Genomic DNA, 56,081 nt, shown 5'->3' on the forward strand with positions numbered 1-56,081 from the left:
GGATGTCAATAGTATTAGAATTATGTAATGTTAAACACAAAAACAGATATCTAAATAACTAGATATGATATGTTAAAAAAGATGCTCCTTTCTATGTTTCTTTCTTTTATAGGTAGCGAAGTTTTAAAAAGAATGTATTGGGCAGCTATATAAAAGCAGAATGTGTGAAAGCAAATAATCAATGGTAGGTTGATTATTTGCTTTTACTTTATAATTCATTTTGAACGTATTCAGAAAACGCTTGTATTGTTTTTTCATTTCGACGATAATATGTCCATTTTCCAATTCGGTCAGAGTCTAGTAGTCCTGCCTTTTTCATAGTTAATAAATAACTAGAAATAACCGATTGGGCTAAGCCAGTTTTAAGCTGAATATCTCCTACACACACTCCAATCTGAAAATTAATCCCTTGTTCTAAATAAGGTTTTTCGTCGAAATGGTTTTCTGGATTTTTTAACCATGATAGAATTTGACATCTTGTTTCATTTGACAATGCTTTATAAATTAATGAAGGTTCCATAAGGATATTATATCTACTTTTATAGATTTGTAAATGGATTTGTGTGATTTTAAGGGAAGAAGGTATAGTTGATCCCCTCGAATAGGAATAAGGTGCTCTTGATCTGTACCCTTTGTAAAGGACATTTTAAAAAAAGTTAGGCAACCTAAAAAAGATGATTTCTGTATGCAAACAGAAGTCATCTTCTTTAAATTCCATTGATAGCAAGAGTGATTATAGTACGTCATATATTTATTAATTTCATGTTTTAACTGAACAAACGAGTCACATGATTTTATATATGCTTTATCGGTTAAAGTACTACGAGGATTACGTGCAAAAATGATAGTATTGTTAGGTTTAAGCATGTTGTTGCCTAGCTATCAATGGCGGATGCCTAAGAAGAGTAATAATAAAACCCAACTGAAGATTTAAGAAAAATTTTATATTTACCCCACTCTTTATTTTAAAAGTTTTTCCTATCCTATAAATGAGTTACATCATGAAGGAGACTAAAAAAGACAAAGTCATAGATGAAAATGTAAAGTTAGGGGATTCTACATGGATACAGGAGTTTTGATTAGTTATTTGTATACTTATTTCTTTACTATTATGTTTTGTATTGTGTTTCAAATTGGAGTTTATTTTAAAGCGAAAAGAACTATATCTATTCGGCATTTTTTGTGGGTGTATGTTTTTCTGTTCTATCTTTCGTTAGTGTATAAGGTGACGCAAATCGCGACTGTATGGGATATAAGTAGATATGAAACGTGGATTCGTGTAAGTCAAATCAATTTGACTCTATTTGATACGGCAGGTAGTACTACGTATCTTTTGAACATCGTACTGTTTATGCCGTTAGGTTTTTTATTACCGATGATTTGGCCGCATTTTAGAAAAATGAAAAACACCGTATGTGCAGGATTCTTTTTTTCATTGGCAATTGAGTTAAATCAATTACTAAATAATAGAATTACAGATATTGATGATTTATTTACGAACACTCTCGGGGCGATTATTGGATATTTATTATATAGAGCTTTTAAAATGATATTAAGAAGAGAGGGGAAAAAGCTTGATACCAACTCTTCTCTAGTTATAAAATACGAGGCTGTTTTTTGTTTAGTGTGTTCATTTGTAGGGGCGATGTTAATTTATCATCCAGCTTTATTTGGAAGACCTGTCATCATTCAGTGAGGTGATTACGAATTTCTTTTGAACGCTCGTGCGATATTTCAATTTGTAAAAAGCCTTTAACTTGTTATAGTTAAAGGCTTTTATCATCATGATTTTTACTTACCAATTACCCACTCTAACATCCGCCTTCAACCACTTCATCCAATCCAAATCCACTACCTTAAGCAAACTGAGCGAAACACCTTTCATATCTAAAGAAGTCAACAGCGTACCAACCTTTACGAATGTCACTTGCAATCCTTCAAGTTCAGACAAACGGCGAATGTCGTTTGCGAAAATGTATTGTTCCATTAATGGAGTTGCGCCGAGTCCATTAATAAGGATAGCGAAGTTGTCTCCTTTTCTCCAGCGGTAAATACTTTTTAGTTTGTTCATCAGTTCGATCGCTAATATTTCAGAAGAGGATAGTGCTTCTTTACGATAACCTTTTTCTCCGTGAATGCCGACGCCATAAAACACTTCATCTTCGTTTAATGTGAATGAAGCTTTTCCTTTTACTGGATCGTTGGCAGGGGAAAGGGCAACTCCTAATGTGTGTAAGTTTTCAGTGATAGAATGGCCGAGTGCTGTTAGTTCTTCTAAAGAGTGACCTTCAAGAGCGGCCGCACCTAATATTTTTTGAACGAAAACAGTGCCAGCTACGCCGCGTCTTCTTTTATTAAAGGAAGCATCATCTTCAATTGAAACATCGTCATTTACGATGATATGGTCAACTTTTCTTCCTTCTTCTTGAGCAATTTGCTTTGCTGCTAGAAAGTTTTCTACGTCATCTTTAAAGTTTTTGATGATGAATAGTATACTTTTATCTTTTGGTATGAGGCGGGTTGCCGCTACAATTTGTTCCACTGTAGGCGGAGTGAAAATATTGCCGTTTACTGCCGCTGTAAGCATACCTTTTCCTACATAACCAATATCAGCAGGTTCATGTCCGCTACCACCGCCGCTTATAATAGCGACGTCTTGCTTCATTTTTTCGATATCTTTTACATAAATGATGTTATTTGTTTCATCGTAATTTACTTTGTCGTTATGTTCAAAATAAAAGCCATGCAGCATATCTTGAACGATATTTTGTACATCATTCATAATCTTTTTCATTGCTTTTGCCACCCTTTAATTACTTTGCTGATTGCTCAAGTAATAGTAGTAATTGATTGTTTATCATATTTTTCATAAGAGAAGACATAACGGATGGATCTACTTCGCACTTGCTTTCAATCCAATCTTTTATCGTTCCAACGAAGCCGTGACTATAAAAGGAGGCAATCGTATTTTTGGTCTCATCAGAAAGGCTGAATCCACAGCTCACAGATAATTCATCAATAATCTTCATATATAAGTTTTTCGTATGCTCAAATAAATAGTGATTAAACGAGTTTTGCTCAATGACTTTAAAAGCATTTCGGTAAAATTTTTGATTTTCATAAAAGTAATCAAATAATAAATCGAAAATGTTTTCCCATTTTTCATAATCGAGAAAGTCTATAATATTTTCTTTCGTTTCTTCTCTATAAATCCAGCTTAATAGTTCAAATTTATCTTTAAAATGATAATAAAAAGTTTGCCTACGCATTTGACAGTGTAACATAATATCGCTCACTGATATTTTATGAAACGACTCTGTTTCCATTAAATACTTCAATGAGTTCGCGATTATCTTTTTAGAAATTATAGAAGAGGTCATCTAAATCATCCCTAGAATGTTATTAATATAAAAATCCTACCCATAAATGAGAGCGGTGTCTTTAGACAGATTGTCCATTTTGTCCGTTTACTATAAAACGCTTTCATTTTAACATGAGTAGTAAGAAGAAGATTTCAAATATATCACAATATATTAAAGGAATTGAGGGAGAACTACAATGAAAAAGATTATAAACAAACCAGAAACATTAGTAATGGAAATGTGCAACGGAATGGTTATGGCTCACCCAGAGCTTGAGCTTTTGAAAAAATATAAAGTCATTAAGAAGAAAGAAATGAACGAAAATAAAGTAACATTAATTAGCGGCGGCGGTAGTGGCCATGAGCCGGCACATGCAGGATTAGTCGGAAAAGGAATGTTAGATGCGGCAGTGTGCGGAGATGTGTTTGCTTCTCCTTCGCAAATTCAAGTTTACCAAGCGATTAAAGAGACAGCTAGTAAAAAAGGTACGTTATTAATTATTAAAAATTATAGCGGCGATATTATGAATTTCAAAAACGGTGCGCATTTAGCGACGGAAGATGGAATTGAAGTCGACTACGTAAAAGTGGACGATGATATTGCGGTAGAAGATAGCCTATATACAGTAGGACGCCGCGGCGTTGCGGGAGTTATTTTAGTTCATAAAATTGCCGGCGCAGCAGCGGAAGCAGGTATGGATTTAGGAGCGGTGAAAGCTGTAGCAGAAAAAGCAGCGGCTAACGTGCGCACAATCGGTTTAGCGTTAACGTCTTGTACAGTTCCAGCGAGCGGATCACCTACTTTCACACTTGCGGAAGATGAAATGGAATACGGCGTAGGTATTCACGGCGAACCAGGAATTAAGCGTGAAAAAATGCTGTCGGCTGATGAATTAGCTAACCGTATGACAAATGATTTAATGAAAGATTTAGGAGTAAAAGATGGCGAGGAAATCGCACTTCTAGTTAACGGTTTTGGCGGAACACCACTGCAAGAACTTTACTTATTTAACAACGCCGTTACGAGAGAACTAGCTGCAAGAAACATTAAAATTAATAGAGTATTCGTCGGTAACTATATGACAAGTATTGATATGGCTGGTATGTCTTTAACGGTAATGAAGTTAGATGACGAGCTAAAAACATTACTATCAAAAGAATGTAATACACCAGCGTTTAAAGTAGATGGACCAGTTGAAAGTGTAGAGTACGTGAATGTACTTGAAGAAACAGAAGAGAAGGAAGTTTCCTTTGAACTAGAAACAGCGGAAGAGCACGCTGTGATTAAAAATAATGTCATCACATTAAACAACATAATTTATCTCGTTGATAAAATGAGCGATATTATTATTAAAAATGAAGTACCGTTTTGTGAGTTAGATACACATGCAGGTGACGGCGACTTCGGAATGAGTGTTGCAAAAGGATTTAAGCAATTAAAACGTGAGTGGCATTCGATTGTAGAACAAGAAAATGTAACGATTGGATCATTCCTTGACGGTTGTTCGATGATTATTATGGAACATTGCGGCGGCGCTTCTGGTCCAATTTGGGGCGGAGCATTCCGCGCAGCTAGTAAAGCAGCAGGCGAGAAGCGTGAGTTAACAGTGAAAGAATTCGCTGAAATGTTGCAAGCAGCACTGCAAGGCATACAATCTATCGGTGAAAGATCATTCGGCAGAGGAGCGGTAGTTGGTGACAAAACATTAGTTGACGCACTTGCTCCATGTGTAGATTCTTGGTTAGATAGCGCCTCAAACGAAGTAGACGTAAAAACTGCCTTTGAAAAAGGTGCAGAAGCAGCCGTTAAAGGCGCAGAGTACACGAAAGAAATCGTAGCTCGCATGGGCCGCGCTGGTACAGTTGGTGAAAGAAGCTTAGGCTATCCAGATGCAGGTGCACATGCACTTGGAGTTATCTTTACGGAGATTGCGGGTAGTTTGAAATAGGAATGAGAAGATCCCCTCTGCCTTGTGGTGGAGGGGTTCTTTATTTATAACTATCATTCTTCCAGTGAAAAAATTTATTTGTTAGCCAATCTAGAAGCAGCTTCTTCAACTTCTTTATATGCATTTTGTAATACTTCATTTGGATCTAGTACTGCTGTTCCTTGTGCACGAACAATTTGATAATCTTCAATACCAAGGAAATTAAACATTGCTTTTAAATATTTATGAGAGTATTCCACTTCTGTATACCAATCATCATTTGTATAGATTCCTCCACTTGCTTGTATAACAAGCATTCTTCTTCCATCTTTAAGTAATCCCACTGATCCAGTTTCAGTATATTTAAATGTTTCACGTGCAATCATGATATTGTCCATGTAATCTTTTAACTTTGATGGAATATTAAAGTTGTGCAAAGGTAATACGATTACATACGTATTTGCACTTTTGAATTGTTGTAAAATTTCGGACATACGCTCTGTTACTTTTTGTTCTTCATCAGTTAACTGCTGTCCATTTCCTTGCTTTTCCCATGCGCTTAAAACAGTTTTATCTATCATTGGTACTACATCATCGTATAAATTAATCTGTTCAATCGTTTCATTATTAGGAATTAATTCTTTATAAGATACTAAAAAGTGGTTAAGAACTTTAATGCTGACCGATGATGTATCATCCACTTTTGGATGTGCGTTTATGATAAGTGTTTTGTTCATTTGTATTTCCCCTTTTTAAAAGTTTTTATGTTTTAATCGTCGACAACATTAATCGACGATTAATGTTGTCTTTAATATAAACTCCGAAATTATTTTTGTCAATGAAATACATACTATTCTAAAAGAGCCTTTTTTTATTTGACTAAAATTCTAAATGGTCCTAAGATACAATTTGATAACCCTTAAAATAAAAAGCAGGTGATTTGTATATGCAATATAGTGTTGGGGTTGAATATGCCTTGCATTGCCTAGTTTATTTAATCAATGCTCCTTCCAAGGAAAGTGTTGGAATAAAGGATTTGGCAGAGTTTCAAGGACTTTCTGAAACATTCCTTTCAAAAGTTTTCGGTAAATTATCTAAAGCTGACATTGTGAATTCTGTCCCAGGTGTAAAGGGAGGATATAGGTTAGCTAAGTCTCCAGAAGATATTTCTTTTTGGGATGTAATAGAAGCTGTCGAAGGCCCAAAACCTATTTTTCAATGTAAAAATATTGTACAGAATGGTGTACTATATCGAGATGAGGTTTGTAATTCTTGTGAACCTAGCAATTCTTCTTGTACAATTAACTTAGTAATGCTTGAAGCGGAAGAACACATGCGTGAGTTTCTTCGTAAAAAGACTCTTGCATGGTTAGATAAAGAACTTGATATTGTTTTACCTGAAAAGATAAGGGTAGATACTCGTGAATACTTCAAACAAAAAAACTCTAACTAAATCGCCATGACGAATTAGTTAGAGTTTTTTTGTTTTTTAACAATATCAATCAACTTTTATTTGTCTAGTCTAAAGCCTATTTCCATGGCCAATTTGATTTCTTCACATATGTACCACATATCAGTAATTTGTTCAGTATCATTAAATTTAAAAATACCAACTTCATCCCACACTAAAAAAAACCTTTTCGCCAGTAGCTGCTTAAAGGATCGCGCTGGTACAGTTGGCGAAAGAAGTTTAGGATACCCTGATGCAGGTGCACATGCGCTTGGAGTTATCTTTACGGAGATTGCGGGTAGTTTGAAATAGGAATTAGCAAGTCCCTCTGCCTTAAGGTGGAGGGACTTTTATATAGTTGATATGTAGAAGGCTTCTTTCGGTGCTCTCCCTGTAAAATATGAGTTTGTTACTATTTTTGATAAAATCTTATTTCAAAAATACAACTAATATTTCTCAACATTAATATATTGAAAATAGTTAGAATATTTAAGATAATCATTTGTGAAGAAGTAAATTATAAAAAAAGGGGGAATTTATTTTGTTACGTCGTTTATCTATTTGTACAGTACTAACAGCTTTTATATTTACTTTATTTACATTTAACGGCTCTGCTTTCGCGGCTACGAATGCTACTGAAAATGAAACAGTAGTAGCAGCTTGTGCAAAGGGAGGTACGGTAGGTGTATATGGTGCAAAGATGCGCAGTGGTTATACTGTCAATTCACCTGTCTTACATACATTTAATGATGGTACGAAAATTACTGGAACATGGGTAACTGGTGAATATGTTCAAGGTCATTACAGTAATTCTAAACAGTGGTTAAAAGTTACATATAAAGGGATGACAGGTTATGTATCCCATACAACATTATATAACGTTTGCTCATAAAACTATGTACCATAATAGCTTTGGATATATTGAGCTAATCTCTTCTAGAGATTAGTTCTTTTTTATCTCTTAGTTTTTAATGGGGCATTTTTTGAAAAAGACCAACGATTCATTAAATCGATGGTCTTACGTTTATATAGTATTCATTTGTATCTATATCAAATTTTTCATTGCTTTTTGCTTATTTTAGACTTAGTTTGTTTGTGATTGTAGCTTATCAATTTTCCAGTATGTTTGTAGAGGGTCTAAAGAGCTTTCAATATAAAACATATATTCATCTACGGTATGTGGTACTTCAAAAGCTATTTTCAATTCTACCGTTTCATTTGGTTTAACTTGTATATCAGAAGGGTTTTGATCAAGCACCTTTCCTTTATAGATCTTTCCGTCTTTTTCATCTTTTAAGTTATATTTTAATTCTGATAGTCCAATCGTTTGACCTCGTACATTTTTTACAGAGACATTAACAATGACGGAATCGTTGCTAGCATTTAAATATGCACTTTGAACAGCGGCCAAGTAATAGCCTCCCTTAACACTCTCGCCAACTAATAAAATGCCTTGTTCCAAGCGGCTCATCTCTTCTTTTTCTTCAAAATTTATTAATTCTTCATTTTCATTTTTTGCGGTTGGTTCTTCTATTGGACCATTTTCAACGGCACTATCTGTTTTATCTTGTGTGCAAGCAGCCGTAACACTGACTAATACTAGAATGAAAGTAAGTAATATAGATAATTTTCTCATAAAATTTATCTGTCTCCTTAAGTTTCTCAATTTTGTGCAGCTATACATATAAGATTAACATAATGTCTCATTATTGGCTCAAAATAGGGGGTCTTTTAGACAACTTATTCTTTTTACTTTTAATATACATTCGATTGGTTCTCGCGATATTTGTTAATCTTTTAAAACATTGGCTTAGTAATACCGAGGGTTATTATAGATATATTAATCATGTAATTTGTCCATATCAAAATGAACGTTTTTTGCATCTAATATATTGTAAATATATTTTATTTTGAAAGGATGTGATTATATGGCCCATAAATCTACTGGAGTGTTCCGAGTTCCAGTCTCTGAAAATGGGATTATTCCAACTGCTCTCAACATTATGCTAAACAATGATTCGCGTTGCCATACTAGTAATGTGACGGTAACTGTTAAGAGAAGTCGAAACACTTTTTTCCCAACTCAAAATGAATTAGTTGAAATCTCTCGTACTTTTGTTTCTTTAGAACCAAACAGAACAACTAAGATTGTGTTATTTACTCCAGAATTCCAAATAGAAGATTTTCTTGATGTCATTATTAGTGGAAATAAAGAGGATGTTAAGGATGTTCTTGTATATTCTTTCTTAGCAGATTCAGTAGGTCATAATCTGCCATCTACTGTTTTCAGAAATGCAGAATACACTTTTGCTTGCTGACACCGTGATGATGTATTCTTTACTGTCGTATATCTGAATTGAATGTTGCAAGTAGCACTTCAAGGCATATAATCTATCGTTGAAAGATCATTCGGCAGAGGAGCGGTAGTTGGTGAAAGAAGTTTAGGATATCCAGATGCAGGTGCACATACGCTTGGGGTTATCTTTACGGAAATTTTAGGTAGTTTGAAATAGAAATTAAAAGATCCCTTCTACCTTAAGGTGGAGGGGGTTTCTTAATATTGTTTTTTGATATATATTGCTAAATATGTTCCAATAATTCATTCTATTGTATTGAGAATAATGTCATCTACATCAAAAAAACGGCTTATAAAAGGAACTAGTATTTGAAGGAGTTCCACCTCAAACATACTCCTATGCATATAGGTATGTTTGAGGTGGATTTATTAACGAATTTTATATATAGCATGAATGAAAATGGGATAAATAAAACAATGTTTCCTATTATGTTTTTAAGAATTAATTGAGCAGGTCCTTGTAAAAATAAAGAAAAGACACCAAAAGGTGCCTTCTGCCGACTTAAATTATTTTAATATTATCGTTCTAAGTTTAAAAGCTATAGGGATTTTTTCTGTGGGATTTGTAAGTAGTTTTTACGAAATTATGAGTGTTTTTTATTTTGTAATTCAATAAGTTCATCTGGTAGCATTTTTGTATAATATTCTTTTTCTGTTAGTTCAAATATAAATAATGCTTTTTTCCAGTTATAAATAACATCTTCTACATTATGTTGTTTAATTTTTAATAACAACTGACCTTTTAAATAGAATAGTTCACCTAATAGGTATAACGTATTTAGATTAATTGCTAATTTGATGCCCTTATCAATGTATTTTATTGCCTCTTCATGTTGATATGTGAAGTCCAAAGATTTTGCTAAATTTAACATGATTTTCAACTTAATTTCTTTATCTCTAGGAAAATCTAACTTATTAAAATTACTTAAACATCTTTTTAATATATTAATACTTTTTTCATATTCTTTATTTTCCGCATAAAATATAGCCATTGTTTGCATAATATCTATTTCTCTTTCTGATAAAAAATCAGAATTAGTTAAAGTCAGTTTTAATGCATTATTTAAAAAATCTAAAGCAGTTTTTAATGATTTATCCACCATAAATATAGCAATTGCTTCATGCCATATTAGAAATTGTTTCTCTTCTTTTGTTTGAAAATTATTTAAGTTTTTCTCTTTTTTTACTATTTCATAAAGTTCTTTATATTGTTTTTGTTTTAAGCAATCTTTTATTACAAATTTTACATTTTCTATATATTTTAATTTTTTGTTTTGAGTTAGTGCAAATATATTATTTGGATTAATACCAAGTCTTTCTGATAATTGATATAACAATATGCTAGATGGATAAATCACACCTTTTTCGATCTTACTAATTTGACTTTGTGAACATATTCCGTGACATAAGTCGGATTGTGATATATTTTTTTTAATTCTAAGTTCTTTAATGGTAATACCCAAATCGTTAAATTCCATTTTCCCCACCTACTATTTAACACTTTATTAGTATGATATTCTCTAACCTTAATGTAATGTAAAATTAATATAGTTGCAATTATTGTTTTAAAGGGCTTATCGTTTCTATAAGATGGTGAGATTTTTTTATGTACAAAAAAAGACACCAAAAGTTCCTTTCGCCGACTTGAACCACATTCATTTAATATAAACTTATCTGTATTTTTACATGCTTTTCTAATCCCTCTATTATCCATTTGATAAAATGAAATCCTAATATTACCAATAATTAAATAAATATTTCTACATATTCAAGATATTTACATAAATTACAAAAGTGATACATTTAAGTTGTAAGCTATAAAAACTATTAAAGGGGGATTTATTATGTTCAGGAAATTAGTAGTAGGAGCAGTAGCAACAGGTATTGCATTAACAGGGGGAATTGGTGCAGCTTCAGCTGATACGCAAAAAGCTGTGAGCTCTCCGAAGCAAGCAACATGCTCAATTCCTTATGAGTATTCTAATGGTAAATTCAAAAGAACTCTTTATTACTCAAATGGAGTATATGCTAATAGCTTTAATGAAAATGTTTGTGGCGGGACGATTACGTGGTACTTAAAACATGTTCAAAATGGAGTTGCTTTTTACGAAGGTAATTTAAAATAGTAGATTTTTTGAACCTCATTTATTGAGGTTCTTTTATTTTTAGTTTTTAAACTGATTCTCTATAAAAAAGACACCCTAAGGTGCCTTTTTGCGATTTGATCCATTGTAATATGGTATTGAATGCCAGTCCGATTATTATTTTACCATGTTAAGTAGTTTCGGTTATTGAGAAAAAATACAACTCATTGTTTGAATGCAAAAAAGCCCTAGGGGGACTAGGACTTTTTGCTAGAATGAATAAGATTTAAAAAAGGACTTATATAACGTAACATATGAATGTTTCGTAAATGTATCAAAAAAGTGAACAAAAGCGTTAATTTTAATAAAAAAAGCTCCGCGATAAAAGCTGCGGAGCTTCATAAGGTCGAGTTATGTCGTACTCACAAGGGATTTTAACATGAATGTTGTGGTAAAAATACTGGTAAATTTATCCCATAAAACTCCCGCTGATTAGAGTTTCACTTCATTCGAAGGAATTTATGTTTTATAAATTAGATTATAATAGTTGATATTCTCCATATTGACCAGAAAAGAACTAAAAATTCTAGTGAAATTCCAAGTGTTCGTTTCCTAGTTTTTTGAAATTCTTTTATTAAATAGCCAACAGCACTAATTGCTATAAGAATGAAAAGAATAAGTTCGAGTGTAACTGGCATTTTATCTACCCCTAATACATTAATTTGTTATATAGAGATTATAAGATATTTTTACGGCTAGTGGTGAAAAATTTTATAAAACTATCTCTAATGGAGTTTTGTTTGAACTTCTAAAAGTATTTGTGAAAACCATTGTACGTAAAATTTCTGCGTATGTTTTTAGGAAACAAATTTTAGAAAAAGATAACAAAAACCCCACTCCTCGTCGCCGGCGGAAGCAAAAGGGTGGGTTTCGTAAAAAATAAATGAGTCCTAATGGATATAATGTACAAAAGAAAAGAGGCTTTCTTATGAAAGGATAGACTTTCATGTGTCATCACTATTAATAATGATGTGTTATTTTTATATAGAAACGAATAAGGAACAGAACAAGTTATAGTTTAAAGGGATAAAATGGTGGGATTGTATTGAGAAATTTTTTTGAAACAACAATATTCAGAAAATTAAAAGTTTTACTGGAAGATTTTTGTTATTATGTTAGTAATCTATAGACAAAGGAGAAGGGGCTATATGAGTGTACATGTAATAAAAAAGGAAGAAATCAATTTACTTTTACATGAGTGGTATAGAGAAATTCGTTCACAGAATTTCTCTAAGGCAAAGGAATTAAAACAAAGTATTGATACAAAAGTTAATAGTATGGAAGAAGATCGAAAGAATACAGAGTTTTATTCACTTGTAGATTTTAGATTTAAAATGTTAAGTGCAGAGTTTTATCCCCATCAATCTGACATATCTAAGAATGATCTAAGAAAAATGAAGTTAGATGAAGCTCCATCAGATGAATCTTTATTATATTATTACCATTTCTTTAAGGCTTCTCATGCTACAGTAAACGGTGATTTTAAAGTGGCTGAAAAGCATTATGGAATAGCAGAATCTTTGTTGGGAAATATTCAGGATCCAATCGAAAAAGCAGAATTTAACTTTAAGCTATCAAGCTATTATTATCACGTTTGCCAGCCTATTTTAGTAATTCAATATGCAACTAGAGCAAGGAATACATTTGAAGGGTTGTACGGGTATAGCAGGAAGGTGGCAGCATGTGACAATGTTCTGGGTTTAGCATGTGTAAAGCTAAATGAATTTGAACAAGCAGAAGTTTATTTCATGTCGTCTCTGGATATTTTGAAAAAGCAGAATGAAGAGGAGCTAATGTTACGAGTTCGACATAGTTTAGGGGTTATGTATGCAGAGCAAAACCTATCTGATTTAGCACTTCGTTACTTATCAGAAATATCACAAAAAATTCCGAATCACTTTAGAGCGATTTTTTTGGAAGCTAGAGAGAATTTAAAGTTAGGAAAGACAAAGCTTGCAGCGTCCTTAATTGAAAAAGGATTAATAATTTGTAATGAACTGGAACAAAAAGAATATGAACATCATTTTACAATTCTAAAAGAAATGAATGAGAATGTTTCTGCTGAAGAATTAGAGTTAGCCATTTCTAAAGGAATTTATTTCTTTAATGAAGTAGGTTTATGGCAATATGTCCAGGAATATGCTGAAAAATTAGCGGTTAAATATCATGAAGAAGGAAATTCAATAAAATCTAGTGAATACTTCTATTTAGGATATAAAGAAAAAGAAAAAGAAAAAGGTTTTCAGAAAGGGGCTTTAAAATGAAAAGGATCATCAGCAGTTCAATTGGATTAATAATTACGGTCATACTATTAAATGGAGTAAATGTTTCAACGGACCAATCAGAGGTCAATACAACAAGTGTTATACAATATACGCATGGAGAGCCGTGGGGCTGATGAAATATTGAAGTATAAAGAGTTGTTATATCAAAGGATTATTACCGAAGAAGAGTTCTAAGTGAAGAAAAAGTAATTATTAGGTATATAGATGAAACGCTCAAATGAGCGTTTTTTTATTTATATATTCGCAAGTAAAATAACATAATATTACTATGAATCCTTATAACAATATGAATTTTTGCATATTTTAAAATTCAATATATCCATCAAAAACTTTTAATTGTATAATATATTTTGTCATATTTTTAGATTTTTCGACATAAACCAACAAAAATAGAGAATGTATTGGGAGAAGACATTATGTATACAAAACTATTAAAATCAATTACATCATTATCACTTATTGGTGGTGCGTTGTTATATACAAATGGTAGCGATGTAAAAGCTGCTGAAGTGGGTGTTTTTTCTGATGTGCCGACATCACATTGGTCATATCCTGCGATTAAAGATTTAGCGAGTAAAAATATTATTTCCGGTTATGGAAATGGGATATTTGGTTTTGGAGATGTTGCGACAAGGGAGCAAGTTGCGGCTTTAATTTATCGAGTGTTAGTACCGAATAAACAAGGCGGTTCGTTTAGTAATGATGGAACTCGTTACGTATTAAAGGATGGATCTACGTTTAAAAATCCTTACGGTGATATTAATCAAAGTTCTACAATGTTCCCAGAAGAGGTATTAACTTTAACGAATTTAGGAGTTTTTAAAGGTGATGAAAATGGTCAATTTAGACCGAAAGCTTCTGTGAGTCGTGCGGAAATGGCACAAATTCTTACAAATGCTTTCCATCTTGCGGCAAAACAAAAACATACCTTTAAGGATGTTCCAAATCCATTTTGGGCAGAAAACGCAATTAGTGCGGTGCAGTCAAATGGAATCGCAGATGGCACAGGGAACGGGAATTTTGAACCGTATGGCACAGTAACACGTGAACAGTATGCGCAGTTTTTATATAAAACTTTGAAGTATAAAAATGCTGATGTGAAAGACACAGGAGATGCGGCATTATTAACAGCGTTTAAAGGGGAAGTACAAAAGCGTATTAATACATACGAGACAAATATTACACTTCCATATAAAACGAAAAACAATAATACAAACGAAGTGATGAATACACTTTTTAACGCATATAAAGAAGTTGCAAGTAAAAATGAGTATACAAATAATAATAGATCGAATGTTTCATATGGACTTTCTGGATCACCTGGAAATTATACATTTACGCTTAAGATTACATATCGTGAAACGAAAGAACAGACGGAATATGTCATGAAACAAGCGAAAGCAATCGTTTCTTCTATTACTCAAGTTGGAATGGATGATCACGAAAAAGTGAAGGCGATTCATGATTACGTAGTAAAACATGTTTCTTATGATACGTCTTATAAAGCTTACACAGCATATGAAGCACTTGTAAATCGTTCTGCGGTTTGCCAAGGTTACGCACTATTAACTTATCAATTATTAAAAGAAGCAGGAATTGAAAATCATTTCGTGACAGGAACTGGGGACGGACAACCTCATGCTTGGAATTTAGTGAAAATCGAAAACAAATGGTATCACCTGGATACAACATTCGATGATCCGGTTCCAGATGAACAGGGCCGCGTAACGTATTCGTATTTCAATTTATCAGATGAACAAATCGCAAGAAATCATGAGTGGAACCGCGGAGACTATCCGCAAGCTACAACAAATTATTATAGTACACTGACAAACAAAATTGCGGCAGGTAGTACGAAAACGCCTGCATATCAGCAAATATTAAAAGATACAAAGTTAAACTATTTAGGAAATGAATATATCGTAAACAACTATACCGAATTAAAAAATAAAATGCAGCAGCGTTATAGTGCAAAACCAGAGAAAATTGAAGTGCTGTACAAGCAATCAATGAATGGTGCACTGCAAGATGTGAAAAAGGCAATTGGCGAAATCGATTATCCGCAAGGGGCAAATCGAGTTTCTTATAAAGCGGAGCCTTACAATGCGAAAGAAGGGTATTCTTTAGTGACGATTACGTTTACGTATTAAGAATGAGAAAAAAGCATCTGTTTCAGATGCTTTTTTTTATTATATTGATTCGACAAAATATGACAGGTGAAAACGAATTGGTCTGTTATGATAATTTTTGAAATTTTACATTTTGGAGGATTAATCATGAATAAAAAGAAGATTTTCGCTGCGTTAATAGGAATTGTAGCCTTATTTATAATTATTAATGTAGTTGTTACGAAAGAGAAAACGACATCAACCAGTGAAAAAATGTACTCTGAGAAAGAATATAATAAATTAGTAGATGAACATTTTGAAGAGACGCAAAAGTTGAAAAGTGATATGAGTGTGTTAGAAACTGAAAAAAAATCTCTTGATGAGCAAGTGAAGAAGTTAAAAGATGAGTTAGCGAAAAAAGAGCAACAAGTAGCGCAGCAGCCGGTTCAACAAGAACAACCAAAGCAAGAACCACAACAACCAGCACCAGCGCAACAGCCGGAAAAGAAAGAAGAGCCAAAACCGGAACAACCTACTGGAGCATTCGAAAACCCTATGAAAAGCATAAACAAAACAGATGCAATGAATAAAGTAAAAGAAAAGGCGAAGCAAGACTTCCAAGATGACTATATGACACAAAACTTTGTTGCGGAGGAACAATCAAAAGCATTTGATTTCTTAAACAGTATTGAAATTAAATCACAAGAAGAATTAAATGTAATGAAGAATGCATTGAAAGATTTTTCTAACGACTTTATGACCGCGAAGTTTGTTTATGAAGAGCAAATGAAGGCGAAGAATAAGCAAGGATAAAACAAAAACGCTATCTTTTAAAAAGGTAGCGTTTTTGTTTTGGGTTATAAAGTTATTCCTACATTTGACATATACAGTCTGACTGTATAAAATGAAACTATTCAGTTGAACTATATAGTTTAGCTATATACTTATCGTTACATTGGAGGTCTTTATGAATAGAGATAAAAATTTACCATTAACGGAAACAACGTATTACGTTCTTTTAGCTTTGTTAGAGCCAGCTCATGGATATTTAATTATGCAAAAGGTGGAGGAACTGAGTAATCATCAAGTGAAAATCGCAGCGGGTACATTGTATGGTGCGGTTGAAAATTTATTAAAACAAGGGTTAATAGAATCGGTAAAAAGCGAAGATAAACGAAGAAAAGTGTATGTCATTACGGAACGCGGGAAAGAAGTATTGCATTTAGACTTTATGAGAATGCAGCACATTATTGCGGTTACAAAAAGTTTATTACACGTATAGTTAGGGGGAAACGATGATGTGGAGATTGAAATTCTTTTTAGACTTTGAGAAAGAGGAAAAATGGTTAGAGGAGATGGCTTGGAAAGGCTATCAACTAGAAAGCAATACATTTGGTTATACATTTAGATATACAGAACCGGAAGATGCGACGATTAAAATAGACCATAGAGTATTTAGTAGAAAAAGTGATTTTATTAATTACTGCACATTATTTGAAGATAGTGGCTGGGAGCATATAGCTGGTAATAGGTGGTCAGGTACGCAATATTTTAAAAAGGTAGATGAAGAAAGTGAAGATGACATTTTTTCAGATCCAATGTCACGAGCAGGGAAGTATAAGCGTCTATCTAAAACATTTTTAGAATTAGCGATCTGTTATTTGCCGATATTATTTTTATTTATGTATAGTAATACAATGAATTTAGGAGCCTTTGTAAATCCGAAAGAACTATACTTGACGCCAGGATTATGGGATAAGCAAGGTGTATCATTTCTATGGTCATTCTTATTTGAAACGCCATTTGCATTAATGAGAGGACTTTTTTTGACATTTATCCCCGTTGTGACATGTATGTATTTCGTTTGCTCGTATAAAGCAAATCGATTGTATGAAGAGAGAAGATGATAGGATGGGGTCTCTTAAAGCTGATGCTTTGAGGGGCTTTTTTGAATTTAAAAATGCAACATCTGGGTTATATTGTAAAATGTTTACTTTATAAACATTTGAATGTGATATAATTTTAATAATAATATTACTTAGGAGGATGATCATCATTCATACACTTTTAGGTATTATTGGAGTAATTGTTTTACTAGCTTTTGTTATCCATCCCCGGCGTCCCAGACAAGCGTGTCCCTCTAAAAAATAAACTCGCAGTAATCCTTCCATTGATTGTTATAGCCGGTTTCATTTCCTTTTATATATGATTAAAATAAGAACTTATCAAGTAGAAGTATATATATTTTTCTACCAATGTGTAGTTCCACTAGGAGGTTGCTTATAATGAGATTTCATAAATACACAGTAATGCTTATGTTTCTAGCCATCGGCTCAAGCAATGACTTTTAGGTGTCATCACTGCTATTGTCCTCTTGTTAATCGCTGCATGGACCATACAGACGACCAACATAAATAAATTATTGTATTTCTCAATAAACAAAAATAACTTAACATAGTAAAATAATAGTTGGATAGGAGTCTAATACATATTATTAAAATTAAAGTGGTTCAAGTCGGAGGAAGGCACCTTAGGGTGTCTTTTCTTTATTTTGCTAATGAATAGCTTGTCCTCTTCTATATAACTCTTTAAAATATAAAATGTGCCATCTTTGCCCTTCCCTTATGAAGGGAGGGACAGGAATGAAAAAACGTAAAAAAAAGGCGACCAAAAAGACAGAATCCCAGTCTTTCGTAAGTAATCTAGCATCGTGGACGACAGTACTGAGAAATATTCATTACTTCTTCACGCAAAGCCAGTTTGTAAAACATATAATTCAATTCATCAAAGAACAAATTGGAATGTAAAAAAGTGCTGCTATGATTAGCAACACTCAACTCAAAAACTAAAGTAGATCGAACACTGAGCTGAAAGTACTGACCATACTTTCTTCGCACAAGACCAAAGTGATTTAGAAGCGGCAAAGATGTCAGTGTTCTATCTTCTACTAAGATTATATTTTATTTTGTCCATAATAGACCTATATATACGTTAATAAAAAAGAAATACCCCAGCGACCAACCGGGGTATTTCATGACCGATAGGAATGAAAAAACTTGGCGACCAAACCTAGCTTTTGTGTTATTCCCATAAAATTTAAAAACTAAGCAACATCTTGTTGCACTTTTATTTTATCATTATCTTTCTCTTATTGGAATACATTAGATTATTTTTTAGATAAGAGTCCAATACATATTATTAAAATTAAAGAGGTTCAAGTCGGAGGAATGAACTTTAGGGTGTCTTTTTTTTTCTAAAAGAAAGTTTTGCTTTCAAGAAGATACATTTTCAATGGATTACTGCCATGAGTATATAGATAAAGTCCATCAAGACATGTATGTTCATGAATATGTATAATTACATAAAATTTCAGTGAAAAAGAGAGTATACTTTCGTATTGTGTAATAAAGATAAAGCCCGCCTACGGAAATAGGTGGGCTTTTTTTACTTATAAAGAAAAGACAACCTGTAAGATGCCTTCCTTCGATTTGAAACATTTTACTAGGTTAAGTTTTTGTGATAATAAACTCTTTTAATTGGAATGAACCGGAGTAGTACATCACTTTATTCTTAAGCATCATTCTCAACAAAAGTGAAGATTTTCATTATCTTTTTAACTACAAAGGGTAATAATTTAGAAGCTAAAAATGCAAGTACGAAAGCAATTCCCCATGTTTTCATCCATGATTTGAGAAATAAAGCTGTATATCCAACATTCATTGAAACCATGACGAAAGAGATAATACTAGATATACCTAAAATCATAAAGATATTAAAAATTATTGGTTCGAATTTTTTATTGATTTTCAAAATTAACACCTATTTTCTATATATGCTTTGCTGCCCAATTTCACCAACATCTAATCTTACAGTTTGAAATCTAGGTTGTCCAGTTTGTTTTACTTTTCTGCAATAGCAATATTATATGGAATAGAGTTTCACCATATTGCTATTAAACTAAAATTTTAAGATTGCACCTAAACGAAATTTATAGTATCGAAGTTCATTTTGGAGGGGGATGTAATACTACATCTTACACTTAAACTGCACATTGCGTATTTTTTATGAAGAAAAGACACTCATATAAAAGTGTCTTTTCCGATAGTTTTTTAGCAGAAGCAAGCAGCTCCAACGATGATTAATAAAATAAACAATACAACTAACAAAGCAAATCCTCCAGCGAAGCCACAGCCACCACAACTACCACCAAAGCCCATAACAGTTCCTCCTTTTAATAGGAAGGGAAAACCAAGGGGTCACTCATGTGTTTTAACGGATTCCATTTACTTTATGCTTTTACGAATGAATGGAGCAGGTCCTTTTCAAAATAGATTTATCCCGCTATTTGTCGGGGAGTAAGACCTCTATTGGCGAGGGCTGATTTAAAGTTTCACTTTATTCTTTAAGAGCGAATAAATAAAAAACAAAATATCCAAAAATATAGATAGAAATCCGCTTTTATACCTTTCAATAAAAGAATACTAGCATTATATATTATAAGGAATACTTGTCCTTAATTGTAAATGAAAGGGGGGAATTGGTATGAGTTATGGCTATGGTCACCCTCCAAAAAAATGCTGTGAACATCATAATGAAACTTTATCAACGGGTATATTACGTAGACATTCCGCTACGTTATTTCTTACTGTGGATGCTATGAATGTTGATCCCGACGATACTCGTAGAGTAACTGTTGAAATGTTTGATTGGTCATCTGGTTCTCCGGTATTGTTACCATTAATAGACCCTTCAACGCAAACATTGCCACCTAATCGATATGTTACTTTTCGTTCAGCAGCTCTTCCTCCAGCACTTTTTGCTTATGAAGTAAGAATCATTCGTCCGAAAGATAGAGATGTTGTTACGAATGTTTTTGGTCTTAGTGCAATCGTATTTAACCCACAAGAAGGAAATAATGTTTTACAACATGATTTAGCAAAATTAGACCTTAAATAGCTTTTATAAAAATCTATTTATTGAGCATGATTAAAAAAAGAGTAGGATGTAATCCTACTCTTTTTTTAACGTTAACTAGAATTTTAAAAGAAATCCTTCATCATTTTAGCATCTTTAATATTCACTATCACACCTTCTACCTTATCTTTCTTCTCATTTTTAGCGATTGTAATTTGTTCCTTATTATCAACCCATACAAGAAATTCTTCTTTTGAGTCATCTTTATATGTAACGGTAATAGTAGAATGTGCAGATTCTCTCTTTTTTTGATCTAAAGTGATTGTTTTAGGTGTTCCATTTTGAACTGCTGAAACGATAGATTTTATCATTTCTTCGTTATCTGTTTGAGATTTGGAAGTAGTATGATTTGTTGTTTTTAGTATTTCAATGTCTGAAATATTTGCGGAGTTTAATTGAAAGGTATGTTGTGTGTGTTCTTGCTTAACTTGTGAAGCTTTATCTGTAGCCGAGGTGCTTGTACAACCTATTAAAGTGAAAGATAGAGCGGTTAGAGCGCATATAGATATGATTTTTTTCATAGTATCCCTCCTCAAAATCAATTATAACAATTTTCTGTTAATTTAGGTAGTTATTGTAAGGAGAAGATGTTTTAAAGTGGTAAATGATGTTGTTCATTTTCTATTAAAATTAAAATTCACATAACTTTTTTCATATTTTATGTTTAACATTTCGAAAATAGGTGTACTACATATAATATAACAAATAATTCATTTTAAAGGAGGAAGTTAAAGATGGAAACGAAGTATAGTAAACCTTTTGTATATGAATTTATTACGGAGAAAGAGGTCATGAATGCGGCAAATGATCTAGTGAAGAAAGGAATAGAACAAAAAGATATTTACGTGTTAACACATGAGAAAGAGAGGACAGATAGAATCGCAGATAATGCAGACGTGAACACGATTGGAATAAAAGAGGAAGGACTTGGGACAAGCATTATTAACGTCTTTCAAAAAACGGGAGATCAGTTAAGAAATAAGATGCAGGAGTTAGGGCTTAATGAGGAAGAAGCAAACTTCTACGAAGAAAAGCTAGATGAAGGGAAAATCTTGTTATTCGTTAAGGATTTAGAAAGAGTCGGTGAATGGTTACACGAAAGAAGATGCATGTATTCTATTTAATTTTGTACCCTTTACATCTATAAATCTATTACGAAAAGGAGATGGGAAATATGAGTGAGAGCGGGCTAAAAGAACAAATTACAGGTAAAATTGAAAAGAAAAAAGGACAAGTAAAAGAAGGGATTGGTGAAGTTACAGAAGATAGAGAGTTGAAAAATGAAGGGAAGTGGGAGAAGACGAAGGGAACTATAAAAGAAAAAGTCGGAAAAGTGAAACAAAAGATAAGTGATGGATTGGATAATAAAGAATGATACATGTTTATCAAGCTTTGGTTACATACCAAAGCTTGATAAATCAAATATAAAAACAATATAGGAGGTTTAATTGTGGGACTTATTATTACGTGTATTGTAGGTGGACTTATTGGTGCGTTAGCCGGAATGATTACGGGAAAAGACTTTCCTTTAGGTATAGTTGGTAATGTGATTGCTGGTTTAATTGGATCTTGGGTAGGTAGTGCGTTATTTGGTCATTGGGGTCCTGAATGGGGAGGCATTTTTGTTCTTCCAGCGTTATTAGGTGCAATCGTCTTTATTTTAATCGTTACATTCTTCTCTAGAATGCTGCGGAAAGCGTAAGTATGATAATGAATAGTAATCTTAAGTTTATTATATATAACTATAAAGTGAATGAACTGATAAATATACATAAAAAAGCATCCAATTGAACTAATTTGGATGCTTTTTTAATGTAATCTGCATAGGAATGAGCGGGGGATGAAGGCCCCCGCTCATTGAAATTACACTTTTTATTATGTATTAAACCATCGTCACTTTTTCACAATTATTTATTCTTACGACCTGCCTCGGTTCTATATGAGATAAGTCCTCGCTATTACCTATATCAACTACAATTGTATTTGTTAGTATGTTAATAATGGAACCAACTAACGTTGTAGCATGATCGTGTCGATAAGAAAATTGAACAAAATCTCCCTTTTTAAAGTTGTGCTCTTCCATAGATAGATCCCCCTAAAAATAATGTTTATACATTATACATACACAAATTTATAAGGTTTAAACATTCGGTAGTATTTTTTTAAGTGTTAAGCCGAGAAAGGTGTAGAAAATTTATTTATAATGAAAATAAAAAAATATGTTTAAAACTAATTTTTATGGGTAATTAAATAGTAAAAGTTTGAGATAAGGGGGCGGAAATGATGAATTTGGAAATAAATATTTTGCAAAATGATGTAGGTTATACGGTACAACTTAATGGTGAGATTGATGCGTATACGGCATCAGATTTAAAAAATAAGGTAATGCCTATTACAAGCGAAAAAGAGGTTCATATTGTAGTAGATTTTCATAACGTAGATTATATGGATAGTACTGGTTTAGGTGTTTTTATAGCGCTATTAAAAGCAGTTAAGAAAAATGATGGAAAACTAGAGTTTATCGGTGTATCTAAAAGATTAAAAAGATTATTCGATATTACAGGGTTAACAGAAATATTAAATTTGAATTCCGATTTTGAAAAAGTAGAAAGAAGGTGACTAGGGATGATGGAGAGATTTGAAAAGATAGAAATGAAAATTCCTGCAAAGGCAGAATATGTGGCTATTATTCGTTTAACAATGGCTGGTGTTGCGAATCGAATGGGCTTTGCTTATGACGATATAGAAGATATGAAAATTGCTATTAGTGAAGCATGTACAAACATTGTACAACATGCATACAAAGAAGACGTTGGAGAAATTACAATTGTCTTTGGCTTATATGAAGATCGATTAGAAATTATGGTTGCGGATAATGGGGTTAGCTTTGATTTTAATAGCTTAAAAAGGAAAGTTGGTCCGTATGATATTAGTAAACCAGTAGAACATTTGCCGGAAAATGGTTTAGGTTTATATTTAATCAATACGTTAATGGATGATATACAAATTATGCATGATGAGGGAATGACAGTTTTAATGACAAAATATATACAAAGAGAGCAGGTGGAGAATGATGGAAATCCAATCTCAACCTACAACTCTTACTAAAGAAGACGTTATTAAGCTAATTGCAGAATTCCAACAAAACCAATGTAATGAAGCGCAGGAAAGGTTAGTTGATCATTATAAAAATCTCGTATATTCCATTGCATATCGTTATTCAAAAGGCGGGCCGATGCATGAGGATATTATACAAGTAGGTATGTTAGGGCTCTTAGGTGCAATAAGAAGGTATGATTATTCGATAGGGAATGCTTTTGAGCCTTTTGCAATACCTACGATAGTAGGGGAAATAAAGAAGTATTTACGTGATAAAACTTGGGGTATTCACGTTCCAAGGCGAATTAAAGATTTAGGCGGGAAGATTAAACTTGCGATAGAGGAGCTAACAGATCGTTTCCAGCGTTCACCGAAGATTATAGAGATTGCAGATCATTTAGGACTATCCGAAGAGGAAGTGCTAGAAATTATGGATGCGAAAAATAATTATCGAGTATCTTCCTTAGATGATGTAGTTGAAAATGCATCTGATGGTAGTTCGGTAGCGAGAATTGAATCTGTAGGTGAAGTAGAGCAAGGATATGAAGAGACAGAAAGGCGTCTCGTTTTAAAGGATATTTTCAACGTATTAAATGACACAGAAAAGAGTGTTATTCATTATATATTTGGAGAAAATTTAAATCAAAAAGATACAGGGGAACGGTTAGGTATTTCACAAATGCACGTTTCTCGTATTAAAAGACAAGCGATAAGTAAATTGAAGCAAGCAGCATTTTTAGATACATAAAAATTTAAAATCATTATGTTTAAAACATGAGAAAAGGGGTAGTTATTAAGTATAGGAGGAGATATAAAAATGTCACACGATGTGAAAGAACTAATCGAAGGATTGAATGAAGATTTAGCAGGAGAATACTCAGCAATTATTATGTATAACCATAATGCAGCTACAGTTTCTGGTATATATAGACAAGTGTTAAAACCTTTCTTTGAATCTGAAATTAGTGATGAACAAGGACATGCCCTATATTTAGCGGAGAAAATTAAGACGCTAGGTGGTACACCTACTACGATCCCTTTACCAGTGAAACAAGTAGAAGATGTTAGAGAAATGTTAGAATCCGCTAGACAATCAGAATATGAAACAATTAAGCGTTATGAAACGAGAAAAGAACAGGCAGCGAAATTAAATATGACAGAGTTAGTTGTAAAACTAGAAGATATGATTGCAGATGAAACTAATCATATGGAAGAATTAGATCGTCTTTTAAATGATAAAGCAATGGTGTTAAATTAAAAGTAGACATTTATAGAGTGAAAGAACAAATTCCTATTTCTAGGGGTTTGTTCTTTTGTTGTATAAATATGTTTGAGTAAGAAATTTTCATTTTGTAACTGAGTATGTAATACTAGAAAAATAGAAAATGATAATAGATTTACATTTTAAATAAGAAAAGGGGAAATAACTTGTGTCCATTTTAATTGTTGATGATAATCCGGTTAACATATTTGTAATTGAGAAGATTTTAAAACAAGCCGGATATCATGATCTTGTATCGCTCAATTCTGCACAAGAGCTCTTCGAATACATACAGTTTGGAAAAGATTCTTCCAGGCATAATGAAATTGATTTAATACTATTAGATATTATGATGCCTGAAATTGATGGACTTGAAGTTTGTAGGCGATTACAAAAAGAGGAGAAGTTTAAAGATATCCCTATTATTTTTGTTACAGCTTTAGAGGATGCAAATAAATTGGCCGAAGCTCTTGATATGGGGGCAATGGATTATATTACGAAACCTATAAATAAAGTTGAACTATTAGCACGTATGCGTGTAGCGTTACGCTTGAAATCAGAATTAAATTGGCATAAAGAACAAGAAGAAAATCTTCGGAATGAACTAGATTTAGCTACGCAAGTACAAAGAAACTTATTAAGTAGCCCATTAAGAGAAGATCATATAAAAATTGAAGCAAGTTACTTACCTTCATTTAAACTAGCTGGAGATATGTATTATTGGTATAAAATCGATGAAAATCGCTACGGTATTATATTATTAGATGTGATGGGACATGGTGTATCTGCTTCATTAGTTTGTATGTTTATTTCGTCTGTATTACGTGAAACAATTAAATGTTTAATTGATCCAGAACTCGTTATTAAAGAATTAAATAAATATATGACCCTTTTACATAATGAAAATGATAATATTCCTTATTATTTTACGGCGATATACTTAGTTGTTAATACAGAAGATAGAACAGTTGAATATGTAAATGCAGGGCATCCTTCTGGATATGTTTTAGTTGATGAAACAAATGTAGTTGAACTAGATCGCGGGAGTTGTGCCGTAGGATTTTTTGATGAAATAAAAGTTAAAAAGACAGTTATACCTTTTGAGAAGAACGCTCAAATATTATTGTTTACAGATGGTGTTCTTGAAGCAATTGCAAATGATGAATTTGAGTCTGAAGAGAAATTACGTACTTTTACAGAAAGAAAATGGGGAGATTTAGAAGGCGAGATAGAAGGGTTTTACAAGGAAGAACAAAAGAAAGCGCAATCAGATGATATGTGTCTAATTATGATACAAACGAATGCGAAATAAAAAGCGTATGAAATCAGGATTTCATACGCTTTTTATTGTATTTTTTGATAAATTTGTTCACTAGGATTAAATTGGGTATAATGCGACATTGATGATATGTGTCTAATTATGATACAAACGAATGCGAAATAAAAAGCGTATGAAATCCAAACAGAGGATTTCATACGCTTTTTATTGTATTTTTTGATAAATTTGTTCACTAGGATTAAATTGGGTATAATGCGGCATTATATTTGAAAAACGAAGAGTTTCTTTATTTCCTAAACATAGAAATCCATTGTGACTTAAGCTTTCATAAAATAGTTGCTGCACTTGATTTTGAAGTTTACTTGTAAAGTAAATTAAAACGTTACGACAAAGTATAATATGAAACTCGTTAAAAGATTGATCGGTTACTAAATTATGCTGTGCAAAAATAATGTTTTGTAACAGTGAAGGATTAAAATAAGCAAAACGATTATCTGTTGAATAATAGTTAGAAAATGCTTGTGTACCGCCAGCTTGTAAATAGTTTTTCGTATAAGTTTGCATTTTATTTAACGGGAGGATAGCTTGTTTTGCTTTTTCTAACACATTTGTATTCATATCTGTTGCGTAAATAACCGACTTTTCACTTAATCCTTCTTCGTGAAGTAAGATGGACATCGATAATACTTCTTCACCAGTTGCGCATCCAGCATGCCAAATTCTAATTTCAGGTTGCTTTTTCAATTCAGGAATAACATGCTCTCTTAGCGCTTTAAAAAAGGCAGGGTTACGGAACATCTCAGTTACATTAATCGAGAAATCATTTAATAACTGTTCTAAAACCCCTTCCTCGTGAATTACTTTTTCAATTAATTTTGAAATGGTTGGGATATTAGAGAGCTGCATTCGATTACAAATCCTTCTATAAATAGATGTGCGAGCATATTGGCGAAAATCAAATCCTGATAGTTTAAAAACCGCTTCCAATAGTAATTCAATTTCTAAGTTCGTGCGCTCATCCGTATCTACTGATGGATCAAAATTATAATACTTATTTTCCACTCCAACTAAACCTCACTTATTTTATTAACCATACACTCATTACCGAATAGAGTTGATGTAGGTTTAATGGTTTACTTATATAATCTGAAGCGCCAGCAGATAAACATTTTTCCTTATCATTTGGCATTGCTTTAGCAGTTAATGCGATAATAGGTATTTCATGTAACCCTAAGTTCATTCGGATATTTTCCATCGTTTCATAACCGTCCATATTAGGCATCATAATATCCATTAAAATAAGGTCAATATTTGTATTGCTTTTTAGTATTTCTAAACACTCTATGCCGTTTTGGGCAGTAATAATGTTGGCATTTTGTTTTTTTAATGCATTTTGTAACGCAAATATATTTCGATGATCATCATCGACAATTAAAATATTTTTCTCTTGGAAGACGTTATTTGTTTCGGTAGTAACGATAGTTTCTTCAACAACTTCAGCAGGAATAACATCTTCTATCGTTGCTGCGACTTCTAAATTGGATAACTGTATATCATGTAATCCATTTGGAAGGTTAGGAATATATACTGTGAAAGTACTACCTTCTCCTACATTACTCTCTAACGTAATCCAACCACCTAACAATCTAGCAAACTCTTTACAAATAGATAAACCTAGTCCTGTGCCACCATACTTTCGAATCGTTGCTCCATCTGCCTGTTGAAAGGCTTCGAAAATAAGTTGATGCTGTTCTTTAGCGATACCAATACCAGTATCTTTTACTGAAATTGTAATCCAATCTTTACTTATAGACTGCATATCATGACTTAAATTGGTTGTTTCTATTGAATCGAAATGTAAAGAAACGGATCCTTTTTCCGTGAATTTAAATGCATTGGATAATAAGTTTTTAATAATTTGCTCAATCCGTTTTGCATCTGTATAAAACAGATCAGGAATCGTATCACTGTCTTCAATAGTAAATTCGACATTTTTTTGTGCAGCTATATGTAAAAAGTTTTGATGCATATTGGCTGCCATGTCACTTATGTTCGTTGCTTCAAAAATGATGTCTAGTTTGCCTGCTTCTACTTTAGATAAATCTAGTATGTCATTAATTAAAGTAAGTAAGTCTTTCCCTGATGAATGAATGACAGTTGCTAGTTCAATTTCATCATCCGATAAATGATTATCATGATTTTCTCTTAACATTTCAGATAATAGTAAAATACTATTTAACGGTGTGCGTAATTCATGTGACATATTTGCTAGGAACTCAGATTTGTATTTTGAGCTGCGTAACAACTCGCTTGCTTTTTCTTCTAATTCTGATTTAGTAATTTGTAAGTCAGCTGTCTTCTGCTCAGCCTCTTCAGTTCTAGACTCTAATTGTTCATTCGTTGTTCGTAATTCTTCTGCTTGCATTTGTAGTTCTTCCGCTTGCGTTTGCAATTCTTCTGATTGAACTTGTAACTCTTCTGTCATTGCTTGTGATTCATGTAAAAGAGTTTGAATTCGCATACGTCCCATAATACTATGGATTGTTAAACCTAGATTATCAACGGTTTGTTGAATTAAATCTTGATGTAAATCTGAAATCTCAGTTACACTTACTAACTCCATTACTGCGATTACTTCATCCTCAAATAAGATAGGGATGATTAATAGATTTTTAGGACGTATTTCTAATACTCCGCTAGTGACATAACGAAACTCTTCGGGTATATCCCTGAGAATAAAACTTTTCTTTTCTAAGGCAGACTGTCCAATGAAACCTTCACCCATTTTAATGGATTGTTTTCCAATATCAGCACCTTGATCGGCGAAAGAAGCTTTTTTCACATAGTAGACAGTTTCTTCATATTCTTCACGTACATAAAATGCACCGCAAGAAGTGTGCGTTTTTTGTATAATTCCACTAAGAATTTTTTTACCTAACATCTCAATAGAAGATACACCTTGATACATTAAAATTAATTCTGCAAGCTCAGTTTGTAACCACTCTCTTTTCGATATTTCGTCTAGTAAGTGGTTCGTTGTATGAGCAAGATCTTTTATTTCATCATGTGTATTTACATGAATTCTTTCCGTAATTTTTTCTTTAGAAGAAATTGATTTAATAGCTTGAATTACATTTTTAATCGTTTTTGTAATGGAATTCGAAATATAGAGTGAAATGATAATAGAAATACAAGAAAGTAAGAACAATAAACTGTATAACCAAATCTCTAATTTATTATTTTCAGTATCTAATTGTGCTGCTCTTTTTTTCGTTAATTGCTCCTCAGTGCTACGGAAGTTAGTTACCTGTGACTGTAAGGACTGAATTTGAGTCGTGTCGATTGTTTGTACATTATTACTATTATTATTTGTAATAAGTGGGTGAATCTCTTTATTAATCCAACTAGTAATATTTTCGTTAATCTGTTTTAATTTTTCTTGCTGAGAGGGGTTATCCTCTAATAAAGAAAAAAGATCTTGATAATGTTTTTCGTAATCTTTTTCCGCAGAGTTAAGGGATTGCACGTAATTAGGGTTATTAGAAATGATAAACCCTTTCGCTTTATTTTCAATTGTTAGTAACTCTTTCTCCACTTGATTCGTCAAATTGAGAACTTTAAAATCATGATCAATAATAAAATTACGAGATTTTTGTAAGCTGGAAATCTCATTGTTTAACATAATGAAAGAAACAAGTAAGAACAAAATGATAACTAAATAACCAGCCATAATTTTGTAGCGAATACTAAATTTTGCTTTCGAGTTCATTAAAAATTCCTACCTTCAAGGTTATTAAAACTTTTCTATTTTAAAGAATGAAAAACGTAATATATATTATATCAGTTTTCATAAGGCCAAACTAGAAATCCCCCTATTGTATTAGGGGGGTCTTTTTTAATAGAGGAAATCATTTTGAAATATAAAAACATATATGAAAGGTAGTAAACGAGGGAATAGAGGATAACAAACATTCTAAGAAGGGAAGAGTGTTCTTAAAGCTCTTTTTGCATCTATTCCTTCAAAAATAAATAATATAAGATCTTTCTTTTTTATAGTAAGGAAAAAGGATACTAGAGTGCTTAAATTTTTGATTGATGTCATTGTTCCATGTTTACTTATAAACAAATTAGCTTGAAATGTTGTCATTAAAGCATAAAAATGATGAATCTGAGTTATTGTAGGTGTTTCATTATAAGAAATAGTAGTAGAGTGAATGGCGTTCATCGTAATATTCCTTTCCATATAGTAAGCATAACAATATAAACATACCCGTTTTAAAAAATGTTAAACATATAAATAAGAAAAAATATAAGTATAGTTTTTTTACGTTTAGAAAAGGTTAGGAAGGGTATACATATACTACAAAGAGATTGACTGAAGATGAATTGTAAGATGTCTATGTTTAGTAGATTAGTCTATCAAAATATACTTTTACTTTAAATAAAAAGGAGCCTGGTATACATGAATGAAATGATGATTAATATTACATTTGATTTAATTTACTTGTTAAGTAGTTCACTTGTAGTGCTTTTACTATTCGCTTTTTTCGTAAATGGTTATGTTAATAAGAAAATTAGTGTATACAGAAATGAAGAAAAATAAAAATACATTATATAAAACTTTAGGAGGTTAATAGTTATGAATGTAGATAGAAAAATAGTAGGTGTTTTTAGAACAATTGATGATGCGGCACTCGTTATTAATGAATTAAATGATAAAGGATATTCAGCAGATAACATTTCAGCTATTGCGAAAGATCAAAAGGAAATTGAACATCTAGAAGAAAAATCGGGTGAAAAAGTGAATAGCGAAACTGCACATAAAGCAGATATCTTTTCAGCGACAGGGCTTGTAGCTGGAGGGGTAGCAGGCGGGCTCGGTGGTTTATTAACAGGTCTTGGTGTACTTGCCGTTTCTGGAATGGGTCCAATTGTAGCAGCAGGACCGATCGCAGCAGCTATTGGAGGAGCCGGTATTGGCGGTGGAGCTGGAAGTTTAATAGGAGCATTTATCGGCTTAGGAATCCCTGAAGACCATGCTAAAAAGTATGAAGAATATATTTACGATGGCAATATATTAATTTTAGTAGATGCAAAATTAGACGATAAGTTAGAAATCTATAAAATATTTGATAAGCATAATGCCTATAACTCTGATTTCTTTAAATAAAATATAAACAAAGTGAATATCGTTTTTTGATCTTACAACTTTGGCGCGGCCGAGGAGTCGTATGACTATAAGAGAGGAAGGGCTTATAGTAAAAGATCAAGTTCTATCATGTTATTTAAAAGGGAAGAGGTGCCTTTTCGTGATTGTAAAAATATTAAAGGATAGCAGTAATAGTTTCCTTTGTACAGTTCAAAACAAAAATGGAGACCAGTATGTGAAAAAATGGTTTAGTAAACATGAAAATAACAAAGAATTAGGGCGACCAACTTTTAAAGAAGTAGAAAAGGATTGGAAAGAAAATAGAGAATCGTTTATGTATCCCAATATTAAAGCACTTTATTAAAATTAAACATAATGCGCGCTTTATTATTACAAAACTGTCACATTCCTGTAAGGTAATTCAATGGATTAGATACTTTTTTCATGTCATAATAAAGACATAAGAAAGCTTATCAAAACTACAACTTATTAGGAGAGTGTCAGTCATGATTGTAACAACAACGTCTGGAATTCAAGGTAAAGAAATTATTGAGTATATCGATATTGTAAATGGTGAAGCTATTATGGGTGCAAATATTGTCCGCGATTTATTCGCTTCAGTTCGTGATGTTGTCGGTGGTCGTGCTGGTTCTTATGAAAGCAAGCTAAAAGAAGCTCGTGATATCGCAATGGATGAAATGAAAGAACTCGCAAAACAAAAAGGTGCGAACGCTATCGTTGGTATTGACGTAGATTACGAAGTTGTTCGTGATGGAATGTTAATGGTTGCTGTAAGTGGTACAGCTGTACGTATATAAGTAAATAAAAAACAGGCTCACCCCTTGAAGTTTATGCTTTGAGGGGGTTTTTTGTTTTTAAGTTGTAGAAGTAAACTCCAGTTGCAAGGGTAAAATGAAAAAGAGACAGTGATGCTACATATATGTAATGTGAGTGCAAACTTTATAATAAAGTTGTTATTTGAGATAATGGAAGAATTAGTGGTATAAATAATTTTATAGATAATAATCAAAATAGAGAAGACAGAATGTTCATGGATGGAATAGTTAGGGGGGATTTTCCAATCTGTAATAAAAAACGGAGGTACCGAGAGCGGTTTACAGATGTCTACTACATAAAATTTATAATGGATTGGAGGCAATTTTTATGTTTTGGTTAGGAGGCTTTTTAGGATACATTGTAGGTTCTATTACTACATGTGCGCTACTTTACTTTGGTTATAGAGCCGAGAAGAACAAAAAAGCGGATATGCGAAAGAAAGAGGAGAGAAACATCAATAAAAAAGGTGTATAGGATGTGGAAGAAAAATTGATAACATTGATGCAAAAATAAAGGACAGTTACATATTTTATATGATTACTATGTACTGTCCCGCTTATTCCTTTTGGATTAACAAAAATTGTTTCCTGTCTTGCTATAAATTTCATAAGCAAAAAATCCAAATAAATAGCCTATTCCGGATCCTAAACTAATTGAAAGCAGTGAGAAATCTGGGGAAAACATGCCGAAAATCAAACCAATTATACAGCCAAAAAGCATTCCTATAGGTATTAAACTATCTAATAATAGTTGAGCTTTTTGAGATTTTTTCTTACCTAATTTTCCTTCTTTATATTTCCGTTCCATTCTTTTTATTACAAATACTACAATTCCACCAACTATTAAAACGGGCGCGATTGCCGAAATGAACCACATATTAGAAGCTCCTTTCGTATTTTAACCAAATTATACCATGTAATAACATTTTTTAGTTTAAGCGGAGATAAGATTTTTTGCTTCTCCTTCCTTTTTGTTCATGACTAAAGTTAATAGGAGTAAAATTAAGCTTAAAAGTGCCATTATAATAAAAACTTGCGTATAACTATCAAAATAGTCACGAGCGATTCCAGCTAGGACAGGAATGAATCCGCCCATAATATATCCTCCTGATTGCATCATAGCAGTCCATGCACTTGCATCTTCTGAAGTTTTTGTTTCATATAGTGGCAGCATAAGAGCGAGTGGAAATACGCCGCCGAGCCCGATCCCTAGTAAAATAGAAGGGGTCCATGGTGTAGTTAGTGGGTAAATCATAAGCGATAAACCTACGAGTACAAAGCATATACTTCCTAATAACCAAAGTGCTCTGTTTTTATAAATATCCGCTAATGTTGGAATTAAAAAGCTACATATCATTTGAATCACTGTAAAAACAGTTATAAGAGTACCCGCTTGCTCGCTACTCACACCCATACTTTGATTTGCTGGCGCAAGCCAAGTCGTAATGGAATAAAAGATTCCTGATTGTAGTCCGAAAAAGATTGTAAATAACCATGCTTTTTTATTTCTTAAAGGCAATTTATTATTCTTTTTATTTTGTGTGCTCGTCTTCTTTTTTCGTTTCATAATGGGATACCAAAATATAATGGCGATAATAGTTAGTGCACCCCAAAAAGCGAGTGCCATATTCCAAGATCCTTTTAATACATGTTGTAAAGGAATCGTTAATCCTGCACTTAAAGAAGCACCAGTACCCATACCTACTGAATATATTCCAATCATTAAGCCGATTTTCGTAGGGAATTTTTCTTTAATAAAACCTGATAATAACGGACCTGCAAGTGCAATTCCAATACCGATAAATAAAGAGCTCGCGAATAATGTGGAAATAGAAAAGGTAAAAGCTCTCATACATGTTGCCAAGCCAATTAAAATAAGACAAGCCATAATTGATTTTTCTGCCCCGTATTTCTTAATTACCTTCCCAGTCAGTAAGGCGAATGTCCCCATACAAAAAACAGGAATAGCTGTTAAAAAACTAACGGAAAAATTGCTTATATTTAAGTCTTGTCGGATTGTTTCTAATACAGGTGAAACAGATGTAATTCCGATACGTAAATTAATAGAAACAAAAAATAGCGCTAGTATATACAAATAAGTTCGTTCTTGATGTTTCAATTTCATTTTCTCCTCTCTTAAACATCAGATGTTATTGGGTATATCATCTGATGTTTTTGTGTAATAGATAAGGAGCTTATTTCAGCTCCAAATTTTGAACAGCGTATTTTCGTGCTTCTTCAGTATTTTGTTTTAAAATCGCTTGGAATAACTTTTCATGAATGTCAGAGTTATCTTCATAGTTCGCTGTATTTAATATGAATTGGCTTAAAATGTGACGAAGGGCAGGTACGAAAGATTGATACAAATCAAGTAGAACTTCGTTTTTGCTCGCCTTTGCAATGGCTAGATGAAACTGAATGTCTGCATCTATGTATGCTACATAATTTCCTTCTTGAAGGGCATTTTTTCTTTTATTCAAATGTCCTTTTAAGTATAAAAGATCCTCGTCGCTTCGGCGCTGTGCCGCTAACATCGCTACTTCTTTATCTAACATATTTCGTGCTTCATACACATGATTTATATTAGCTGCTTGTAGTCGTTTTTCAAATGAATCTTGCGTTATATTAAGTGAGACAATACGAGTACCTTGTCCTTGTCGAACTTCTAATATGCCAGCATGTACTAATATTTTTATGCTTTCTCGTAGCGTTGAGCGTCCTACCCCTAACTCTTCCATTAATTGCGGCTCTGTAGGGAGGCGATCACCAACTTCATACTTCCCAGAAAAGATTTTCTCTTGTAGACGTTCCAATACTTCATCGACTAATTTCCGCCGAGAAACTTTTGAAAAAGATTTCTTTTCGTTCATATTCATCTGCTCATCTCCTGTTATGTTCGCTTTTATGATAACCAATATAAGTGCTGTTGACAATGTTATTTTTAGGTAGTTGAAGCCGGGATATCAAAATTAGGTTTATAAGGCATAAAAAAATCAATCAAAATAGAGTCTTCAATTGCATTCAATAACTCGTCAAAAACACTTTCCCTTTCGTTTTCTCAGCAGATTGCACAACATCAACTGCCGCTTTCACATCTGCTAAGTCATACGTAGAATGTACCGTCATAAAACACAATTGCTTATTTTCTACTAAACGAATTAAGTGACGAAACGTTTCTTGCCATTTATATGGTGACACTTCATTATTCCAATGTCGTAAATGAAATATGTTTGCGTGTACTTTTGCTCTCGTGACAATCTCGGCCCAGTTCACTTGTATTCCTGATAGAAGACCGATCGTTAAAAAATGCCCGTTTGGACGTAAGGAGAAAGCTAATTCATTTCCATCCGGTCCTCCGATGGAATCAATTGCAGCATCCGCACCGAGCCCGTTTGTTAATGACATAACTGTTTCATAAAGCGGGGTAGTGGAAGTATCAATTACATATGCAGCACCAAGGCGCAGTAATTCTTCTGTATGCTTATTATTTCTTGTAACAGCAATTAATCGGAAATTTAAAATTTGTGATAACTGCGCAAATAGATGTCCAATAGCGGATCCACAAGCATTCACTAATAAAACATCATTATGCTGTAAGTTTAGCGTTTCTGTACATGTAACCCACGCAGTAAGAGGATTAATATACATTTGTGCCGCTGTAAAATCATCAATGGAATCAGGAATAGGAACTACAAAGTCAGCTGATGTTTTCACATATTCTTGCCAAGTACCTTCCCCGCGTAACGGTAACACGCGTTTACCGATAAGCTCTCTAGAAACAAAAGCTCCTACATCTTCTACAATACCAACACCTTCATAACCAGGTATGTTAGGCAAAGGGATTCTATGTGCGTATGCTCCAGTGATGGGAATTAAGTCAGATGGATTAATCGGTCTAACTAGCATACGAACGAAAACTTCATTATCTTTCAGTGGTTCTATATTTTTATATTCAACTTGTAATACGTCTTTTGGATTGCCGAACTTATGAAATTGAATGCATGTTCCAAGCAAAGTAATTTGCCCCCCTTAGTTTGATTGGGTTTATTATAGCATTTTTGGTTTGGGCGATTATTTTGTTAGTGATAAATAGGGTTTTTAATTTACGTATTTATCAGAATTTTATAAAATGTTTATAGAACTATAAAATGGGGGGATTTCTTCATGTGTACTAGTTTGACGTTACAAACAAAAAATTTCCAGCATCTTTTTGGGAGAACAATGGATTTCACATTAGATATGAATCAAGAAGTAATAATCATTCCTCGGCGTTATCAGTGGAACAATATAACTGGTGAAACGATCCGAGCGAAAAAGGCTGTTGTCGGAATGGGAATTAATTTTGGAGGAAGGGTCATGATGGCGGACGGAGTAAATGAAACTGGTATGACATGTGCAACTCTCTATTTCCCAGGATTTGCTACTTATAGTAATCATATAGATAGCAATAAAACGAATGTAGCACCATTTGATTTTGTGACTTGGAGCCTCACGCAGTTCAATTCTGTTGAAGAATTAAGAAAATATATTGATAACATTGCCTTTATAGATGTGCCATTACCAGTTTTAGGAATTACGCCACCGCTACATTGGATTTTAGCAGATAAATCGGGAGCGTGTATTGTACTTGAGCCGACAGCTGATGGAATAAAAGTGTATGACAATCCAATAGGAGTAATGACTAATAGTCCGGAGTTTAATTGGCATTTACAAAATTTAAGACAATATATTGGACTTAAATCGCAGCCATTTGCGCCAACTGAGTGGGGAGATGTACCATTAAGTGCTTTTGGCCAAGGTTCAGGAACAATGGGACTTCCTGGAGATTTCACCCCGCCATCAAGATTTGTACGGGCAGCATATGGCAAACAAAACATTCAAAGTATAGAGAACGAAGAAGAGGGGATATCGGCTATTTTTCATATCTTATCAAATTGTGAGGTTCCTAAGGGGGCAGTAATAACAGAAGACGGTATATTAGATAATACGATCTATACAAGTGCAATGTGTATGGAGTCTGGAACATATTATTACCATACTTACGATTGTAGACAAATTATAGCCATTCATTTATTCAATGAAGATTTAGATACAGCTGAGATTAAAACGTATCCGTTCCAGCGGAAGCAAAAAATCTTTTATGAAAACTGATAAAAACACCTCCATTGAATTTGCATACTTAGTATGCGAATTCGGGAGGTGTTTTTCTATTAAGCCGAAGCTTTCTTCATTCTCTCAAGTAAACTAGATAACACATGCGTACGATACGATTCTAGTTTTTTACCTTCATAAGTACGGATACCTAATTTTTTAAGTTCTTTTACATACCAACCTTTGCTTCCGAAATACATGTGATCGCTCCCCTTCAACTTTGTTTTTATTTGTTCTGATTGCATATGGAGGTACAGGTAATATAATGAAGGAAATGAATTTCGCGCGAAAATGGTTAACTTTGTTGCAAAAGACATATATACTAAAGATAGTATACAACGAGGTGGACAAGACGTGATTATAGAGAAGCACGAAATTCAAATTGACCAAATTACTAGCGGTAAAGTGAATATCTTTACTTTCTATAGAAATAGAAAGCAAATTGATGATCATTTTTTACGATTGCAAGAACCATCGCTTACAGCAAACTACTTCTTCCATTTTCATTTTGATGCAGAGAGCTTGCATCTACTGCAGGAAGAGTTTCCAGGCGTATATCCGTACGACGGTAGTGAAACGATTCACGACTGGACGGAAAAGATGAAAGCTGAATTGCAACATCAGATCCAAACAGGTAAATGGAATAAACGCGTACGTATTGGTAATCGCATTCTAGATGTGGTGTTTACGTGGTGTGACGAAGATATAGTAGAGTGAAAAAGAAGCGGATGACGCTTCTTTTTTTTAGCGCTGGAATAAAACGAGCTTACCTGCAGTAGATGTACAGCGATGTGTTTTTTCATACAATCCTTTTTCTTGTAAAATAGATTCACCTTTTGCTTTTGCTTCTTTTTCAGTTGCCGCCTCGAATGATTCGTCTAATGCTTTTGAACCATCTTTTTCAAAGACTGTTAGAACGTATACTCCCATGAAAATTCCCTCCAATAATTAAAATCAGAATCTTATAATTATTTTGACATAAAACGCTACAATATGCAAAGAAATATATGACATTGCGTGGTAAAATAGAATGAAACTTTAATCATCGAGAATATTTTCATTCTCGATGATGATTAGTTTTCAGCGATGTTAATTTTAATAAAATGAAACTTTTGAAAGATAGAAAGGATCGTTATTTGTGAAACAAGTAAAGTTTATACATGCGGCTGATTTACATTTGGATAGTCCGTTTAAAGGAATGGAGATGAATGTTGCGCAGTCTGTTTGGGAGAGAATGAAGCAAAGTACGTTTGAATCATTTGAGCGTATTGTTGATAAAGCGATTCAAGAGCGCGTTGATTTCGTATTACTAGCTGGGGATTTGTATGATGCGGAGACGAGAAGTTTGAGGGCGCAAGTGTTTGTGCGTGAGCAAATGAAGAGACTTTCGCAGTACGATATCCCTGTTTTTATTATTCACGGTAACCATGATCATTTAGGAGGAAGCTGGGCAGCGATTGAGTTTCCGGAAAATGTTCATGTGTTTACGGAGCCTTACGTAGAAGAGAAATCATTTTATAAAAATGGTGAGCTATTAGCTTCTATTTATGGGTTTAGTTATTTGCAGCAAGCGGTAACGGATAATATGACAGCGCAGTATACGAAAATGAGTGATGCGCCTTTTCATATTGGCATGCTTCACGGAAGTGTGGAAGGAGATGCAGAGCATAATCGCTATGCACCGTTTCAAATTCGTGAGTTGAAAGAAAAACAGTTTGATTATTGGGCTCTTGGCCATATACATAAACGTGAAATTTTATCAGAAGAGCCATACATTATTTATCCAGGGAACATACAAGGTCGTCATCGTAAGGAAACAGGTGAGAAGGGTGCGTACCTTATTGAACTTACGAAACAAGGAACGCATTGCTCATTTTTCCATACGGCAGATGTTGTATGGGATGAGATCGAAGTTTGTATTGATGGACTTGAAACTGTTGATGAACTTATGACGAGCATGTCAACTGCGATGAATGAGTGCCGAAGAGAAGAGGAAGGGACGCTTTTAACTGTCGTATTCACAGGGCAGGGCCCACTTTCTTCTTATTTGCGTGACGAAAAGCGTGTGGAAGAGATTTTTCACATTTTAGCATCTGGCGAAGAGCGAAAAGATTTCGTATATGCAATGAAGTGGAAAAATGAGACGGTTTCTTTTGCGGAAATCGAACGTTTGAAAGCGGAAAATCATTTCGTCGGTAGTGTGCTAAAGGAGCTAGAAGCTTTCACAAATATGGACGGCGTGTTGCGCACCATTTGGACATCTCCTGTAGCGCGTAATAGTATTGAATCTTTTACAGAAGACGAGAAGAAAGAGATTCAAAAGGAAGCAGAAAATATTATTTTAGAGCAATTATTCCAGCAAGAGAGGGATAAAAAATGAGAATTGAAAAACTCCATATTTATGGGTACGGAAAATTAGAAAATGTGGAAATGGATCTTTCCTTGCTGACGGTGCTATACGGTGAAAATGAAGCGGGGAAATCGACAATTCGCTCGTTTATGAAAAGTATTCTGTTCGGTTTTCCGACGAGAGGACAGCGCCGTTATGAGCCGAAAGAAGGCGGGAAGTATGGCGGTGCGATGACTGTACAAACAGAGCAGTACGGCCGTTTGAAAATTGAACGATTGCCAAAGACGGCAGCTGGCGAGGTGACCGTTTATTTTGAAGACGGGAAAACGGGCGGCGAGGAAATTTTAAACGATATATTAAGCGGGATGAATGAAAGTTTATTTGAATCGGTCTTTTCATTTGATATGCATGGTCTTCAAAATATTCATCAGCTCGGCGAAGCGGATATTGGCAATTATTTATTTTCAGCAAGTGCAGTCGGAAGCGATGCGCTATTACAGTTAGATAAAAAGCTAGAAAAAGAAATGGATCAGCGTTTTAAACCGAGTGGGCGTAAACCGGAAATTAACGTGTCACTGCAAGAGATGAAGAAGCTTGAAGAGAAGATGAAAGAGTGGCAAGGAAAAATTGGCACGTATGAAAAACAAGTGGAGCAGTTAAAAGAAAGTGAAGAGAAGCTTGCTTCTGTTCGCGGAGAGAAAGAGAGTGCAGAAAGGCGAAAGCAAGATTATGAAATATTAGCAGCGCTTGAGCCCCTCGTTATTGAAAAGCGTGCGCATGAGAAAGTGTTAGAAAATGAGAGCAGGCAGTTTCCTGTAAACGGAATGGCGCGCTATGAAACGATTAAGGCGAAGATGGAGCCGCTTCAGTTACAAGTTGATTCGCTCCATAAGAAAATCGAGACAGTGCAATCGGAAATTGCCTCGATTCAAATAGATGAAGAGTTTTTACGAAAAGAAAGTTATGTAGAAGAACTTCGTATGCAGCATTTGTCTTATGAAAATGCGTGCCAAGAAATGCGTGATATGACAGGAAGTATTACGAATATAAAAGAAGAAATTGCAGAACTAGAACAACAAATTGGTGCTACTTTTGAAAAGGAAGCGGTTCTTGCGTTTGACATGAGTTTGGCAACGAAAGAATTAATTACGCAAACCGTGCAAAAGGCACGTGAATTAGAAACGCAAAAAGCACAGCTTGATGATCGTTTTAAAGTAGCGCAAGAGCAATTAGAAGAACAAGAAGAAAATATAAGACAGATTCAGAAACAAATGTTAGTTGATGAAGAGCGAAATACGTTAGTTGAGAAAGAGAAATCGTTCCAAGACGCGGCGTTTATCGGTATGGATGCAGAGAGAATGAAGCGCAAGTATGAGGAAAAAGCAGGAGCGGCTATGCAAAAGAAAAAGCAGTGGCAAAGAATTTGTCTTCTGTTACTTCTTATTAACACGCTTGTTTTATTCACGAGTTTATTTATTGATAACCGCCCGCTCTTATTTATTAGTGTTATTGTTTTTGTAGGGATTGTCCTTGCTCTTGTTTTATATAAAGATCCATCAAGCGGATTACAAGAAGAGCTTCTTACTCTTCAGCAAAGTGCTGGCGGGAGACAAAGTGAAGAAGCGCTGTCTGTGCGCTATCAGTTAGAAAAAGATGAAGAGATTCGGAAACTATTTGAGCGTGAGTCTTATAAATTGCAGCAAATGGAGCGAGCTTATGATAAAGTCGTTTCATCGTATGAGGAATGGGAGAGAGAAACGTTCCAGGCGGGAGAACAAGTAGATGCATATAAAACGCGCTATATGTTCCCAGAATTTTATACGTATGCACACATATTGCCAGCGTTTGAGCGTATTGAAAAAATGCAGCAATTATATCGGGAGTTAGAAAAACAAGGCACGCGAAAATCTTCATTATATGAAATGATTTCGCATTTTGAACAGAAACTAGAAGCTGTTATCGGTAGTGCGGAGTATAGTAAGCTACACGGGGCACAAAGTCGTATGCAAAATGAGAAAGAGAAGCGCCAAACTTGTAAGCAGTTAAAAGAAAAACTGGCGGAATGGCAAGAAGAATATGAGTTTATGCAAGAACAATTGAAACAACTGTTAGTAGAACGAAATGCATTATGGAATATTGCAGAGACTACAGATGAAGAGATGTTTTTAGAAGCGGGTAAACTGGCGGAAAAACGTGAAGATGCTGAGAAACAAGTAGTGCGTTTATTACCGCAAATTGATCTGTTAGAACAGCGTTTAAAGAGTTTATCATTAGCTGAACATTACGAAGCTGACGGTTATGAAGAGAAATTAAAGAGAGAAATTACAGTCGTACAAAACTGTCTGGCGCAAGAGAAAGAACTGACAGAGCGCATCGCGAAACATCGTATGGAAATTGCGAATTTAGAAGAAGGTAGTACGTACGGAGATTTAATGCATGAATGGGAAATGAAAAAAGCGCAATTGCGTGAACAAGTGAAGAAATGGGCTGCTTATGCGGCCGCAAAAACGGTGTTAACGAAAACGAAGCAATATTATCATGAAGTGCATCTGCCTCGTATTTTACAAAAATCAGAAGAGTATTTCGTCTATTTAACGGGCGGACGCTATAGTAAAATCTTTTCACCGTCAGAGGCGGAGCCGTTCATTGTTGAACGTAACGACGGTATACGTTTTTACAGTCATGAACTAAGCCAAGCGACAGCGGAGCAGTTATATTTATCGCTGAGATTTGCACTTGCGAAAACATTTGAACATGATTACCCATTTATTATTGATGATAGTTTCGTGCACTTTGATGCGGTAAGGACGGATCGAACGATTGAACTAATAAAGGAAATCGCAAAAGATAGACAAGTCATCTTCTTTACATGTCATGCGCATTTACTCGCGTATTTTACAGAAAAACAGATTGTAAAATTAACACATAAGCGTAAAGAAAATGAGTTGTGATATGCTATACTAAAAGTAACTGATTTGGTGGAGGAATTCGAATGAAAAAGAAAATTGCAGAATATGAAGTTGGTGAACAAGTCGATGTTTTCTTGTTAATTAAAACAGCGACAAAAGGTCTAGCAAGTAATGGAAAGCCATTTTTAACAGTAATCTTACAAGATCCAAGTGGAGATATTGAAGCGAAGCTATGGGACGTATCACCAGAAGTTGAGAAACAATATGTAGCAGAAACAATCGTTAAAGTAGCTGGTGATATTTTAAACTACAAAGGACGTATTCAATTACGTGTGAAACAAATCCGTGTTGCGAATGAAAATGAAGTAACAGACATCTCGGATTTCGTAGAAAAAGCACCAGTGAAAAAAGAAGATATGGTTGAGAAAATTACACAATACATATTTGAAATGAGAAATCCGAACATTCAACGTCTAACAAGACATTTGTTAAATAAGCATCAAAACGAATTTTTAGAATATCCAGCAGCGACAAAGAACCATCACGAGTTCGTATCTGGACTAGCTTATCACGTCGTATCGATGCTAGATTTAGCGAAAGCTATTTCAAATCTATACCCATCATTAGATAAAGACTTACTATATGCAGGCGTTATTTTACATGACCTTGGTAAAGTAATTGAACTATCTGGCCCGATTTCTACAACGTATACGTTAGAAGGAAATTTACTAGGCCACATTTCTATCATGGTGAACGAAATCGGTAAAGCAGCAGACGAATTGCAAATCGATGCAGAAGAAGTATTAATTCTTCAACACATCGTCCTTTCTCACCACGGAAAAGCAGAATGGGGTAGCCCAAAACCACCATTAGTAAAAGAAGCAGAAATTCTGCATTATATCGATAACTTAGATGCAAAAATGAACATGATGGACCGCGCATTAGGACGCACAAAACCAGGCGAATACACAGAGCGTGTCTTCGCACTTGATAATCGTTCGTTCTATAAACCGACGTTCCATAATTAAAAGTGTGAATAAAGTGGCCTCATTAAGTTTTAAAAGCTTAGTGAGGCTGTTTTCTTTATTAAAAATTAAATGAAATAGTTAAGAAGTACGCATGGGGTTAACGAAGAACGATTAAAACATATCTCACCACTAGAATGGGAGCATATCAACTTTAATATGGCAGATACTTAGAATCGCTTCAGCCTGTATAACAGGCCTAAAAATAAGAGTTGAAACTTGTTTAGCATCTATTTTTGTTAAAAGGTGGGAGAATTGTGCTATGATGTGGGCAAATATAAAACTATCTAAAGGAGGGATTTACATGCCGCATATTGTGTTTCGTGGAATTACTACTGAACAATTAAAACACATAAGCAAGCCATTAGTAGAAGAGCTCGCAGAGATTTGTGAGTGTGGTACGGATAATTTTACGTTGGAACTACCAAGTTCTACGTTTATATTCAATGGAGAAGAAATAGAAGCGTTTCCTCTTATTGAAGTGAAATGGTTCGAGCGTGGACAGGAAATTCGTGATCGATTTGCCAAGGCCATTACTACATATGTAATGGATTTTGGACTTCCAGAAGTAGAGGTTGTATTTACGGTTTTCACAGAATCAGCGTATTATATTAACGGGAAGCATTGTGCAAGTTAGAGCTATTATAAATGTTTTTGTAACATTTATCCCGCATTAACGGGCAGTAAGACCCCGACCTCAAAATTCAGCGGAAGCAAAGAAGTTAGGTGGGGGATCAACTGTCCGTAAAAGCCCGATTGGTTCAACTAATAATCAGTGGGGGATGAACAAAACCCCCACTGATTAAAGTTTCACTTTATAAGGGATAGAACCACATCGCTATCAAGCTAACTAGACAAAATATCCTCTAAAAAGAAAAAGGCGTTATTCTTTCTGAGAAATCATAGGAAAGGATAACGCCTTTATATCAATTTTAATATAATCGATTCACTTCTTTATAAAAAGTTTGGTTATTTTATTGAAGCTTATTCCACAAACACACCCGTTTGTTCACTTTTTTACTGTTTGAAAGCCATACTTTTTATATTGATTCATTTATTGGAAAAACCGAAAGTTTTAAACTCTCTCTATTACATATTTATTTTTGGAAAAATAGCCTAACTCCAAATACTAATAATACTGTGCCAGTAATACCCTCTATTGTACGGTTCACCTTTTCTTTTCTTAAAAAAGTTCTTAATTGACGTATTAGAGAGATATAAAGTAAATACCATATTGCTGTCAAAGTCGTAAATGTGAATCCCAACAAAAGAAATTGGAAGAAATGACTTTGATTACTCACAATAAATTGGGGTAGAAAACTAAGGAAAAATACAGCCGTTTTTGGGTTTAAGATTGCCGTGGTAAATCCTTGTCTAAAACTTTTAACCGTTCCAATATCCTTAGAGTTTATTTCCACTGAACCTGACATATCTTCTTTTTTAGAAAAGGCACTTTTAATTGACTTTACAGCTAAATAAATTAAATAAAATGCCCCAGCATATTTTATTAATGTAAATAGCATAGCAAATTTCATTAAGATAGCAGAGAGTCCTAGTGTAGCCATTATTGTATGAATCATCATTCCAGATACCGTTCCTAAGACGGTCTTTATCCCACCATTTCTACCATGAGAGATAGTGTTTTTTGTAACTAAAGCAAAACCGGGACCAGGCATCATTATAATAAGGAGTGCTGTAAGGATAAATAGCATATAATTTTCCATGTTCTGGTATTTCCTTTCTGATTTTTAGTTTCGCTTATAGTATAGCTTTTTTCCTTAAAACATTAAATATAAAAAGTGTGATCAGGATAGTATCATAAACTTTCAAGGAGTTGTAATTGAATTATAGAGGGCTTCACTTGAATAATGTTCTTCTGTAAATGAGCGTTTTAATAGAATGTCAATTACGTAAATAATCAGATTTTACACCCTAAATGTTATTTAACAAAAAAAATCTCGAATTCGAGATTTTTCTCTTGCTTTTCAATCACTTGAGGTGTAAAGTGATAGTAACGAAAGCGATTGAGTCATATGAAAAACATACACTCAGTTGTTTTCGATTAAAAAACAAAGTAACTTATACAGTAAAAACTAAGATGAATTTACAAAAACATAATTAAGAATAAATTGAAAAGCTAAAAACCATATTAGTTGTGGGAAATGTTATTTTTTTAGTTATCACTTGACTAGTAAAACGAAACGGAGGAATAACCAATGTATGAAATTAAAGGGCATCATCACATTTCAATGGTTACGAAAAATGCAAATGAAAATAATCACTTTTATAAAAACGTGCTTGGCTTACGTCGTGTGAAAATGACAGTAAACCAAGATGATCCGTCAATGTACCACCTATTTTATGGGGATAAAACAGGAAGTCCAGGTACGGAATTATCATTTTTTGAAATTCCTTTAGTAGGAAGAACATATCGTGGTACAAATGCAATTACTCGAATTGGATTGCTCGTTCCTTCAGAGGATAGCTTACATTACTGGAAAGAACGATTTGAGAAATTTGATGTGAAACATAGTGAAATAACAACATATGCAAATCGTCCTGCTTTGCAATTTGAGGATGCTGAAGGTCTTCGCTTAGTATTACTCGTTTCAAACGGAGAAAAAGTAGAGCACTGGGAAACTTGGGAGAAATCAGAAGTTCCTGCAGAGCATCAAATTCAAGGAATGGGTTCTGTGGAAATGACAGTTCGTAGACTTGATAAAATGTCGAGTACACTTACAGAGATGTTTGGTTATACAGAGGTTAGCCGAAATGATCAAGAAGCAATTTTCCAGTCCATTAAAGGAGAGGCTTTTGGAGAAATCGTTGTGAAATATTTAGATGGTCCTACTGAAAAACCGGGCCGCGGTAGCATTCACCATTTAGCAATTCGCGTGAAAAACGATGCAGAGCTTGCTTATTGGGAAGAACAGGTGAAACAAAGAGGCTTCCATTCTTCAGGAATCATCGACCGTTTCTACTTTAAAAGCTTATATTTCCGTGAATCAAACGGAATCCTTTTTGAAATTGCGACAGATGGACCAGGATTTACAGTTGATGGAGATGTGGAACATTTAGGAGAAAAACTTGATTTACCACCGTTCTTAGAAGATCAGCGTGCAGAGATTGAAGCGAATTTAGCACCTATTGAAGAGAAGTAATAGGAGAGAAAATATAAATTAAAAAACATTGGAGGAATATAAAATGAACCAATTAAAAGGAATTCACCACGTTACAGCGATTACAAGTAGTGCAGAAAAGAACTATGAGTTTTTCACTCACGTTTTAGGAATGCGTTTAGTTAAGAAAACAGTAAACCAAGATGATATTCAAACGTACCATTTATTCTTTGCAGATGATAAAGGTAGTGCAGGAACAGATATGACATTCTTTGATTTCCCAGGTGTTCCGAAAGGTGTACACGGTACAAATGAAATTTCAAAAACTTCATTCCGTGTTCCGACTGATGCAGCATTAGAGTATTGGGTGAAACGCTTTGACCGTCTTGAAGTAGAACATACAGGAATTAAAGAGCAATTTGGTAAGAAAACTCTTTCTTTCGTTGACTTTGATGACCAACAATATCAATTAATCTCAGATGAACTTGATAAAGGAATCGAATCAGGTACACCGTGGCAAAACGGGCCAGTACCATTAGAATATGCAATCACTGGTTTAGGACCTGTATTTATCCGTATTGCAAACTTTAGCTTCTTCAAAGAAGTGTTAGAAAAAGTTCTATTATTTAAAGAGGTTGCGCAAGAAGGGGAATTCTATTTATTTGAAGTGAACAAAGGCGGAAACGGTGCATCTGTTATTGTAGAACATAATACAGTTCTTCCTGAAGCACAACAAGGTTTTGGTACAGTGCACCATGCGGCATTCCGCGTAGAAGATCGCGCTGTATTAGAAGAATGGATTGAGAGAATCAGTAGCGTAGGACTTCCTTCATCTGGATATGTAAACCGTCACTTCTTCGAATCATTATATGCAAGAGTTGCACCACAAATTTTATTTGAATTCGCAACAGATGGCCCAGGATTTATGGGAGATGAGCCATACGAAACACTTGGTGAAAAATTATCTTTACCTCCATTCCTAGAGCCAAAACGTGAAGAAATTGAAAAATTAGTTCGTCCAATTGATACAGTGAGAAGTACGAAGGAATTTATTAAAGAGTAAAAATAGAGATAGTAAGTAGGAGAGCAAGTAGTTTTAGCGGAGTGCTGGAACTGCTTGCTTTTTTATTTATCCTAGTAAGTTTTCTGACAATTGTTTCTCAAGTTATTAAAAAGGAAAACTTTGGTATAATTAATCAAAATATTAAATTTTCTGATAATTATTTTTCAATGCATAGAAAAGGAGTGGTAATATACAATTTTGATAATTGTATAAAAATACTAATTTTGTAAGTTTGAGAAAAGGAGATGCGAGTGTATGGGAGCAGATGTAGTAACGCGGGAGCAAATGAAACATTCTTTAGATGATTGGTATCGTGTAATGTTACAGCAAAACATAGAGAAGGCCACGGAAATGAAAGAGGAGATTGAAAGTAAGATTAGTGGGTTGGACGTGGATCAGGATGTATTGCTTTATCATGCGTTGTTGAATTTTAGATATGATGCATTAGTTGATTGGATTTCAGTTAGAGAAGATAGTTTTGATAAAGTGGAATCTTTCGAAATTCCAACAGAAGGTGTTCTAGCTTATTACTATCACTTTTTTAAAGGGTTTCATTGCACATTAATTTCAAATTATAATGAAGCGAAAGAACAGTATGAGCAAGCTGAGAAGTTATTGAAATATATTGCCGATCCGATAGAACATGCGGAGTTTAATTATCGGATGGGGAATTTCTATTATCAAAAATATGACCAAGTTCATGCAATAGATTACTTGAATAGGGCAAAAGCAGCATTTTTACAATATCCAGGCTATGAAATAAAAGTAGGATTATGTGAAAATGCTTTTGGACTATGTTGTGTAGACATAGATCACTATGAATTAGCGGAAGAAAACTTTAATTCTGCTATGGAAGTATTGCAAAAAGCAGATCAAAAAAAATATATGCTAATGGTTCGGCATAATTTAGCTTGGCTTTATGCTAGTCAAAATCTTTCAGAATTAGCGATTCGTCATATATCTGAGGTGACCAAAAATTACCCAGAACACTTTAAAGCCTTGTTTGTAGAAGCACATGAACATTACAAATTAGGACAATATAATTTAGCGAATCCAATTGTTGAAAAAGGTTTAAATATTTGTGTTGATTTAGGAGAAAAAGAATTTCAACATCGGTTTAAAATTTTGAAAGAACTCAATGGAAAATCTTCAGTATCAATTATTGAAGATGTAATTTTAGAAGGACTTTCTTATTTTGAGAGAGAAAGATTATGGGATTGTATTCAAGAATACACTGAAATTTTAGCACTGAAATTTTATGAATGTGATGATCATGTTAAGGCAAGTAAATATTTTTATATGAATAATAAGGCTCAAAAAAATATATTGGAAAAGGGAGCGTTAAAATAATGAAGAAATTTCGTTTGGCTATTGTTGGGACTGCATTAGTAGGGGTATTATCAATTGGGTTCAATAGTTCTTTTACAAATCAAGCTGTAAATATAGGAGACACAGGAGGAGCACCAGCAAGACCAGACTACGTTAATATAGGAGACACAGGAGGGGCACCAGCAAGACCAGACTACGTTAACATTGGAGACACAGGAGGAGCACCAGCAGATAATAGAGGCGACGGCGGAGTAAGCCAACTATAATAACAAAGAAAGGGACTTCAACATGAAGTCCTTTTTTCTATTTTCAGGTCATGTAGAGAAAAGAATTGACTTACTTTAAATATGTAACTATAATGGTTACAGAATAACCATTAGTAACAGAAATGAGTTATATTTTTTAGTATAATTGTAACTGTTTTAGTTACAATTAAAAAGAGAACATAAAATAACCAAAAAATGTAAAAACTTTAAATAACAACAAGAGAAAGGAGACGGGAACTTTGAAACGGTTTAAGTTTTATTTGATTAGCGGTATTGTGCTTGTTTTGCTTATCGTATGTAACTTCGTTGATAAGCCGATTGCGAAGGTTGAAGAAGTGAAAGATACTGTTATGATGAAGCTGAATACGAAAGAGAGTATGGCGCAAATTGATGGGCAGACGATTTATTTTAAGCAAATTGGTGAGGGAAAACCGCCGTTACTCATGTTGCATGGGTTTGGTGGTTCTTCTGATGGGTTTAGTGATATTTATCCGGAACTAGCGCGAGACCATACGATTATTGCGGTTGATATTTTAGGGTTTGGGCGTTCTTCTAAGCCAGTTGATTTTCAGTATTCGTTTCCTGCGCAAGTGAATTTATATTATAAGTTAATGAAGAAGCTCGGATACGATCAGTTTGCGGTGCTTGGCCATTCGATGGGCGGAGAGATGTCCCTCAATTTAGCGTATTTATATCCGGATGCAGTAACGCATCTCATCTTGGCGGATGCTACAGGGATAGAGTCTTTCCAGCAAAAAGAAAGTTATGAAGTACCACCGCTATCGACGGACTTACAAACTGTAACCGAGATTACGAAGTATAATAAAAATGAAGTGAAAAATAGTCGTGATGATAAAGAGCATTATGATCAGCTTACGAAAATGAGAGAGCGCCGCATCGCGATGGAAGCCGATAAGATTAAGGTGCCGACTTTAATTATATGGGGACGACACGATAAGAGCGTTTCTTGGAAAAATGGTGAACTGTATCATGGGCTATTTGCAAATAGTACGTTTCATATTATTGAAAAAGGATACCACGCACCGTTTCGTCAGGAACCAATTGAGTTTATGGAATATGTACAAGCATTTTTCGCGAAGCATCCACAATAAAATTTTAGGTATAAATCCACTTCTTTCCTCATAGAGTGAAACTAATAAGGCTTGTCTAAGGAAAGGAATGAAGTGATTTGGAAACTTTACCATGGTGGGTGTATCTTGTAATTGTCGGGATTGTACTAAGTGGCTACATGGTTTTATATACTTCGAAAAAAGAGCAAGATATGGATAATGAGTTTATTGAAAAAGAAGGCGAAGTATATATGAAGCGTTTAGAAGAAGAGCGTGAGAAACGTAATCAGGAAAGTGATAAAGATTCGGTATTGCTTTAATAGAAATTTTGAAAGGTTACCACCTAGTAGGATTTTACATCTCGGTGGTAGCTTTTTTTCTTCTGCGGGAGCAGTATATGTTCATCAAGCTAAGGTTATATTAGTTTAATTTTACATGTATAAGAGAGTCATCATAAACTTTTATTGATGGTATTTATATATTTTTTTACTCATAAGAATGGAACTAGTGGGGATTTTACTGGGGGGGATTAACAATGCATAGGGATGAAACTTCATTACATCCGGATACAGGTGTTACATCTGTAATGTTTGTTGAGCGTTCATTAAATGAAATTCGTTTTTGGTCTAGAATCATGAAGGAGCATTCTTTTTTTCTTCGTTTAGGATTTAGGTGCGAGGATACTCAACTAATCGAAGAGGCGAATCAATTTTATCGATTGTTTGAACATATTGAACAAATAGCGCATTCCTATACAAATGAAACAGATCCTGAGCAAATAAAAAGATTTAATGCAGAAGTACAACAAGCCGCAACTAATATTTGGGGATTTAAACGGAAAATTTTAGGGTTAATTCTCACATGTAAATTGCCAGGACAAAATAATTTTCCACTTTTAGTTGACCATACAAGTAGGGAAGCTGATTATTTTAGAAAACGTTTAATACAATTAAATGAAGGTAAATTAGATGCTCTTCCTGATGCTATTATTAAAGAAAATGTTTTCTTTTTACGGATTATGGCAGACCATGCTAAATTTATTGGTCATCTTCTTGATCCATCGGAAAGAAAGCTTGTAGATACAGCGCGGAATTTTAGCAATGATTTTGATGAATTGATGTATCAAGCAATTGACTTAGAATCTATGAAACCACAATCCCAAACAGCCCCTCTTTTAGATCAATTTTTAGATCAAAATCGTGTGTCGGTTGCATCTCTTCGGGATTTTAAGAAAACAGCACGTGATTTAATTGAGCAATGTAAAATAAAGAGCATCATTCATCCATTATTGGCAGACCATGTTTTCCGTGAAGCTGATAGATTTCTTGAAATCATTGATATGTATGATGTTCATCTTACAAATATTCAATCACAACCTAGATATTAGAAGATAAGGAAAGATAGTATTTTACTTTCGGTTGAGAAGTTAACAATTTATTGTTAGCTTCTTTTCATTGTTGTTAAAATTTTCTTTTCGTTTAGTAAATTTCCTTTTAAAGACTACATAAATCCCTTTGATCGAATATGTAATTCTTTGTAAAACGATATATATATATGGAAAGATTATGAATATACAGGAAATCTATGGATAGTAGATTTTAATAAATTATTCGGGGGAAATTTATTAGTTAAGTATATTAACTTGTTTGCACTACATTTTACAAATAAAGGGGTATTAGTAATCATGAAAGCAAAGAAATTAGTAAGTTTAGCATTACCAGTTATGTTATTGAGTGGTTGTATTACAATTGAAACTGATGGTAAGAAAGCTGAACCAAAGAAAGAAGAAACGCAAAAGGTAGAGAAAGAGAATAAGACTTCTGAAAAAGAGAGTAAGTCAACTGATGGCAAGAAAGAGGATAGCTTGTCTGTAGCGAAAGGTGAAGGTACAAACAGTAGTTCATCAAGTAGTCAACCAAGTTCTTCTTCAAATAATTCAACTTCTTCAACTGGTAAGGTAACTGGTTCAGATGTTGAAAGGTACAAGGCAGATATCATAAATAGTGCTACTCAAATTGAAAATACAATGAAATTAATTGAAGGAATAGCAGATTCAGACGTAAAATCATACAAACAAAAGAAAAGTGAAGTACAACTGAGTTTAGGTGGAGCAAAGACAGAAGAAACAAGTAAAGCTAAGTCTTCTGAAACAAAAGAAAAATCAACTAATTCGAAAGAAGAAAGTAAAGATGTTCAAAAGGTTCGAGTTTTAGATGAAGATTATGCACAATATTTATTAGACATTGAACAGGATATGTTAAGACGATTTGATTACTATGATGCATCTGTAAGGGATTTGAGAAACGGAAGTAAATCAAAAGCTGAGGTATTAGATAGTGTTAAAGACATCTATAAAGTATTTGATAAGATAGAGAAGATTTCTGCACCGCCAAAACATAAAGAAGACCAAAAAGAGATTGAAAGAGCTGCAGGTAAACTAAGAGAAACATTCGGTGAAATAGAGAAGTTATTCAACGATAAAGGTTTTAGCTTAGAGACTGATAAGGAAATCTTAAATAAAGCAAATATAAAATTAGAGGAAGCAAAACGTATTTGGAAACCTACATTTGATAAGTTAAGGGCTGAAGTAAAAGGTGATACAACCACGGAAAAATCTACTAGTACAACAAGTAGTTCTACACAGGCAAACCCAACTACTGGCAGTCAGGCTCAAACAGATAAAAGTCAAGCAAAAACTGGGGTATTTGTAGATACAGTTGGTACAAGTGAAGAGTTAGGAATTAGTTATAGCAACATGCAGAAGAACATTAAAGATGGTACTGAGATTATTGGTAATTGGGGTATTGATTACGGCAGTGGCGTAAAAACTACGCTAGTACTAAAAGGTGATAAAACATTTGAGTCTTATGCGAATGGTTCTTATCCGAATAAAGATAACTATTTAACAGGAACATATACGGTGGATGTCCCATCATTCCAGTTATCTTTAAAAGTAACAAAAGCAGTTAAAGACGGTCAAGAAGTAAAGTTAACAAATGATAGTATCATGTATAAATTGCAAAACTATGATGGAAACACATTACAAATTTATCAAATGGACGATAATGTTCGTATTCGATATGTAAAACAATAAATAATTGGTGAAAAACTCTGTAATAAATTTTACAGGGTTTTTTATTAGTTTTAATTTAATTTCTTCATTATCTTTCCAGACGCTGTCCATACTAGTATAAGTTGAGAAATGAACAAAACGATAATGATAGGAAGATAATGTAACTACATAGTAACTGTAACCATCCAAAGCCCAATTCATACACTATGATGGAGGCTTTTTACTTACTAATCGGATGAAAAAGGAGTGTAATCATGAAGAAACGTACTGTTAATGAAGCGGGAGGGAATGTGCCACAACCAATCCGCAGCGACGGAGCAGGTGCGATTGATTCTGGACCTCGTAATGTTATGCGGGATATTCAAAATCCGAATATGCTTGTTCCGCCTATAACGGATGCAGGGTTAGTTCCTAACTTGAAGTTTTCATTTTCGGACACTTCTATGATTTTGAAACAAGGCGGGTGGTCTCGGGAGATTACTGCTCGGGAACTACCGGTTTCGACGACGATTGCGGGAGTAAATATGAGTTTAACGGCCGGTGGAGTACGAGAACTACATTGGCATAAAGAAGCGGAATGGGCGTATATGCTTTTAGGACGGGCGCGCATAACGGCTGTTGATCAAAATGGACGGAATTTTATTGCTGATGTTGGACCAGGTGATCTTTGGTATTTTCCGCCTGGTATTCCGCATTCCATTCAAGGATTGGAACATTGTGAATTTCTACTCGTTTTCGATGATGGGCATTTTTCTGATTTATCTACTTTAGCTATTTCCGATTGGTTTGCGCATACGCCAAAAGAAGTGTTGTCGGCTAATTTCGGAGTGCCTGAGAGTGCTTTTCGTTCTATCCCTTCAGATCAAGTTTATATTTATCAAGGAGAGGTGCCAGGTTCGCTTGAAAGTCAGGAAATTCAATCGCCGAAAGGAGAAGTTCCTTTAACATTTAAACATGAATTGTTAAAACAAAAGCCGATTAAGACGCCTGGTGGTAGCGTTCGAATTGTAGATTCTACAAATTTCCCTATTTCCAAAACAATCGCAGCAGCGCTCGTTGAGGTTGAGCCTGGTGGAATGAGAGAACTTCATTGGCACCCGAATAATGATGAATGGCAATATTATTTGACAGGGGAAGCGAGAATGACTGTGTTTCTTGGAAATGGTACCGCTCGTACATTTGATTATAGAGCTGGCGATGTCGGATATGTACCGTTTGCGACGGGGCATTATATTCAAAATACAGGTACCGAAACATTATGGTTTTTAGAGATGTTCAGAAGTAATCGTTTTGAAGATGTATCGTTAAATCAATGGATGGCACTGACTCCTAAAGAAATAGTGGAGAGTAATATACATGTTGGCCCGCAAGTAATGGATTCCCTGCGTAAGGAGAAGAGGCCTGTTGTGAAATATCCGGGGTTTTCATATAGTCCGAAAAATGATGAGTAAAAATGAAAATTTGCGTTATTCTTTCTGGAGACTGATAAGAAGGGATGGCGTATTTTTTATGCCTAATCTAGTCTTTATTAGTATCCGTTCTTTGTATTATTGTTCGGGAAATTATTATTGGAGCATAGTATAGGGGAGATACATATAAAAGAGCGCCATTATAAGCTGTAACGCATAAGTTGCGCAGGAAATGCAACGATAACTAGCTTTACTCTTCATCATTTATTTGAACATAATGGGTATAGAGAGGTGATAAACACAGTATGATTTTTAGTGAGCGTTTAAAAGAAGAAAGGGAAAAAAGAAATTGGTCGCAAAATGATTTGGCTGAAAAACTTCATGTGAGCAGGCAATCTGTTTCGAAATGGGAGACGGGAAAGAACTATCCGAGCATTGAAATTATTATTCATTTAAGTGATCTGTTCGGTATTACAATTGATGAACTGCTAAGGAGTGATGAAGAATTGACGCAGAAAGTAATTGAAGATAGTAAGCAATTGGCGTATCCAAAATGGAAGGTGTTTTTTGATAGTCTATTTATGATAGGAGTATTTTTGTTTATTGCAAAAATCGTTGTATGGATGCTAAATAAGTTTGCAGGAGCAAGTATTACAATTGTAGCAGATGCGCCATATGTAATGAATCTTTTGCCCCTTGCATTCATGATTATAGGTGGTATGGGATCGGATAAGTTGAAGAAAATATATAAATAGAGGAAAGATTTGAAAGAAATCCCCTACACTAGCTGTTCTTTTCACTTAAATTGTGTACTATAAAGGATAGGATGACATAAAGAAGGGGATATAGAGAATGGAATTTCATGAACAGAAGATTTTGCCGGCAGTGAGGCAAATTAAAGATTTGGAAAAGCTATTACATAGTTCGTATGAATACATCGTTATTTTAGATATTCATGTCGGCCAATTGAAGAGTGTTATATCACTTGCGAAGCAATATTGTAAAAAGGTGTTTTTACATGTGGATTTAATTCATGGCTTGCAGAGTGATGGGCATGCGACGGAATATTTATGTCAGGAGTTTAGAC

General features: G+C 34.0%; 66 protein-coding genes and 2 pseudogenes (1 of these 68 running past the window's edge). 46 read left to right on the forward strand and 22 right to left on the reverse strand.

All coding sequences use genetic code 11. From position 1 onward, the window contains the following. Nucleotides 1–208: 208 nt before the first annotated feature. Both DN400_RS10590 and DN400_RS10595 read right to left on the reverse strand, forming a co-directional pair. The gene (locus tag DN400_RS10590; RefSeq protein WP_000433732.1) at nucleotides 209–520 is read right to left on the reverse strand and encodes an ArsR/SmtB family transcription factor; all 312 of its coding nucleotides are present in this window, start codon (nucleotides 518–520) and stop codon (nucleotides 209–211) included. Nucleotides 521–665: 145 nt separating this feature from the next. Continuing rightward, nucleotides 666–816, reverse strand: a pseudogene (locus DN400_RS10595) (IS3 family transposase); the annotation flags it as partial. Nucleotides 817–1,060: 244 nt separating this feature from the next. Here DN400_RS10595 and DN400_RS10600 point away from each other — a divergent pair. Further along, nucleotides 1,061–1,696 (forward strand): VanZ family protein, encoded by a 636-nt coding sequence (locus DN400_RS10600; protein WP_065228394.1) that lies wholly within the window; start codon nucleotides 1,061–1,063, stop codon nucleotides 1,694–1,696. A 99-nt stretch (nucleotides 1,697–1,795) separates the two neighbouring features. On the opposite strand, the gene dhaQ is transcribed toward DN400_RS10600, so the two are convergent. Beyond that, nucleotides 1,796–2,794, reverse strand: a complete 999-nt coding sequence (gene dhaQ, locus DN400_RS10605) for a DhaKLM operon coactivator DhaQ (RefSeq protein WP_065228395.1) — start codon at nucleotides 2,792–2,794, stop codon at nucleotides 1,796–1,798. A gap of 19 nt (nucleotides 2,795–2,813) precedes the next feature. Beyond that, nucleotides 2,814–3,380 carry a dihydroxyacetone kinase transcriptional activator DhaS gene (dhaS, locus tag DN400_RS10610; protein WP_000204213.1) on the reverse strand — a complete coding sequence of 189 codons (567 nt, stop codon included), beginning with the start codon at nucleotides 3,378–3,380 and terminating at the stop codon, nucleotides 2,814–2,816. 178 nt (nucleotides 3,381–3,558) lie between these two features. Here dhaS and dhaK point away from each other — a divergent pair, with 178 nt between their 5' ends. Then, complete coding sequence (gene dhaK / locus DN400_RS10620) at nucleotides 3,559–5,310, forward strand: dihydroxyacetone kinase subunit DhaK (protein ID WP_065228396.1); 1,752 nt, start codon at nucleotides 3,559–3,561, stop codon at nucleotides 5,308–5,310. Between the two features lie 74 nt (nucleotides 5,311–5,384). Here dhaK and DN400_RS10625 read toward each other — a convergent pair whose 3' ends face one another. After that, the gene (locus DN400_RS10625; protein WP_065228397.1) at nucleotides 5,385–6,026 is read right to left on the reverse strand and encodes an FMN-dependent NADH-azoreductase; all 642 of its coding nucleotides are present in this window, start codon (nucleotides 6,024–6,026) and stop codon (nucleotides 5,385–5,387) included. Between the two features lie 209 nt (nucleotides 6,027–6,235). Here DN400_RS10625 and DN400_RS10630 point away from each other — a divergent pair, with 209 nt between their 5' ends. The 3 genes and pseudogenes from DN400_RS10630 to DN400_RS10640 all read left to right on the forward strand — a co-directional run bounded on the left by DN400_RS10630 (nucleotide 6,236) and on the right by DN400_RS10640 (nucleotide 7,631). Beyond that, nucleotides 6,236–6,742 carry an RrF2 family transcriptional regulator gene (locus DN400_RS10630; protein ID WP_001200331.1) on the forward strand — a complete coding sequence of 169 codons (507 nt, stop codon included), beginning with the start codon at nucleotides 6,236–6,238 and terminating at the stop codon, nucleotides 6,740–6,742. Between the two features lie 210 nt (nucleotides 6,743–6,952). Continuing rightward, nucleotides 6,953–7,051 (forward strand): annotated as a pseudogene (locus DN400_RS30280) (DAK2 domain-containing protein); the annotation flags it as partial. A gap of 229 nt (nucleotides 7,052–7,280) precedes the next feature. Continuing rightward, nucleotides 7,281–7,631 (forward strand): SH3 domain-containing protein, encoded by a 351-nt coding sequence (locus tag DN400_RS10640; protein WP_000946192.1) that lies wholly within the window; start codon nucleotides 7,281–7,283, stop codon nucleotides 7,629–7,631. A 192-nt stretch (nucleotides 7,632–7,823) separates the two neighbouring features. Here the strand turns inward: DN400_RS10640 and DN400_RS10645 are convergent, their stop codons facing one another. Beyond that, entirely contained in the window at nucleotides 7,824–8,375 is a 552-nt protein-coding gene (locus tag DN400_RS10645) for a DUF4352 domain-containing protein (RefSeq protein ID WP_001228903.1), read from the reverse strand. A 292-nt stretch (nucleotides 8,376–8,667) separates the two neighbouring features. On the opposite strand from DN400_RS10645, the gene DN400_RS10650 reads away from it, so the two are divergent. Further along, nucleotides 8,668–9,057, forward strand: a complete 390-nt coding sequence (locus DN400_RS10650) for a hypothetical protein (protein ID WP_000940659.1) — start codon at nucleotides 8,668–8,670, stop codon at nucleotides 9,055–9,057. Between the two features lie 75 nt (nucleotides 9,058–9,132). After that, nucleotides 9,133–9,252, forward strand: a complete 120-nt coding sequence (locus tag DN400_RS10655) for a DAK2 domain-containing protein (protein WP_071713771.1) — start codon at nucleotides 9,133–9,135, stop codon at nucleotides 9,250–9,252. A 427-nt stretch (nucleotides 9,253–9,679) separates the two neighbouring features. On the opposite strand, the gene DN400_RS10665 is transcribed toward DN400_RS10655, so the two are convergent. Further along, on the reverse strand, nucleotides 9,680–10,573 hold the full coding sequence (locus tag DN400_RS10665; protein ID WP_000395459.1) for a helix-turn-helix domain-containing protein: 894 nt from the start codon (nucleotides 10,571–10,573) through the stop codon (nucleotides 9,680–9,682). Nucleotides 10,574–10,939: 366 nt separating this feature from the next. Between DN400_RS10665 and DN400_RS10670 the strand changes: the two genes are divergently transcribed. Further along, nucleotides 10,940–11,221 (forward strand): LCI fold-containing protein, encoded by a 282-nt coding sequence (locus DN400_RS10670; protein WP_000488870.1) that lies wholly within the window; start codon nucleotides 10,940–10,942, stop codon nucleotides 11,219–11,221. A gap of 491 nt (nucleotides 11,222–11,712) precedes the next feature. Here the strand turns inward: DN400_RS10670 and DN400_RS29390 are convergent, their stop codons facing one another. Next, complete coding sequence (locus tag DN400_RS29390; protein WP_001145511.1) at nucleotides 11,713–11,877, reverse strand: hypothetical protein; 165 nt, start codon at nucleotides 11,875–11,877, stop codon at nucleotides 11,713–11,715. 510 nt (nucleotides 11,878–12,387) lie between these two features. Between DN400_RS29390 and DN400_RS10675 the strand changes: the two genes are divergently transcribed. From DN400_RS10675 to DN400_RS29395, 7 genes are all read left to right on the forward strand, one after another. Next, nucleotides 12,388–13,503, forward strand: a complete 1,116-nt coding sequence (locus DN400_RS10675; protein ID WP_147801676.1) for a response regulator aspartate phosphatase — start codon at nucleotides 12,388–12,390, stop codon at nucleotides 13,501–13,503. After that, nucleotides 13,500–13,637, forward strand: a complete 138-nt coding sequence (locus tag DN400_RS10680) for a Phr family secreted Rap phosphatase inhibitor (RefSeq protein ID WP_000821342.1) — start codon at nucleotides 13,500–13,502, stop codon at nucleotides 13,635–13,637. Before DN400_RS10675 ends, DN400_RS10680 begins: the two co-directional genes overlap by 4 nt. 303 nt (nucleotides 13,638–13,940) lie before the next feature. After that, nucleotides 13,941–15,674 (forward strand): S-layer homology domain-containing protein, encoded by a 1,734-nt coding sequence (locus DN400_RS10685; RefSeq protein ID WP_000288187.1) that lies wholly within the window; start codon nucleotides 13,941–13,943, stop codon nucleotides 15,672–15,674. A gap of 126 nt (nucleotides 15,675–15,800) precedes the next feature. After that, nucleotides 15,801–16,445, forward strand: a complete 645-nt coding sequence (locus DN400_RS10690; protein ID WP_063675046.1) for a hypothetical protein — start codon at nucleotides 15,801–15,803, stop codon at nucleotides 16,443–16,445. A gap of 154 nt (nucleotides 16,446–16,599) precedes the next feature. Then, entirely contained in the window at nucleotides 16,600–16,914 is a 315-nt protein-coding gene (locus DN400_RS10695; RefSeq protein ID WP_001078063.1) for a PadR family transcriptional regulator, read from the forward strand. A gap of 13 nt (nucleotides 16,915–16,927) precedes the next feature. Then, a complete protein-coding gene (locus tag DN400_RS10700; protein ID WP_002083001.1) occupies nucleotides 16,928–17,539 on the forward strand; it encodes a DUF2812 domain-containing protein in 612 nt (203 codons plus the stop codon). 735 nt (nucleotides 17,540–18,274) lie between these two features. Further along, complete coding sequence (locus DN400_RS29395; protein WP_000746319.1) at nucleotides 18,275–18,439, forward strand: hypothetical protein; 165 nt, start codon at nucleotides 18,275–18,277, stop codon at nucleotides 18,437–18,439. A gap of 763 nt (nucleotides 18,440–19,202) precedes the next feature. On the opposite strand, the gene DN400_RS10705 is transcribed toward DN400_RS29395, so the two are convergent. After that, the gene (locus tag DN400_RS10705) at nucleotides 19,203–19,442 is read right to left on the reverse strand and encodes a DUF2798 domain-containing protein (RefSeq protein WP_000700210.1); all 240 of its coding nucleotides are present in this window, start codon (nucleotides 19,440–19,442) and stop codon (nucleotides 19,203–19,205) included. Between the two features lie 299 nt (nucleotides 19,443–19,741). Continuing rightward, nucleotides 19,742–19,849 carry a YjcZ family sporulation protein gene (locus tag DN400_RS10710; RefSeq protein WP_000505670.1) on the reverse strand — a complete coding sequence of 36 codons (108 nt, stop codon included), beginning with the start codon at nucleotides 19,847–19,849 and terminating at the stop codon, nucleotides 19,742–19,744. Nucleotides 19,850–20,174: 325 nt separating this feature from the next. Between DN400_RS10710 and DN400_RS10715 the strand changes: the two genes are divergently transcribed. Beyond that, on the forward strand, nucleotides 20,175–20,588 hold the full coding sequence (locus tag DN400_RS10715) for a hypothetical protein (RefSeq protein WP_000120208.1): 414 nt from the start codon (nucleotides 20,175–20,177) through the stop codon (nucleotides 20,586–20,588). Between the two features lie 83 nt (nucleotides 20,589–20,671). On the opposite strand, the gene DN400_RS10720 is transcribed toward DN400_RS10715, so the two are convergent. Continuing rightward, a complete protein-coding gene (locus DN400_RS10720; RefSeq protein WP_053565104.1) occupies nucleotides 20,672–21,127 on the reverse strand; it encodes a hypothetical protein in 456 nt (151 codons plus the stop codon). A gap of 213 nt (nucleotides 21,128–21,340) precedes the next feature. Here DN400_RS10720 and DN400_RS10725 point away from each other — a divergent pair, with 213 nt between their 5' ends. The 3 genes from DN400_RS10725 (at nucleotide 21,341) to DN400_RS10735 (ending at nucleotide 22,308) form a co-directional block, all read left to right on the forward strand. Continuing rightward, nucleotides 21,341–21,730 (forward strand): YflT domain-containing protein, encoded by a 390-nt coding sequence (locus DN400_RS10725; protein ID WP_016125605.1) that lies wholly within the window; start codon nucleotides 21,341–21,343, stop codon nucleotides 21,728–21,730. A 50-nt stretch (nucleotides 21,731–21,780) separates the two neighbouring features. Further along, nucleotides 21,781–21,981 (forward strand): CsbD family protein, encoded by a 201-nt coding sequence (locus DN400_RS10730; protein ID WP_065228399.1) that lies wholly within the window; start codon nucleotides 21,781–21,783, stop codon nucleotides 21,979–21,981. A gap of 75 nt (nucleotides 21,982–22,056) precedes the next feature. Beyond that, on the forward strand, nucleotides 22,057–22,308 hold the full coding sequence (locus DN400_RS10735) for a GlsB/YeaQ/YmgE family stress response membrane protein (RefSeq protein WP_000522903.1): 252 nt from the start codon (nucleotides 22,057–22,059) through the stop codon (nucleotides 22,306–22,308). A gap of 180 nt (nucleotides 22,309–22,488) precedes the next feature. Here DN400_RS10735 and DN400_RS10740 read toward each other — a convergent pair whose 3' ends face one another. Next, nucleotides 22,489–22,689: a hypothetical protein gene (locus tag DN400_RS10740; RefSeq protein WP_029442044.1), complete on the reverse strand. Its 201-nt coding sequence runs from the start codon at nucleotides 22,687–22,689 to the stop codon at nucleotides 22,489–22,491. Between the two features lie 197 nt (nucleotides 22,690–22,886). Between DN400_RS10740 and rsbV the strand changes: the two genes are divergently transcribed. The 5 genes from rsbV (at nucleotide 22,887) to DN400_RS10765 (ending at nucleotide 26,278) form a co-directional block, all read left to right on the forward strand. Then, nucleotides 22,887–23,225 (forward strand): anti sigma b factor antagonist RsbV, encoded by a 339-nt coding sequence (gene rsbV / locus DN400_RS10745; protein WP_002106052.1) that lies wholly within the window; start codon nucleotides 22,887–22,889, stop codon nucleotides 23,223–23,225. A 6-nt stretch (nucleotides 23,226–23,231) separates the two neighbouring features. Then, a complete protein-coding gene (rsbW, locus tag DN400_RS10750) occupies nucleotides 23,232–23,714 on the forward strand; it encodes an anti-sigma B factor RsbW (protein WP_000970583.1) in 483 nt (160 codons plus the stop codon). After that, complete coding sequence (gene sigB, locus DN400_RS10755) at nucleotides 23,677–24,453, forward strand: RNA polymerase sigma factor SigB (RefSeq protein WP_098536531.1); 777 nt, start codon at nucleotides 23,677–23,679, stop codon at nucleotides 24,451–24,453. The genes rsbW and sigB overlap by 38 nt, the downstream gene beginning before the upstream one ends. Before the next feature lie 69 nt (nucleotides 24,454–24,522). Further along, the gene (locus DN400_RS10760; RefSeq protein WP_000017755.1) at nucleotides 24,523–24,963 is read left to right on the forward strand and encodes a ferritin-like domain-containing protein; all 441 of its coding nucleotides are present in this window, start codon (nucleotides 24,523–24,525) and stop codon (nucleotides 24,961–24,963) included. A 172-nt stretch (nucleotides 24,964–25,135) separates the two neighbouring features. Then, nucleotides 25,136–26,278, forward strand: coding sequence for a fused response regulator/phosphatase (locus tag DN400_RS10765; protein ID WP_029442048.1), 1,143 nt, complete (start codon nucleotides 25,136–25,138; stop codon nucleotides 26,276–26,278). A gap of 171 nt (nucleotides 26,279–26,449) precedes the next feature. On the opposite strand, the gene DN400_RS10770 is transcribed toward DN400_RS10765, so the two are convergent. From DN400_RS10770 to DN400_RS10780, 3 genes are all read right to left on the reverse strand, one after another. Then, nucleotides 26,450–27,307, reverse strand: a complete 858-nt coding sequence (locus tag DN400_RS10770; RefSeq protein WP_000429043.1) for a CheR family methyltransferase — start codon at nucleotides 27,305–27,307, stop codon at nucleotides 26,450–26,452. Nucleotides 27,308–27,323: 16 nt separating this feature from the next. Beyond that, the gene (locus DN400_RS10775; protein WP_147801677.1) at nucleotides 27,324–30,014 is read right to left on the reverse strand and encodes an ATP-binding protein; all 2,691 of its coding nucleotides are present in this window, start codon (nucleotides 30,012–30,014) and stop codon (nucleotides 27,324–27,326) included. Nucleotides 30,015–30,218: 204 nt separating this feature from the next. Beyond that, nucleotides 30,219–30,470, reverse strand: a complete 252-nt coding sequence (locus tag DN400_RS10780; RefSeq protein ID WP_065228403.1) for a hypothetical protein — start codon at nucleotides 30,468–30,470, stop codon at nucleotides 30,219–30,221. 237 nt (nucleotides 30,471–30,707) lie between these two features. Here DN400_RS10780 and DN400_RS29400 point away from each other — a divergent pair, with 237 nt between their 5' ends. From DN400_RS29400 to DN400_RS29405, 5 genes are all read left to right on the forward strand, one after another. Continuing rightward, nucleotides 30,708–30,848: a hypothetical protein gene (locus DN400_RS29400; RefSeq protein WP_001004571.1), complete on the forward strand. Its 141-nt coding sequence runs from the start codon at nucleotides 30,708–30,710 to the stop codon at nucleotides 30,846–30,848. Nucleotides 30,849–30,884: 36 nt separating this feature from the next. Beyond that, complete coding sequence (locus DN400_RS10785) at nucleotides 30,885–31,415, forward strand: general stress protein (protein WP_065228404.1); 531 nt, start codon at nucleotides 30,885–30,887, stop codon at nucleotides 31,413–31,415. Nucleotides 31,416–31,554: 139 nt separating this feature from the next. Further along, nucleotides 31,555–31,758: a DUF4028 family protein gene (locus DN400_RS10790; RefSeq protein ID WP_000635853.1), complete on the forward strand. Its 204-nt coding sequence runs from the start codon at nucleotides 31,555–31,557 to the stop codon at nucleotides 31,756–31,758. A gap of 142 nt (nucleotides 31,759–31,900) precedes the next feature. Next, a complete protein-coding gene (locus tag DN400_RS10795; protein WP_000637510.1) occupies nucleotides 31,901–32,212 on the forward strand; it encodes a YbjQ family protein in 312 nt (103 codons plus the stop codon). 346 nt (nucleotides 32,213–32,558) lie between these two features. Next, a complete protein-coding gene (locus DN400_RS29405) occupies nucleotides 32,559–32,705 on the forward strand; it encodes a hypothetical protein (protein WP_000498642.1) in 147 nt (48 codons plus the stop codon). 96 nt (nucleotides 32,706–32,801) lie between these two features. Here DN400_RS29405 and DN400_RS10800 read toward each other — a convergent pair whose 3' ends face one another. The 4 genes from DN400_RS10800 to DN400_RS10815 form a co-directional block, all read right to left on the reverse strand. Further along, a complete protein-coding gene (locus DN400_RS10800) occupies nucleotides 32,802–33,107 on the reverse strand; it encodes a hypothetical protein (RefSeq protein ID WP_065228405.1) in 306 nt (101 codons plus the stop codon). 57 nt (nucleotides 33,108–33,164) lie between these two features. Continuing rightward, nucleotides 33,165–34,355 (reverse strand): MFS transporter, encoded by a 1,191-nt coding sequence (locus DN400_RS10805; protein ID WP_071713738.1) that lies wholly within the window; start codon nucleotides 34,353–34,355, stop codon nucleotides 33,165–33,167. A 70-nt stretch (nucleotides 34,356–34,425) separates the two neighbouring features. Then, the gene (locus DN400_RS10810) at nucleotides 34,426–35,106 is read right to left on the reverse strand and encodes a FadR/GntR family transcriptional regulator (protein ID WP_001056900.1); all 681 of its coding nucleotides are present in this window, start codon (nucleotides 35,104–35,106) and stop codon (nucleotides 34,426–34,428) included. Nucleotides 35,107–35,251: 145 nt separating this feature from the next. Further along, complete coding sequence (locus DN400_RS10815) at nucleotides 35,252–36,244, reverse strand: zinc-dependent alcohol dehydrogenase family protein (protein WP_147801678.1); 993 nt, start codon at nucleotides 36,242–36,244, stop codon at nucleotides 35,252–35,254. Between the two features lie 150 nt (nucleotides 36,245–36,394). On the opposite strand from DN400_RS10815, the gene bsh reads away from it, so the two are divergent. Continuing rightward, on the forward strand, nucleotides 36,395–37,381 hold the full coding sequence (gene bsh / locus DN400_RS10820; RefSeq protein ID WP_000337600.1) for a choloylglycine hydrolase: 987 nt from the start codon (nucleotides 36,395–36,397) through the stop codon (nucleotides 37,379–37,381). 59 nt (nucleotides 37,382–37,440) lie between these two features. Here bsh and DN400_RS10825 read toward each other — a convergent pair whose 3' ends face one another. Further along, nucleotides 37,441–37,581: a YflJ family protein gene (locus DN400_RS10825; protein ID WP_000273536.1), complete on the reverse strand. Its 141-nt coding sequence runs from the start codon at nucleotides 37,579–37,581 to the stop codon at nucleotides 37,441–37,443. 154 nt (nucleotides 37,582–37,735) lie between these two features. Between DN400_RS10825 and DN400_RS10830 the strand changes: the two genes are divergently transcribed. Further along, a complete protein-coding gene (locus tag DN400_RS10830; protein ID WP_000582776.1) occupies nucleotides 37,736–38,098 on the forward strand; it encodes a hypothetical protein in 363 nt (120 codons plus the stop codon). Between the two features lie 27 nt (nucleotides 38,099–38,125). Here the strand turns inward: DN400_RS10830 and DN400_RS10835 are convergent, their stop codons facing one another. Beyond that, nucleotides 38,126–38,311 (reverse strand): YhzD family protein, encoded by a 186-nt coding sequence (locus DN400_RS10835; RefSeq protein WP_000539552.1) that lies wholly within the window; start codon nucleotides 38,309–38,311, stop codon nucleotides 38,126–38,128. Nucleotides 38,312–38,519: 208 nt separating this feature from the next. Between DN400_RS10835 and DN400_RS10840 the strand changes: the two genes are divergently transcribed. The 4 genes from DN400_RS10840 (at nucleotide 38,520) to DN400_RS10855 (ending at nucleotide 44,302) form a co-directional block, all read left to right on the forward strand. Beyond that, entirely contained in the window at nucleotides 38,520–39,761 is a 1,242-nt protein-coding gene (locus DN400_RS10840) for a metallophosphoesterase family protein (protein ID WP_016513175.1), read from the forward strand. Next, the gene (locus DN400_RS10845) at nucleotides 39,758–42,682 is read left to right on the forward strand and encodes an ATP-binding protein (RefSeq protein ID WP_098562261.1); all 2,925 of its coding nucleotides are present in this window, start codon (nucleotides 39,758–39,760) and stop codon (nucleotides 42,680–42,682) included. The genes DN400_RS10840 and DN400_RS10845 overlap by 4 nt, the downstream gene beginning before the upstream one ends. Nucleotides 42,683–42,723: 41 nt before the next feature. Continuing rightward, nucleotides 42,724–43,668 (forward strand): 3'-5' exoribonuclease YhaM, encoded by a 945-nt coding sequence (yhaM, locus tag DN400_RS10850; RefSeq protein WP_000726652.1) that lies wholly within the window; start codon nucleotides 42,724–42,726, stop codon nucleotides 43,666–43,668. Between the two features lie 301 nt (nucleotides 43,669–43,969). Continuing rightward, complete coding sequence (locus tag DN400_RS10855) at nucleotides 43,970–44,302, forward strand: DUF1904 family protein (RefSeq protein ID WP_023521344.1); 333 nt, start codon at nucleotides 43,970–43,972, stop codon at nucleotides 44,300–44,302. Between the two features lie 460 nt (nucleotides 44,303–44,762). Here the strand turns inward: DN400_RS10855 and DN400_RS10860 are convergent, their stop codons facing one another. Continuing rightward, nucleotides 44,763–45,389 carry a LysE family translocator gene (locus DN400_RS10860; protein ID WP_000433006.1) on the reverse strand — a complete coding sequence of 209 codons (627 nt, stop codon included), beginning with the start codon at nucleotides 45,387–45,389 and terminating at the stop codon, nucleotides 44,763–44,765. A 492-nt stretch (nucleotides 45,390–45,881) separates the two neighbouring features. Here DN400_RS10860 and DN400_RS10865 point away from each other — a divergent pair, with 492 nt between their 5' ends. The 11 genes from DN400_RS10865 to glpP all read left to right on the forward strand — a co-directional run. Next, on the forward strand, nucleotides 45,882–46,826 hold the full coding sequence (locus DN400_RS10865) for a ring-cleaving dioxygenase (protein ID WP_000272974.1): 945 nt from the start codon (nucleotides 45,882–45,884) through the stop codon (nucleotides 46,824–46,826). A gap of 43 nt (nucleotides 46,827–46,869) precedes the next feature. Then, nucleotides 46,870–47,847, forward strand: a complete 978-nt coding sequence (locus DN400_RS10870) for a ring-cleaving dioxygenase (RefSeq protein ID WP_001072581.1) — start codon at nucleotides 46,870–46,872, stop codon at nucleotides 47,845–47,847. Between the two features lie 255 nt (nucleotides 47,848–48,102). Continuing rightward, complete coding sequence (locus DN400_RS10875; protein WP_098562260.1) at nucleotides 48,103–49,197, forward strand: response regulator aspartate phosphatase; 1,095 nt, start codon at nucleotides 48,103–48,105, stop codon at nucleotides 49,195–49,197. Next, on the forward strand, nucleotides 49,197–49,442 hold the full coding sequence (locus DN400_RS10880) for a Phr family secreted Rap phosphatase inhibitor (RefSeq protein WP_000714518.1): 246 nt from the start codon (nucleotides 49,197–49,199) through the stop codon (nucleotides 49,440–49,442). Before DN400_RS10875 ends, DN400_RS10880 begins: the two co-directional genes overlap by 1 nt. A gap of 239 nt (nucleotides 49,443–49,681) precedes the next feature. Then, entirely contained in the window at nucleotides 49,682–50,554 is an 873-nt protein-coding gene (locus DN400_RS10885; RefSeq protein ID WP_000819465.1) for an alpha/beta fold hydrolase, read from the forward strand. A gap of 77 nt (nucleotides 50,555–50,631) precedes the next feature. Next, entirely contained in the window at nucleotides 50,632–50,832 is a 201-nt protein-coding gene (locus DN400_RS10890; protein WP_000449225.1) for a sporulation YhaL family protein, read from the forward strand. A gap of 215 nt (nucleotides 50,833–51,047) precedes the next feature. Then, nucleotides 51,048–51,899: a DUF2935 domain-containing protein gene (locus DN400_RS10895; protein ID WP_000554479.1), complete on the forward strand. Its 852-nt coding sequence runs from the start codon at nucleotides 51,048–51,050 to the stop codon at nucleotides 51,897–51,899. Nucleotides 51,900–52,538: 639 nt separating this feature from the next. Further along, nucleotides 52,539–53,606, forward strand: a complete 1,068-nt coding sequence (locus tag DN400_RS10900) for a DUF3994 domain-containing protein (RefSeq protein WP_422109769.1) — start codon at nucleotides 52,539–52,541, stop codon at nucleotides 53,604–53,606. 233 nt (nucleotides 53,607–53,839) lie between these two features. Further along, entirely contained in the window at nucleotides 53,840–55,036 is a 1,197-nt protein-coding gene (locus tag DN400_RS10905; protein WP_000747514.1) for an oxalate decarboxylase family bicupin, read from the forward strand. Nucleotides 55,037–55,299: 263 nt separating this feature from the next. Beyond that, nucleotides 55,300–55,749 carry a helix-turn-helix domain-containing protein gene (locus tag DN400_RS10910; protein ID WP_000577655.1) on the forward strand — a complete coding sequence of 150 codons (450 nt, stop codon included), beginning with the start codon at nucleotides 55,300–55,302 and terminating at the stop codon, nucleotides 55,747–55,749. Between the two features lie 97 nt (nucleotides 55,750–55,846). Continuing rightward, on the forward strand, nucleotides 55,847–56,081 hold the start of the coding sequence (gene glpP / locus DN400_RS10915; protein ID WP_000394286.1) for a glycerol uptake operon antiterminator GlpP. The gene runs 326 nt beyond the window's last position; 235 of the gene's 561 nt are visible here — the first part of the coding sequence; the start codon lies at nucleotides 55,847–55,849; its stop codon lies beyond the right edge, outside the window.

The sequence above is a fragment of the Bacillus sp. AR8-1 genome, assembly GCF_008042345.1.
GTDB lineage: Bacteria > Bacillota > Bacilli > Bacillales > Bacillaceae_G > Bacillus_A > Bacillus_A cereus.

Excerpts from the sequence above, each read along its gene's own strand:
- DN400_RS10590 (WP_000433732.1), bottom strand. The coding sequence starts at position 520 with ATGGAACCTTCATTAATTTATAAAGCATTGTCAAATGAAACAAGATGT.
- DN400_RS10600 (WP_065228394.1), top strand. The coding sequence starts at position 1,061 with ATGGATACAGGAGTTTTGATTAGTTATTTGTATACTTATTTCTTTACT.
- dhaQ (WP_065228395.1), bottom strand. The coding sequence starts at position 2,794 with ATGAAAAAGATTATGAATGATGTACAAAATATCGTTCAAGATATGCTG.
- dhaS (WP_000204213.1), bottom strand. The coding sequence starts at position 3,380 with ATGACCTCTTCTATAATTTCTAAAAAGATAATCGCGAACTCATTGAAG.
- dhaK (WP_065228396.1), top strand. The coding sequence starts at position 3,559 with ATGAAAAAGATTATAAACAAACCAGAAACATTAGTAATGGAAATGTGC.
- DN400_RS10625 (WP_065228397.1), bottom strand. The coding sequence starts at position 6,026 with ATGAACAAAACACTTATCATAAACGCACATCCAAAAGTGGATGATACA.
- DN400_RS10630 (WP_001200331.1), top strand. The coding sequence starts at position 6,236 with ATGCAATATAGTGTTGGGGTTGAATATGCCTTGCATTGCCTAGTTTAT.
- DN400_RS10645 (WP_001228903.1), bottom strand. The coding sequence starts at position 8,375 with ATGAGAAAATTATCTATATTACTTACTTTCATTCTAGTATTAGTCAGT.
- DN400_RS10650 (WP_000940659.1), top strand. The coding sequence starts at position 8,668 with ATGGCCCATAAATCTACTGGAGTGTTCCGAGTTCCAGTCTCTGAAAAT.
- DN400_RS10665 (WP_000395459.1), bottom strand. The coding sequence starts at position 10,573 with ATGGAATTTAACGATTTGGGTATTACCATTAAAGAACTTAGAATTAAA.
- DN400_RS10670 (WP_000488870.1), top strand. The coding sequence starts at position 10,940 with ATGTTCAGGAAATTAGTAGTAGGAGCAGTAGCAACAGGTATTGCATTA.
- DN400_RS29390 (WP_001145511.1), bottom strand. The coding sequence starts at position 11,877 with ATGCCAGTTACACTCGAACTTATTCTTTTCATTCTTATAGCAATTAGT.
- DN400_RS10675 (WP_147801676.1), top strand. The coding sequence starts at position 12,388 with ATGAGTGTACATGTAATAAAAAAGGAAGAAATCAATTTACTTTTACAT.
- DN400_RS10680 (WP_000821342.1), top strand. The coding sequence starts at position 13,500 with ATGAAAAGGATCATCAGCAGTTCAATTGGATTAATAATTACGGTCATA.
- DN400_RS10685 (WP_000288187.1), top strand. The coding sequence starts at position 13,941 with ATGTATACAAAACTATTAAAATCAATTACATCATTATCACTTATTGGT.
- DN400_RS10690 (WP_063675046.1), top strand. The coding sequence starts at position 15,801 with ATGAATAAAAAGAAGATTTTCGCTGCGTTAATAGGAATTGTAGCCTTA.
- DN400_RS10695 (WP_001078063.1), top strand. The coding sequence starts at position 16,600 with ATGAATAGAGATAAAAATTTACCATTAACGGAAACAACGTATTACGTT.
- DN400_RS10700 (WP_002083001.1), top strand. The coding sequence starts at position 16,928 with ATGATGTGGAGATTGAAATTCTTTTTAGACTTTGAGAAAGAGGAAAAA.
- DN400_RS29395 (WP_000746319.1), top strand. The coding sequence starts at position 18,275 with ATGAAAAAACGTAAAAAAAAGGCGACCAAAAAGACAGAATCCCAGTCT.
- DN400_RS10710 (WP_000505670.1), bottom strand. The coding sequence starts at position 19,849 with ATGGGCTTTGGTGGTAGTTGTGGTGGCTGTGGCTTCGCTGGAGGATTT.
- DN400_RS10715 (WP_000120208.1), top strand. The coding sequence starts at position 20,175 with ATGAGTTATGGCTATGGTCACCCTCCAAAAAAATGCTGTGAACATCAT.
- DN400_RS10720 (WP_053565104.1), bottom strand. The coding sequence starts at position 21,127 with ATGAAAAAAATCATATCTATATGCGCTCTAACCGCTCTATCTTTCACT.
- DN400_RS10725 (WP_016125605.1), top strand. The coding sequence starts at position 21,341 with ATGGAAACGAAGTATAGTAAACCTTTTGTATATGAATTTATTACGGAG.
- DN400_RS10730 (WP_065228399.1), top strand. The coding sequence starts at position 21,781 with ATGAGTGAGAGCGGGCTAAAAGAACAAATTACAGGTAAAATTGAAAAG.
- DN400_RS10740 (WP_029442044.1), bottom strand. The coding sequence starts at position 22,689 with ATGGAAGAGCACAACTTTAAAAAGGGAGATTTTGTTCAATTTTCTTAT.
- rsbV (WP_002106052.1), top strand. The coding sequence starts at position 22,887 with ATGATGAATTTGGAAATAAATATTTTGCAAAATGATGTAGGTTATACG.
- rsbW (WP_000970583.1), top strand. The coding sequence starts at position 23,232 with ATGATGGAGAGATTTGAAAAGATAGAAATGAAAATTCCTGCAAAGGCA.
- sigB (WP_098536531.1), top strand. The coding sequence starts at position 23,677 with ATGATGGAAATCCAATCTCAACCTACAACTCTTACTAAAGAAGACGTT.
- DN400_RS10760 (WP_000017755.1), top strand. The coding sequence starts at position 24,523 with ATGTCACACGATGTGAAAGAACTAATCGAAGGATTGAATGAAGATTTA.
- DN400_RS10775 (WP_147801677.1), bottom strand. The coding sequence starts at position 30,014 with ATGAACTCGAAAGCAAAATTTAGTATTCGCTACAAAATTATGGCTGGT.
- DN400_RS10780 (WP_065228403.1), bottom strand. The coding sequence starts at position 30,470 with ATGAACGCCATTCACTCTACTACTATTTCTTATAATGAAACACCTACA.
- DN400_RS29400 (WP_001004571.1), top strand. The coding sequence starts at position 30,708 with ATGAATGAAATGATGATTAATATTACATTTGATTTAATTTACTTGTTA.
- DN400_RS10785 (WP_065228404.1), top strand. The coding sequence starts at position 30,885 with ATGAATGTAGATAGAAAAATAGTAGGTGTTTTTAGAACAATTGATGAT.
- DN400_RS10795 (WP_000637510.1), top strand. The coding sequence starts at position 31,901 with ATGATTGTAACAACAACGTCTGGAATTCAAGGTAAAGAAATTATTGAG.
- DN400_RS29405 (WP_000498642.1), top strand. The coding sequence starts at position 32,559 with ATGTTTTGGTTAGGAGGCTTTTTAGGATACATTGTAGGTTCTATTACT.
- DN400_RS10800 (WP_065228405.1), bottom strand. The coding sequence starts at position 33,107 with ATGTGGTTCATTTCGGCAATCGCGCCCGTTTTAATAGTTGGTGGAATT.
- DN400_RS10805 (WP_071713738.1), bottom strand. The coding sequence starts at position 34,355 with ATGAAATTGAAACATCAAGAACGAACTTATTTGTATATACTAGCGCTA.
- DN400_RS10810 (WP_001056900.1), bottom strand. The coding sequence starts at position 35,106 with ATGAATATGAACGAAAAGAAATCTTTTTCAAAAGTTTCTCGGCGGAAA.
- bsh (WP_000337600.1), top strand. The coding sequence starts at position 36,395 with ATGTGTACTAGTTTGACGTTACAAACAAAAAATTTCCAGCATCTTTTT.
- DN400_RS10825 (WP_000273536.1), bottom strand. The coding sequence starts at position 37,581 with ATGTATTTCGGAAGCAAAGGTTGGTATGTAAAAGAACTTAAAAAATTA.
- DN400_RS10835 (WP_000539552.1), bottom strand. The coding sequence starts at position 38,311 with ATGGGAGTATACGTTCTAACAGTCTTTGAAAAAGATGGTTCAAAAGCA.
- DN400_RS10845 (WP_098562261.1), top strand. The coding sequence starts at position 39,758 with ATGAGAATTGAAAAACTCCATATTTATGGGTACGGAAAATTAGAAAAT.
- yhaM (WP_000726652.1), top strand. The coding sequence starts at position 42,724 with ATGAAAAAGAAAATTGCAGAATATGAAGTTGGTGAACAAGTCGATGTT.
- DN400_RS10855 (WP_023521344.1), top strand. The coding sequence starts at position 43,970 with ATGCCGCATATTGTGTTTCGTGGAATTACTACTGAACAATTAAAACAC.
- DN400_RS10860 (WP_000433006.1), bottom strand. The coding sequence starts at position 45,389 with ATGGAAAATTATATGCTATTTATCCTTACAGCACTCCTTATTATAATG.
- DN400_RS10865 (WP_000272974.1), top strand. The coding sequence starts at position 45,882 with ATGTATGAAATTAAAGGGCATCATCACATTTCAATGGTTACGAAAAAT.
- DN400_RS10870 (WP_001072581.1), top strand. The coding sequence starts at position 46,870 with ATGAACCAATTAAAAGGAATTCACCACGTTACAGCGATTACAAGTAGT.
- DN400_RS10875 (WP_098562260.1), top strand. The coding sequence starts at position 48,103 with ATGGGAGCAGATGTAGTAACGCGGGAGCAAATGAAACATTCTTTAGAT.
- DN400_RS10880 (WP_000714518.1), top strand. The coding sequence starts at position 49,197 with ATGAAGAAATTTCGTTTGGCTATTGTTGGGACTGCATTAGTAGGGGTA.
- DN400_RS10895 (WP_000554479.1), top strand. The coding sequence starts at position 51,048 with ATGCATAGGGATGAAACTTCATTACATCCGGATACAGGTGTTACATCT.
- DN400_RS10900 (WP_422109769.1), top strand. The coding sequence starts at position 52,539 with ATGAAATTAATTGAAGGAATAGCAGATTCAGACGTAAAATCATACAAA.
- DN400_RS10905 (WP_000747514.1), top strand. The coding sequence starts at position 53,840 with ATGAAGAAACGTACTGTTAATGAAGCGGGAGGGAATGTGCCACAACCA.
- DN400_RS10910 (WP_000577655.1), top strand. The coding sequence starts at position 55,300 with ATGATTTTTAGTGAGCGTTTAAAAGAAGAAAGGGAAAAAAGAAATTGG.